Source organism: Actinophytocola sp. (genome assembly GCF_036378875.1).
GTDB lineage: Bacteria > Actinomycetota > Actinomycetes > Mycobacteriales > Pseudonocardiaceae > Actinophytocola.
In genome coordinates this window covers 1-57,671 of the sequence record NZ_DASUVO010000128.1, presented here as the reverse complement: position 1 = coordinate 57,671, position 57,671 = coordinate 1, and the positions used below count along the sequence as shown (strand labels likewise).

At 69.1% G+C, this 57,671-nt stretch carries 49 protein-coding genes and 2 pseudogenes (1 of these 51 running past the window's edge); 13 read left to right on the top strand and 38 right to left on the bottom strand.

The window, feature by feature from the left end:
- The 6 genes from VF106_RS36445 to deoC all read right to left on the bottom strand — a co-directional run.
- Nucleotides 1-51, bottom strand: the start of a protein-coding gene (locus VF106_RS36445; RefSeq protein ID WP_330844499.1) for a YbaB/EbfC family nucleoid-associated protein. 357 nt of this gene lie to the left of the window's left edge; the window shows 51 of its 408 coding nt (coding positions 1-51); it begins with the start codon at nucleotides 49-51; its stop codon lies beyond the left edge, outside the window.
- 283 nt (nucleotides 52-334) lie between these two features.
- Nucleotides 335-1,447 (bottom strand): C40 family peptidase, encoded by a 1,113-nt coding sequence (locus VF106_RS36440; protein ID WP_330844498.1) that lies wholly within the window; start codon nucleotides 1,445-1,447, stop codon nucleotides 335-337.
- Nucleotides 1,444-1,803 carry a hypothetical protein gene (locus VF106_RS36435; RefSeq protein ID WP_330844497.1) on the bottom strand — a complete coding sequence of 120 codons (360 nt, stop codon included), beginning with the start codon at nucleotides 1,801-1,803 and terminating at the stop codon, nucleotides 1,444-1,446. Before VF106_RS36435 ends, VF106_RS36440 begins: the two co-directional genes overlap by 4 nt.
- 67 nt (nucleotides 1,804-1,870) lie before the next feature.
- On the bottom strand, nucleotides 1,871-2,737 hold the full coding sequence (locus VF106_RS36430) for an aldehyde dehydrogenase family protein (protein ID WP_330844496.1): 867 nt from the start codon (nucleotides 2,735-2,737) through the stop codon (nucleotides 1,871-1,873).
- On the bottom strand, nucleotides 2,730-4,157 hold the full coding sequence (locus VF106_RS36425) for an aldehyde dehydrogenase family protein (protein WP_330844495.1): 1,428 nt from the start codon (nucleotides 4,155-4,157) through the stop codon (nucleotides 2,730-2,732). The genes VF106_RS36430 and VF106_RS36425 overlap by 8 nt, the downstream gene beginning before the upstream one ends.
- Before the next feature lie 2 nt (nucleotides 4,158-4,159).
- A complete protein-coding gene (gene deoC / locus VF106_RS36420) occupies nucleotides 4,160-5,128 on the bottom strand; it encodes a deoxyribose-phosphate aldolase (RefSeq protein WP_330844494.1) in 969 nt (322 codons plus the stop codon).
- 240 nt (nucleotides 5,129-5,368) lie between these two features.
- On the opposite strand from deoC, the gene VF106_RS36415 reads away from it, so the two are divergent.
- A complete protein-coding gene (locus VF106_RS36415) occupies nucleotides 5,369-6,322 on the top strand; it encodes a helix-turn-helix domain-containing protein (protein ID WP_330844493.1) in 954 nt (317 codons plus the stop codon).
- Here VF106_RS36415 and VF106_RS36410 read toward each other — a convergent pair.
- Both VF106_RS36410 and VF106_RS36405 read right to left on the bottom strand, forming a co-directional pair.
- The gene (locus tag VF106_RS36410; RefSeq protein WP_414639147.1) at nucleotides 6,319-7,164 is read right to left on the bottom strand and encodes an alpha/beta fold hydrolase; all 846 of its coding nucleotides are present in this window, start codon (nucleotides 7,162-7,164) and stop codon (nucleotides 6,319-6,321) included. The two genes, VF106_RS36415 and VF106_RS36410, sit on opposite strands and share 4 nt — an antisense overlap.
- Nucleotides 7,165-7,252: 88 nt before the next feature.
- The gene (locus tag VF106_RS36405) at nucleotides 7,253-7,900 is read right to left on the bottom strand and encodes a DUF1707 SHOCT-like domain-containing protein (protein ID WP_330844491.1); all 648 of its coding nucleotides are present in this window, start codon (nucleotides 7,898-7,900) and stop codon (nucleotides 7,253-7,255) included.
- Between the two features lie 23 nt (nucleotides 7,901-7,923).
- Here VF106_RS36405 and VF106_RS36400 point away from each other — a divergent pair, with 23 nt between their 5' ends.
- From VF106_RS36400 to VF106_RS36380, 5 genes are all read left to right on the top strand, one after another.
- Nucleotides 7,924-8,724 (top strand): methyltransferase domain-containing protein, encoded by an 801-nt coding sequence (locus VF106_RS36400; protein WP_330844490.1) that lies wholly within the window; start codon nucleotides 7,924-7,926, stop codon nucleotides 8,722-8,724.
- Nucleotides 8,725-8,739: 15 nt separating this feature from the next.
- A complete protein-coding gene (upp, locus tag VF106_RS36395; protein WP_330844489.1) occupies nucleotides 8,740-9,363 on the top strand; it encodes a uracil phosphoribosyltransferase in 624 nt (207 codons plus the stop codon).
- Nucleotides 9,364-9,397: 34 nt separating this feature from the next.
- A complete protein-coding gene (locus VF106_RS36390) occupies nucleotides 9,398-9,604 on the top strand; it encodes a ribbon-helix-helix protein, CopG family (RefSeq protein ID WP_330844488.1) in 207 nt (68 codons plus the stop codon).
- 90 nt (nucleotides 9,605-9,694) lie between these two features.
- On the top strand, nucleotides 9,695-10,084 hold the full coding sequence (locus tag VF106_RS36385) for a type II toxin-antitoxin system death-on-curing family toxin (protein WP_414639146.1): 390 nt from the start codon (nucleotides 9,695-9,697) through the stop codon (nucleotides 10,082-10,084).
- Nucleotides 10,085-10,123: 39 nt separating this feature from the next.
- On the top strand, nucleotides 10,124-10,516 hold the full coding sequence (locus VF106_RS36380) for a MerR family transcriptional regulator (RefSeq protein WP_330844487.1): 393 nt from the start codon (nucleotides 10,124-10,126) through the stop codon (nucleotides 10,514-10,516).
- Between the two features lie 622 nt (nucleotides 10,517-11,138).
- Here VF106_RS36380 and VF106_RS36375 read toward each other — a convergent pair.
- From VF106_RS36375 to VF106_RS36355, 5 genes and pseudogenes are all read right to left on the bottom strand, one after another.
- Nucleotides 11,139-11,591: a flavodoxin family protein gene (locus VF106_RS36375; RefSeq protein WP_330844486.1), complete on the bottom strand. Its 453-nt coding sequence runs from the start codon at nucleotides 11,589-11,591 to the stop codon at nucleotides 11,139-11,141.
- Nucleotides 11,592-11,594: 3 nt separating this feature from the next.
- The gene (locus VF106_RS36370; RefSeq protein WP_330844485.1) at nucleotides 11,595-13,214 is read right to left on the bottom strand and encodes a phospho-sugar mutase; all 1,620 of its coding nucleotides are present in this window, start codon (nucleotides 13,212-13,214) and stop codon (nucleotides 11,595-11,597) included.
- Nucleotides 13,211-14,005 (bottom strand): purine-nucleoside phosphorylase, encoded by a 795-nt coding sequence (locus VF106_RS36365; RefSeq protein ID WP_330844484.1) that lies wholly within the window; start codon nucleotides 14,003-14,005, stop codon nucleotides 13,211-13,213. Before VF106_RS36365 ends, VF106_RS36370 begins: the two co-directional genes overlap by 4 nt.
- 29 nt (nucleotides 14,006-14,034) lie before the next feature.
- Nucleotides 14,035-14,775, bottom strand: coding sequence for a hypothetical protein (locus tag VF106_RS36360; protein ID WP_330844533.1), 741 nt, complete (start codon nucleotides 14,773-14,775; stop codon nucleotides 14,035-14,037).
- 1,446 nt (nucleotides 14,776-16,221) lie between these two features.
- Nucleotides 16,222-16,989: pseudogene (locus tag VF106_RS36355) on the bottom strand (serine/threonine-protein kinase); the annotation flags it as partial.
- Between the two features lie 152 nt (nucleotides 16,990-17,141).
- On the opposite strand from VF106_RS36355, the gene VF106_RS36350 reads away from it, so the two are divergent.
- From VF106_RS36350 to VF106_RS36325, 6 genes are all read left to right on the top strand, one after another.
- Nucleotides 17,142-18,563, top strand: a complete 1,422-nt coding sequence (locus VF106_RS36350) for a methylmalonyl-CoA mutase subunit beta (protein WP_330844483.1) — start codon at nucleotides 17,142-17,144, stop codon at nucleotides 18,561-18,563.
- A gap of 130 nt (nucleotides 18,564-18,693) precedes the next feature.
- Nucleotides 18,694-20,856, top strand: a complete 2,163-nt coding sequence (gene scpA / locus VF106_RS36345; protein ID WP_330844482.1) for a methylmalonyl-CoA mutase — start codon at nucleotides 18,694-18,696, stop codon at nucleotides 20,854-20,856.
- Entirely contained in the window at nucleotides 20,856-21,839 is a 984-nt protein-coding gene (gene meaB / locus VF106_RS36340; protein ID WP_330844481.1) for a methylmalonyl Co-A mutase-associated GTPase MeaB, read from the top strand. The genes scpA and meaB overlap by 1 nt, the downstream gene beginning before the upstream one ends.
- 14 nt (nucleotides 21,840-21,853) lie before the next feature.
- Nucleotides 21,854-22,822: a DUF6183 family protein gene (locus tag VF106_RS36335; RefSeq protein ID WP_330844480.1), complete on the top strand. Its 969-nt coding sequence runs from the start codon at nucleotides 21,854-21,856 to the stop codon at nucleotides 22,820-22,822.
- A 26-nt stretch (nucleotides 22,823-22,848) separates the two neighbouring features.
- A complete protein-coding gene (locus VF106_RS36330; protein ID WP_330844479.1) occupies nucleotides 22,849-23,163 on the top strand; it encodes a hypothetical protein in 315 nt (104 codons plus the stop codon).
- Nucleotides 23,164-23,315: 152 nt separating this feature from the next.
- Nucleotides 23,316-24,608, top strand: a complete 1,293-nt coding sequence (locus VF106_RS36325) for a M20 family metallopeptidase (protein ID WP_330844478.1) — start codon at nucleotides 23,316-23,318, stop codon at nucleotides 24,606-24,608.
- 221 nt (nucleotides 24,609-24,829) lie between these two features.
- On the opposite strand, the gene VF106_RS36320 is transcribed toward VF106_RS36325, so the two are convergent.
- From VF106_RS36320 to VF106_RS36275, 10 genes are all read right to left on the bottom strand, one after another.
- Nucleotides 24,830-26,098, bottom strand: coding sequence for a thymidine phosphorylase (locus tag VF106_RS36320; RefSeq protein WP_330844477.1), 1,269 nt, complete (start codon nucleotides 26,096-26,098; stop codon nucleotides 24,830-24,832).
- 4 nt (nucleotides 26,099-26,102) lie between these two features.
- Entirely contained in the window at nucleotides 26,103-26,489 is a 387-nt protein-coding gene (locus VF106_RS36315; protein WP_330844529.1) for a cytidine deaminase, read from the bottom strand.
- A gap of 11 nt (nucleotides 26,490-26,500) precedes the next feature.
- Nucleotides 26,501-27,775, bottom strand: coding sequence for an ABC transporter permease (locus tag VF106_RS36310; protein WP_330844476.1), 1,275 nt, complete (start codon nucleotides 27,773-27,775; stop codon nucleotides 26,501-26,503).
- On the bottom strand, nucleotides 27,772-28,857 hold the full coding sequence (locus VF106_RS36305; protein WP_330844475.1) for an ABC transporter permease: 1,086 nt from the start codon (nucleotides 28,855-28,857) through the stop codon (nucleotides 27,772-27,774). Before VF106_RS36305 ends, VF106_RS36310 begins: the two co-directional genes overlap by 4 nt.
- A complete protein-coding gene (locus VF106_RS36300; protein ID WP_330844474.1) occupies nucleotides 28,854-30,413 on the bottom strand; it encodes an ABC transporter ATP-binding protein in 1,560 nt (519 codons plus the stop codon). The genes VF106_RS36305 and VF106_RS36300 overlap by 4 nt, the downstream gene beginning before the upstream one ends.
- 76 nt (nucleotides 30,414-30,489) lie before the next feature.
- Entirely contained in the window at nucleotides 30,490-31,644 is a 1,155-nt protein-coding gene (locus VF106_RS36295; RefSeq protein WP_330844473.1) for a BMP family lipoprotein, read from the bottom strand.
- Between the two features lie 177 nt (nucleotides 31,645-31,821).
- Entirely contained in the window at nucleotides 31,822-32,190 is a 369-nt protein-coding gene (locus tag VF106_RS36290) for a hypothetical protein (protein ID WP_330844472.1), read from the bottom strand.
- Nucleotides 32,187-33,092: a hypothetical protein gene (locus VF106_RS36285; protein WP_330844471.1), complete on the bottom strand. Its 906-nt coding sequence runs from the start codon at nucleotides 33,090-33,092 to the stop codon at nucleotides 32,187-32,189. Before VF106_RS36285 ends, VF106_RS36290 begins: the two co-directional genes overlap by 4 nt.
- A 56-nt stretch (nucleotides 33,093-33,148) precedes the next feature.
- Entirely contained in the window at nucleotides 33,149-34,468 is a 1,320-nt protein-coding gene (locus tag VF106_RS36280; RefSeq protein ID WP_330844470.1) for a hypothetical protein, read from the bottom strand.
- 168 nt (nucleotides 34,469-34,636) lie between these two features.
- Nucleotides 34,637-35,809: a saccharopine dehydrogenase family protein gene (locus tag VF106_RS36275; protein ID WP_330844469.1), complete on the bottom strand. Its 1,173-nt coding sequence runs from the start codon at nucleotides 35,807-35,809 to the stop codon at nucleotides 34,637-34,639.
- 106 nt (nucleotides 35,810-35,915) lie between these two features.
- On the opposite strand from VF106_RS36275, the gene VF106_RS36270 reads away from it, so the two are divergent.
- Nucleotides 35,916-36,410, top strand: a complete 495-nt coding sequence (locus tag VF106_RS36270; protein WP_330844468.1) for a hypothetical protein — start codon at nucleotides 35,916-35,918, stop codon at nucleotides 36,408-36,410.
- Between the two features lie 40 nt (nucleotides 36,411-36,450).
- Here the strand turns inward: VF106_RS36270 and VF106_RS36265 are convergent, their stop codons facing one another.
- From VF106_RS36265 to VF106_RS36195, 15 genes and pseudogenes are all read right to left on the bottom strand, one after another.
- Nucleotides 36,451-36,801: a hypothetical protein gene (locus tag VF106_RS36265; protein ID WP_330844467.1), complete on the bottom strand. Its 351-nt coding sequence runs from the start codon at nucleotides 36,799-36,801 to the stop codon at nucleotides 36,451-36,453.
- Between the two features lie 224 nt (nucleotides 36,802-37,025).
- Entirely contained in the window at nucleotides 37,026-38,423 is a 1,398-nt protein-coding gene (xylB, locus tag VF106_RS36260) for a xylulokinase (RefSeq protein WP_330844466.1), read from the bottom strand.
- 67 nt (nucleotides 38,424-38,490) lie between these two features.
- On the bottom strand, nucleotides 38,491-39,330 hold the full coding sequence (locus tag VF106_RS36255; protein ID WP_330844528.1) for a sugar phosphate isomerase/epimerase family protein: 840 nt from the start codon (nucleotides 39,328-39,330) through the stop codon (nucleotides 38,491-38,493).
- Between the two features lie 965 nt (nucleotides 39,331-40,295).
- The gene (locus VF106_RS36250) at nucleotides 40,296-41,300 is read right to left on the bottom strand and encodes a sugar phosphate isomerase/epimerase family protein (RefSeq protein ID WP_330844465.1); all 1,005 of its coding nucleotides are present in this window, start codon (nucleotides 41,298-41,300) and stop codon (nucleotides 40,296-40,298) included.
- A complete protein-coding gene (locus tag VF106_RS36245; RefSeq protein WP_330844464.1) occupies nucleotides 41,297-42,685 on the bottom strand; it encodes an alkaline phosphatase family protein in 1,389 nt (462 codons plus the stop codon). Before VF106_RS36245 ends, VF106_RS36250 begins: the two co-directional genes overlap by 4 nt.
- On the bottom strand, nucleotides 42,682-43,815 hold the full coding sequence (eboE, locus tag VF106_RS36240; protein WP_330844462.1) for a metabolite traffic protein EboE: 1,134 nt from the start codon (nucleotides 43,813-43,815) through the stop codon (nucleotides 42,682-42,684). The genes VF106_RS36245 and eboE overlap by 4 nt, the downstream gene beginning before the upstream one ends.
- Complete coding sequence (locus tag VF106_RS36235; RefSeq protein WP_330844461.1) at nucleotides 43,812-44,678, bottom strand: TatD family hydrolase; 867 nt, start codon at nucleotides 44,676-44,678, stop codon at nucleotides 43,812-43,814. The genes eboE and VF106_RS36235 overlap by 4 nt, the downstream gene beginning before the upstream one ends.
- Entirely contained in the window at nucleotides 44,675-46,117 is a 1,443-nt protein-coding gene (locus tag VF106_RS36230; RefSeq protein ID WP_330844460.1) for an EboA domain-containing protein, read from the bottom strand. The genes VF106_RS36235 and VF106_RS36230 overlap by 4 nt, the downstream gene beginning before the upstream one ends.
- A complete protein-coding gene (locus VF106_RS36225) occupies nucleotides 46,114-46,965 on the bottom strand; it encodes an SCO3242 family prenyltransferase (RefSeq protein ID WP_330844459.1) in 852 nt (283 codons plus the stop codon). Before VF106_RS36225 ends, VF106_RS36230 begins: the two co-directional genes overlap by 4 nt.
- Nucleotides 46,966-47,204: 239 nt before the next feature.
- Nucleotides 47,205-48,350 (bottom strand): annotated as a pseudogene (locus VF106_RS36220) (inositol-3-phosphate synthase); the annotation flags it as partial.
- A gap of 69 nt (nucleotides 48,351-48,419) precedes the next feature.
- Nucleotides 48,420-52,880 carry a ThuA domain-containing protein gene (locus tag VF106_RS36215; RefSeq protein ID WP_330844527.1) on the bottom strand — a complete coding sequence of 1,487 codons (4,461 nt, stop codon included), beginning with the start codon at nucleotides 52,878-52,880 and terminating at the stop codon, nucleotides 48,420-48,422.
- A 229-nt stretch (nucleotides 52,881-53,109) separates the two neighbouring features.
- Nucleotides 53,110-54,267, bottom strand: a complete 1,158-nt coding sequence (xylA, locus tag VF106_RS36210) for a xylose isomerase (RefSeq protein ID WP_330844458.1) — start codon at nucleotides 54,265-54,267, stop codon at nucleotides 53,110-53,112.
- Nucleotides 54,264-55,418, bottom strand: coding sequence for a Gfo/Idh/MocA family protein (locus VF106_RS36205; RefSeq protein WP_330844457.1), 1,155 nt, complete (start codon nucleotides 55,416-55,418; stop codon nucleotides 54,264-54,266). The genes xylA and VF106_RS36205 overlap by 4 nt, the downstream gene beginning before the upstream one ends.
- A 52-nt stretch (nucleotides 55,419-55,470) precedes the next feature.
- The gene (locus VF106_RS36200) at nucleotides 55,471-56,520 is read right to left on the bottom strand and encodes a substrate-binding domain-containing protein (protein ID WP_330844456.1); all 1,050 of its coding nucleotides are present in this window, start codon (nucleotides 56,518-56,520) and stop codon (nucleotides 55,471-55,473) included.
- A 40-nt stretch (nucleotides 56,521-56,560) separates the two neighbouring features.
- Nucleotides 56,561-57,487, bottom strand: a complete 927-nt coding sequence (locus VF106_RS36195; RefSeq protein ID WP_330844526.1) for an ABC transporter permease — start codon at nucleotides 57,485-57,487, stop codon at nucleotides 56,561-56,563.
- Between the last annotated feature and the right edge of the window lie 184 nt (nucleotides 57,488-57,671).

The following is a 57,671-nucleotide window of genomic DNA, read 5'->3' as shown; positions in this document are numbered from 1 at the left end:
CGCGACCTTGCGGTCCACCACAGCCATCTCGCGGTCGATGTCGATCTCCACGACCCCTCCTGATCCCCGTTACGGGATAAGTGTGCCCGAAAGGTCCGACACTCGCGCTATCCCGCCAACAGGTTCGGCTTAACGGCATCCCATTCACGCAAGTCCCGCGACCGTCTCGGGGTCGGTGAGCGACGGCAGGCTCCGCGAGTCTCGTCTTCGGCCCCCGCGAGTCGCGCTGTCGGCCCCTGCGAGTTTCGTTTCGGGGACACCGGGGCGTACCTGAAAACGTAACTCGGGGGTGCTGAACGCGAGACTCGCCGGGGCCGAACGCGCGACTCGCGCGTTAGCCCGTCGGGCGGTAGAAGCCCACGAACGGCATGCCCGAGTTCGTCGTGCGGAGTGGGTTCACCTGTACCGGGTCGCCGGCCTCGACGATCTGGCCTTCGCCGATGTACATGGCGACATGGCCCTCCCAGCAGACCAGGTCACCCGGTAGGAGTTGGTCGGCTGACGGGACTTCGGCGCCGATGTCCTGTTCGCGGGACGTGCGTGGGATGTCCAGTCCGCCCTCGCCGTAGGCGAACTGGGTCAGGCCGCTGCAGTCCAGGCCGACGCCGGGTGCGGTGCCGCCCCATACGTACGGCACGCCGAGCTGGCCAAGCGCCGCGCGGACCGCCTTGGCCGCGGTCTCGTTGGGGGCCATGACTGTGCTGCCGTCCGGCAGGTTCACCGCGACACCGGTACCCGGCTGCGGCGGGATCGCGACCGGCAGGCGCTTCTTGGTGGCGACACCGCCGCCACCGCCACCGCTGAAGCCGCCGCCCCCACCGCCGCCTCCTCCGCCACCGCCGCCGGTGCCGCCACCGGAGTTGTAGGCGGCCGGCGGCTGGGCGGCGGGGCCACTCTCGGCGCTGGACGGGGTGGTGGCGCCGCTGCCGTTGAGCTTGTCGACGACACCGGTCAGCTGTGCCATCACGGCTTCGAGGTTGGTGCTGCTCTCCCCGCTGACCTGTGCGCCCAGCCGGATCAGCTCGGAGATCTTGGCCTGGGCGCCGGGGTGGTCACCGGCGGCCCGCAGCGCGGACGCGGCCGACAGCAGTTCGGCCGCCTTGTCCATGAAGTTGTCGATGAGCTGCTGGTTGGCGTTCTGGCCGACCTTGAGGATGCCGGCCGCGTCCCGTACCGCGGCCTGGACCTCGGCGCTGTACTCGCCGATGTCCTTGGCGGTGGTGGTCATCGTCCGCACGTCGGCGGCCTGGCGGTCCGCCGAGCCGCCGGCCCAGCCGTACTGCAGGGTGCGGGTCTGCGCGTTCGCGTCCGAATCGTAGGAGTACAGCGCGGTCTGGAGGTTGCCGTGCGCCTGGCCGACACTGTCGATCGCGCCGTCGTCGGTGGCGAGTTGGCGCTGCGCGTCAGCGGCCGGCTGGATGAGCGGCGTAACAAGGGCCTCAGTCATAGGATGTCACCGATCGCCTTGCGCATGCGGCGGTCGTGCTCGTCCTCGATCGACTCGTAGTTCGTCCACGTCTGGGCGACCGCGTCGGTCATCGCGTTCGTGTTGGTGGCGAGCCCGTCTACCCGGTCGACCTGTCGCTGCGTCGCGTTGCGGATCGCGGCGGACAACCCCACCTCGTCGCCGACCCGGGAGAACGCGTTGCCGTTCAGCGACGTGTGCGCCGCGAGGTTGTTGCGTGTCACCGTGTCCAGGTCGTCGGCGAGCGGCCGGAACCCCCGGGTGAAGCTCGCGAACGCGTCCTCGTTGGCGTCGTAGCCAGGTGGCGGTGGTGGCAGCGGCTCGTTGTGGTCAGTCATCAGCGCCCCTCCTGCTTCAGTGCAAAGAGTAGGCCATACCACTACGCCACGTGTGCGAAATCGGTTGTCAGACCCCCATCGGGTGCCACACGGTCTTGGTCTCCAGGAACGCGCGGAGACGCGACACGTCCGGCTGGGTGGTCCAGTCCGGCTCCGTGGCTCGCGCACGCAGGACCCGCTTGACGGTGTCGGCCGCCGCGCCCTCCAACTCGGCACGCATCGACTCCGGCGCGCCGGTGAGGTCGAGCGCGTTGACGTCGGCGTGCGAGGCCAGCCACGGGGCCAACTCGGCGGTCCGGCCCGTGATCACGTTGACCACGCCGCCCGGCACGTCGGACGTCGCGAGCACCTCCGACAGCGTGATCGCGGGCAGCGGCCGGTCCTGCGCGGCGACCACGACGGCCGTGTTGCCGGTCGCGATCACCGGAGCCACCACGCTCACCAGGCCCAGCAACGAGGACGACTGCGGGGCGAGCACCCCGACCACACCGGTCGGCTCGGGCACCGAGAAGGAGAAGTACGGCCCGGCGACCGGGTTCGAGGCGCCGAGCACCGAGGCGACCTTGTCCGCCCAGCCCGCGTACCAGACCCACCTGTCGATCGCGGCGTCCACAGTGGACTGCGCCTTGCGTGCCGCGACGCCCTCGCTCGCCGCGACCTCGGCGACGAACTGCTCGCGCCGGCCCTCCAGCAGCTCGGCCACCCGGTACAGCACCTGACCCCGGTTGTAGGCCGTGGCGCCGGACCAGCCACCGAAAGCCTTGCGGGCGGCCACAACCGCCTCGCGAACGTCCTTTCTGGACCCCTGCGCGGCGTTGGCGAGGAACGTGCCCTTGCCGTCCCGCACGGGGTAGGAGCGGCCCGACTCGGAACGCGGGAACGCGCCGCCGATGTAGAGCTTGTACGTCTTGGCGACGGAAAGACGGTCAGACATCGAGGTATGCCTCCAGCCCCGCGCGGCCGCCCTCGCGACCGAACCCGGACTCCTGGTAGCCGCCGAACGGCGCGGTCGGGTCGAACCGGTTGAACGTGTTGGCCCACACCACGCCGGCGCGGAGCTTGTTCGCCATCCAGAGAATGCGCGAGCCCTTCTCGGTCCAGACACCGGCCGAGAGACCGTACGGGGTGTTGTTGGCCTTGGCGACGGCCTCGTCCGGGGTGCGGAACGTCAGTACCGACAGCACCGGCCCGAAGATCTCCTCCCGCGCGATCCGCATGGCCTGGCTGACGCCGGAGAACACGGTCGGCGCGAAGTAGAAACCCTTGTCCGGCAACGAACACGGGCTCACCCACTTCTCGGCGCCCTCCGCCTCACCCGACTCGACCAGCGAGGTGATCTTGTCGAGCTGGTCGCGGGAGTTGATGGCGCCGACGTCGGTGTTCTTGTCGAGCGGGTCGCCGACCCGCAGCGTCGAGACACGGGCGCGCAGCTTGTCGAGCAGCTCGTCGGCGACCGACTCCTGGACCAGCAGGCGGGAACCGGCGCAGCACACGTGGCCCTGGTTGAAGAAGATGCCGTTGACGATGCCCTCGACGGCCTGGTCGAGCGGGGCGTCGTCGAACACGACGTTGGCCGCCTTGCCACCCAGCTCGAGCGTGACCTTCTTGCCACGACCGGCGAGCGAGCGCTGGATGAGCTTGCCGACCTCCGTGGAGCCGGTGAACGCGACCTTGTCGACGCCGGTGTTGCTGACCAGCTCGGCCCCCACGTCGCCGGCGCCGGGCAGGATGTTGACCACGCCCGGCGGCAGCTCGGCCTGCTGGATGATCTCGGCGAGGACGAGCGCGGTGAGCGGCGTGGTCTCGGCCGGCTTGAGCACGACCGTGTTGCCGCAGGCCAACGCCGGTGCGATCTTCCACGCGGCCATCAGCAGCGGGAAGTTCCACGGAATGACCTGCCCGGCCACGCCGAGCGGCCTCGGGTCGGGACCGAGGCCCGCGTAGGAGAGCTTGTCGGCCCAGCCCGCGTGGTAGAAGAAGTGCGCCGAGGCGGTCGGCACGTCGACGTCGCGGGACTCCTTGATGGGCTTGCCGTTGTCGAGCGTCTCCAGCACGGCCAGCTCGCGGGCCCGCTCGGCGATCATGCGCGCGATCCGGTAGATGTACTTGGCCCGCTCGGCGCCCGGCATGCGGCCCCACACGCGTTCGTACGCGCGGCGCGCCGCCTTGACCGCGCGGTCGACGTCGTTCTTGTCGGCCGTGCCGACCTCGGCCAGCACCTCCTCCGTGGCCGGGTTGACGGTCTTCAGCGGCTCACCGCCGCCGTCGACGAACTCGCCGTCGACGAACATCCGGTAGCTGGGCCGCAGGTTCGCGATGTCCCGTGACTCGGGTGCTGGTGCGTACTCCCACATGTCTAATCCACCGTCACGTAGTCAGGGCCGCTGTAGTGGCCTTCGAGCTGGGCGCGTCGCTGCATGAGCAGGTCGTTGAGCAGGCTGGACGCGCCGAAGCGGAAGAGCTTCGGGGACAGCCAGTCCTCGCCGGCGACCTCGTGGACGGCGACCAGGTAGCGGATGGCGTCCTTGGTGTTGCGGATGCCGCCGGCCGGCTTGACGCCGCGGAGCTCACCGGTCTCGGTGTGCCAGTCGCGGACGGCCTGCAGCATGACGTGGGTGACGGGCAGCGTGGCGGCCGGGCTCACCTTGCCCGTGGAGGTCTTGATGAAGTCGCCACCGGCCAGCAGCGCGAGCCAGGAGGCACGGCGCACGTTGTCGTAGGTGGTGAGCTCGCCGGTCTCCAGGATCACCTTGAGGTGGGCGTTGCCGCTGGCCTGCTTGATCGTGACGATCTCGTCGAACACCTTGCCGTACTGCCCGGACAGGAACGCCCCTCGGTCGATGACCATGTCCACCTCGGTGGCGCCGCTCTCGACGGCCAGCTCGGTGTCGGCGATCTTGATCCGTAACGAGGACCGGCCGCTCGGGAAGGCAGTCGCCACACTGGCGACGTCGACGCCCGTGCCCTGCAGCTCCTTCGCGGCCGTCTCCACCATGTCCGGGTAGACACACACCGCGGCGACCTTGGGCACGTCCGGCCGTTCCGGGTCGGGCCGGCGGGCCTTGGCGCAGAGCGAGCGGACCTTTCCGGTGGTGTCCGCGCCTTCGAGCGTGGTCAGGTCGACCATGCTGATCGCCGTGTCGATGGCCCAGAGCTTCGACGCCTTCTTGATGCTGCGCGTGGCCAGGCCGGCCGCGCGCTGCTCGACGCCCACCTGGTCGACACCGGGAAGACCGTGGAGGAACCGGCGCAGGGACGTCTCGTCCCTGGTCGCGTCGGCCAGCGCGGGCGGTAGCCCGGCACTCGCCACCTGAGGTGCTGCCATGCGCCCGAGTCTAGGCCGCCCCACTGACAGGCTCCCCCAACCGGAGGCTCGGGCGGACGCGCACGAGCCTCCGGCTCCCCCAGCCGTTGTGGGATTCCCCACGAACGCAGCGTGACCGGCGGCGTGCCGCGGCGGCAAGCGAATTGCCTGTTCGGACGTGTTCGGAACGCGGCCTGGGGCGTTCCGCCGGCGGTCGAACACCTGGTTGGCCGGTGATCCGATCACTGACATGCTGTGCCGGTGGGGAGTTCAGGCGAGGCGCCGGATCCGACGAATGCCAGCACTCCGGCCGAGTTCATCGCGAAGCTCCGCGCGTTGCGAACGTGGTCCGGGTTGACCTACCGCCAGATGGAGGGCAAGGCGGCGACGTACCGGGACGCGCTCCCGGCCAGCACCATCGCGACGACTCTTGGCCGGGCGACGCTGCCGCGTGAACGGTTCGTCGACGCGTTCACCCGCGCGTGCGGCCTCGGCGACGACGAGGTGCGCACGTGGCTCGAGGTACGCACGCGCATCGCGATGGCCGACCCCACGCAACCCGAGGAGGAGCCGCCACCCTCGCGACCACGGTGGCACGGTTTGGCACGGGTGGCCGCCATCGCGGCCATCGGAGCGGCGGTCGGGGTCGCGGCGACGCTCGGCATCGGCGCGCTGTCCGGCTCCGAGGGGTCGGCAACGCAGGAACCGAAGTACGTGGAGCTGCCCGCGAAGCCGGTCGGCGGCCTCGACATGCCGGTCGTGGGCAGCTGGGCGCGGATCCACCCCGCCGGCTCGCCCGACCTGTGCCTGAGCCAGGGCTACGACCGGACTGACCGGTACGACACGGAGATCGCCGCGCAGATGCCCTGCGAGGAGGTTCCGTTCCCCCTCGTCTACCTCGAACCGGTGGCCGAGAACGTCGTGCAGATCCAGTGGCACCACCCGGAGTTCGGGGTCGGCTGCCTCGCGGTGATGCTCGACGGGGTCGGCCAGGACATGCTCGAGCCCCGCGACAAGTGCGCCGACGGCGACCTGACCGAGCAGTTCCGGCTCGAACAGGACGGCGAGCACTTCCGTCTCCAGCCGACGGTCAACTACCGGTGCCTTGGCCTGCGCGCACCGGTGGACGAAGCCGGCGCGGAGGTCGTCCAGAGCCCCTGTTCCGACGCCGCCGAGCAGAGGTTCGCGATCGAGCTGATCAAGCCGCCGTTCTAGGAACCGGAGGAGACCGGGACCTCGTCCGGGCCGTTGCGGAGCAGCGTGCGCCAGTGGTCGGGGTCGTGTTCCGCCGGGGGCGTCGAGGCGATGAAGTCGTCGAGCAGGGCGACGAACCGGTCCGGGTCTGTCTGGTGCGGGAAGTGGCCGGCGCCGTCGAAGATCTCCAGCCGGCTGCCCGGCATCGCCCGGTGGGCCTTGTGCGCGTGGCCGACCGGGACGATGCGGTCGGCAGAACCCCACACCAGCAGGGTGGGGATGCCCCGGGTGAGGTAGCAGCGGTCCAGCATCGTCACGACCTGGCCACGGACGTCGACCACCGAGCGCAGCGTCCGCAGGAACGCCGTGCGCGTGGCCCGGTCCCGCAACGCGGTGTACCGCTCCCGCGCGTACGTGGCGTCCGGTCCGAAGTCCAGCAGCGGCAGTAGCGCAGGCATGCCGGGGATGTGGGTGAGCAGCGGCAACGCCAGCTCGGCTCCGGGTGCGGACGCGAGCCGCAGCAGCGGGTGCACGCCCCGGCCGACGCCGCCGCTCGACACCAGCACCAGGCGCTCGCAGCGTTCCGGGAACTGGTACGCGAACTGCATGGCCACCCCGCCCCCGAGCGAGTGACCGACGACCGTCACCCGATCGATGTCGAGGACGCCGAGAAGGTCACGCATGCCGCACGCGTAGGCCGCCGCGGCGTAGTCGGCGCGAGGTTTGTCCGAGCCGCCGTGGCCGAGCAGGTCCGGCGCGACCACCGTGTACCGCTCCGCCAGCTTCGGCAACAGGTGTGACCAGGTGCCGGAGTGGTCGCTGATCCCGTGCACGAGCAGCAGCGCCGGCCCGCTGCCGACCATCCGGTACGCGCGGCGGTAACCATGGACAACCCGGTAGCGCAACTCAGCCACCTGGTCATTCTCAGCCCGGCACATGACGGCCGAGTTACTAGTCCTCGATCTCGGCGCGCTTCTTCTTGCGCCGTTTCACCTCGACCGCGCCCCACACCGCGAGGCCGGTGACCCGCACGAGCGGCACGCCCGGCCTCGGCTGTGCCTGGTTGTGCGCGCGGTTCTCGAACGCGCCCATGAACCCCGTGCCGTTGACCTGCACGGCGATGTCGTCCGGCACGTAGATCTCGATGCCACCCATGAACGCGAACGCCTGGATGGTGGTCTCCGGGTCCTCGAACCGCGCCTCGGTCAGGTCGATCTCGATGCCACCCATGAACGCGAACGTCGTGAACGTCGGCGGTACCGTCCACACACCCTTGCGGCCGGTTCCGGACAGGACCGCGATCGCGCTCGACGACGTGCCGCGGCCGCCGATCCGGTTGTTCGGCAACGGCATGGGTGAGGATGTGGTCACGGGCACGGGGAGCTGCGGCGCCTGGTTGCCCACCGGCAGGTCACGCACCATCGGTTCGAGGTCGCCGAAGGTCTTGGCCGCGTAGACCTTGTCGAGCCGTTCCTCCAACTCGCTGACCGTGAGCCGCCCCTCGGCCATGGCGTTGTGCAGCACCTGCGCGACACGCTCACGGTCGTCGTTGGACACCCGCATGTCCCGCGGGTCGGGCACGGCAGGGGGTTCACTCACGCGAGTGAGGTTATCGTGCGCACATGCCTGACGGTCCCCCGCACGGCCATTTGTCCACCGACGATTTATCCACCGCTGACGTGGACGTCCAGATCGCCGCACTGGACCACCAGTCGCGGCTGCCAGGAATTCCCCGGTTACGCGCGTGGTCGGTCGCGGTGCTCGGGTTGAAGCCCGGCGAGCGGGTGCTCGACATCGGTTCCGGCACCGGTGAGCTGGCCCGCATCCTCGCCGAGGCGGTCGGTGAGACCGGCGAGGCGATCGGGCTCGACCCGAACGAGGGCATGCGTGCCGAGGCGGCCCGCCGGGCGCGGCACGCACGGTTCGTCGCTGGTGACGCGTACGCCCTGCCGTTCCCGGACAGCTCGTTGGACGCGATCACCTGCGAGCGGGTGTTCCAGCACCTCACCGAGCCGGACAAGGCCGCCGCGGAGATCGCCAGGGTGCTGCGCCCCGGCGGCCGGGTGGTCATCACCGACACCGACTGGGCGACGGCGATCATCCATCCCGGTGATCCCGACATCGCGCGAGTGGTCATCGAGGCCATGCGGGGCGGGATCGTGAACCCGTTCGCCGCGCGGCGACTGCCCGGCCACCTCATCCGCGCCGGACTCACGGTCGACGACACCGGCTCGCACGCCCTGATCCAGTCGGCGGCCGCGGCGACCGGCCCGCTCGTGAAAATGCTCGGGCGCATGGCCGTTGACCGTGGGGTGATCGACGCGCAGCGGTGCGAACGGTTCCTGGAGGACCTCGCCGCCGGCGCCGGGAGCGGTGATTTCCACATGTCGGTGACGATGTTCGCGGTGCTCGCGCACAAGTGACTACCGTGTCGCCTCATGGATGTGTTGACCGTCGATCACCCGCTGGCCAAGGCGCGGTTGACCGTCATGCGGGACGCCCGCACCGACAACGCCACCTTCCGCGCGGCGCTGCACGAGCTGACCGTGATGCTGATCTACGAGGCGATGCGGGACGCGCCGGTGCGCACCGACCGCATCCACACGCCGGTGGCGCGGACCGAGGGGTACTGGCTCGCGAACCCGCCGCTGCTGGTGCCGGTGCTGCGGGCCGGGCTCGGCATGGCCGACCAGGCCCACAAGCTCATCCCGGAGGCGCAGATGGGCTTCGTCGGGCTGGCGCGCAACGAGGAGACGCTGGAGCCGACGCCGTACATGGAGTCGCTGCCGGCCGACCTGGCCGGACGTCCGGTGTTCGTGCTTGACCCGATGCTCGCGACCGGCGGGTCGATGGAGTACACGATCCGGCTCCTGACCGACCGCGGCGCGACCGACGTCACCGCGGTGTGCGCCCTGGCCGCGCCGGAGGGCATCAAGCACCTGTCGGAGGCACACCTGCCGGTCAGGCTGGTGACGGCGGCCGTCGACGAGCGGCTGAACGACTCCGGCTACATCGTCCCGGGCCTTGGTGACGCCGGCGACCGGCAGTATGGCGCGGTCTAGTGATGTTTGGTATCAAAATGGTACCGTCGATCGCATGGCGATGACTCTCAGGCTGACCGATGAGGAAAACGAGCATCTCGCCGAGCTGGCCGCCAGCGAAGGCAGGTCCAAGCAGGAGATCATGCGGCTGGCCCTGGCCGACCGCTGGGCGCGCCTGCAGAAGGAGCAACAGCTCGGCGAGGTGCTTTCCCGCGTGCTACCGCGGTACCAGAGTTTGCTCGACCGAATCGGCACCACCTGACGCATTTTCATAACTGGTCTGCTCGGTTTTCCGGGCCTTTCCCGGCCGATTCCGACCTGGATTGTCGGTGGGGTCTGACATGATTCCGCAGTGATCATGTACTTGGACGCCAGCGACCTGCTCGTGCTCGCCGCTGCCGTCACCGGTGGTGATCTGGTGGTGCGCGATCTCGGCCTGCTGGACGCCGCGGCTCACCGACCCCGCGCGACGGTGTTGGGCGTGCAGGCGTACGACACCCTCTGGCTGAAGGCGGCCGCGCTGCTCGACTCGATCGTCTGCACCCGCCCGCTGGTCGAGGGCAACTGGCGACTCGGCTGGGTCGCCGCGGTCACCATCTGCGACATGAACGGCTGGTGGATCGACGCCGACGAGGACGAGGCGCTGGAACTGGTCCGCGAGGTAGGCCGCGGGAACGTCGGAGTACCGGAGATGGCCGCCCGCCTGGAGGCCTGGGCGCATCCGAAGGAGAGCGACCTCTGACTTGACCTGGAGTGCACTCCAGCTCCTACGGTCGATGGCGTGACTTACGCGATCGCCGAGGCAGCCCACCGCAGTGGGTTATCGATCGACACTCTCCGTTACTACGAACGTATCCAACTGATCGACCCACCAGCCCGCGACTCCGGCGGCCGCCGGGCATACTCCGACGACGACCTCGCCTGGCTGGAGTTCCTGACCAAGCTCCGGATGACTGGCATGCCGATCCGCATGATGCGGGAGTACGCGAAGCTGCGACACCAGGGCATGTCCACTGCGGGGCGCCGGAAGCAGATCCTCGTCGAGCAACGCGCTGAGGTGCTCAGCCGCATCGCGGAGCTGAACTCGTGCCTGGACGTGCTGAACTACAAGATCTCCAACTATGAGCTGTGCGAACGCGACGTGATCACTGAGGAACACGCGGCCACTGCCTGATTCGTGCCTGGACTCCTGGTGTCGCACAGCGGGCGATGTCGGGTATTCCGGGCATTGAGGCCTGGTTGGCTGCTTCGTGCGGTGCCGCCGTATTTTGGGCCGATCACGCCCCGACGCGGACCTCACCGACGCCGCCATCCGGGGGCAGACTTCCGACAAGATCATGCTCGTTGATCAACGCCAACACAGATGGTTGCGTAGGCATCCCCCACCCATACCCGGGGGGCCACCCCGAGGCCATCGTACCAAGCCACACAGACAAACCCCAGGTCGCGGCGGCCTGTGGACAACTTTCGCCGACGAGTTCGAGCGAATGGGACACTCGTGCGGACTCGGGGGGTCTTCAAGGTTCCTTGTGGGACGCCCCCACCCCGGGGATCTTGCTTGGCTGTTCTGCTCGTCAAGGGCAGGCCCGTTCCCGGATGTCCTGAAGGTCACCCTCGAGACATCGGCCACTAGCGGGCGGCGCGACCCAGGCCGCCCCGACGGAGCAAAGAAGACTTTGCTGGGCCCCGAGGCCATCGTGCAGGGCAACTGGGACAAATCCCTGGTCGACTTTCGCTGGCCAGTTCTGAGCGAAAGGGACACTCGTGCGCCCTGCGGGCGCATCGGTTGACCCTGGTCAAAGCATGAGGCCCGCTGCCACCGTGGCACCCAGTTCCCAGCATGCTTGTAGGTCCTGCTTGCTCGGTTCGCCGGTGACCGAGACCGTGGGGGTCACCTTTGCCCAGCCCAGGCCCGTCGTGATCGACTCTATGCCGCGGATCGCGCCTGTGGTGTCGTTGTTGCCGTGCACGTACAGGCCGAACGGGCGGCCCTGCGTCGCGTCAAGGCATGGGTAGTACGCCAGGTCGAAGAAGACCTTCAGCGCGCCCGACATCATGCCCAGGTTTGCCGGTGTGCCCAGGATGTAGCCGTCCGCGTCCAGTGCGTCCGAGACCGTCGCCGCCAGCGCGGGGCGGCGGACGACCGTCACGTTCTCGATCTCGTCCGTTGTCGCGCCGGCGACCACCGCCTCGAACATCGCCTGCATGGACGGGGACGGGGTGTGGTGCACGATCAGCAGCTTCGCCACGGTTCACACCTTCAGCAGGGCCTTTACCTCTTCGCGTAGTTCGGCCAGCCGGTTCTCCGCCGCCGTGCGTGCCGAGGCCAGCGTCTCCGTCACCGGGACCATGACCTCCAGATATGCCTTCACTTTCGGCTCTGTACCGGACGGGCGCACCACCACCCGCACGCCCTCGCCACGGAGGCGCACGATGTCCGGGGCAGGGTTGTCCTGCGTTACCGCAGCGCCCGCCAGTACCGCCGGTGGTGTCGCGCGTAACGAGGCCACCAGAGGGGCCGTTGCCGACACGTCGTCGAAGCGGAGTGACACCTGGTCAGTCAGGTGCACGCCGTGCCTGACCGACAGGTCGTCGAGCACGTCCAGCAGTGTGCGGCCCGCCGCCTTCAGCGTCGCCGCCATGTCGCATGCCACCACGGCCGCCGAGATGCCGTCCTTGTCCCGCACGAAGTCCGGGTCCACCGACAGCCCGAGTGCCTCCTCGTAGGCGAACACCAGGCCTTCGCCCGCACGCATCAGCCACTTGAAGCCGGTCAGCGTCTCCACGTGCCGCGCCCCGTGCGCCGCCGCCACCAGTGACAGCATCGACGACGACACGATGGTCGACGCCACCAACGGATCCGGGTAGTCCACTGTGGACAGCAGGTGGGAACCCAGCAGCACGCCTGTTTCGTCGCCCCGCAGCATGCGCCAGCCGGCGCCGTCGCGGACTCCCAGTGCGCAGCGGTCCGCGTCCGGGTCCAGCGCGATGGCCAGGTCCGCGTCCACTTCGGACGCATACGCGAGCAGCAGGTCGGCCGCGCCCGGCTCCTCCGGGTTGGGGAACGTCACCGTCGGGAAGTCCGGGTCCGGTTCGGCCTGCGCCTCGACCAGCCGGACATCGGTGAAACCCGCTGCCCGCAACGCTTCCACGGCCGTTTCCCCGCCGACGCCGTGCATCGGCGTCAGCACCACCCGCAGCTCGCGGGCCGTGCCGCGGGGCAACGCGGCGATGCGCTTGACATAGGCCGACACGTCGTCGATCGGCGACGCGCCCGGCGCCGTCGGCACGGACATGGCCGGTGGGGCGGACTGGATCGCCGTCTCGATCAGCGTGTCGTCCGGCGGCACGATCTGGGCGCCGTCGGCCGCGTACACCTTGTACCCGTTGTCAGCCGGCGGATTGTGCGACGCCGTCACCTGGATGCCCGCCACCGCACCCAAAGCACGCACGTGGAACGCGGTCATCGGTGTCGGTAGCGGGCCGGGCATCGTGCGCACCACGAAACCCGCCGCCGTCAGCACGAGCGCCGCCGCCTCCGCGAACTCGGCCGAACCGTGCCGCGCGTCACGGCCGACGATCACCGTGCCGCCCAGATGTCCCTTGTGCTTCAACCACACCGCGACGCCATAGGTCGCTCGCAGGACCACCGCACGGTTCATCCCGTTGGAGCCCGCCCGGACCGGACCGCGTAAACCGGCCGTGCCGAACGTCAACGTCCCGTTCATGCGGTCGGCCAGCTCGTCCACCGCGGCCGGGTCGCCGCCCATGGCCCGGGCGGTGATCTGCTGCAGCTCGGTGCGGGTCGCCGTGTCGGGATCGTCGGCGATCCACCGGAAGGCCCGGTCCCGCAACTCCGACGGAAGGCTCACGACCGTTCCACCAGAGAACGAAGCAACACACCCATGCGGGACGCCGCCGCGCGGCCCGCCTCCAGGACCTCCTCGTGGTTCAGCGGCTCACCCGTGACCCCGGCCGCCAGGTTCGTCACCAGCGACAGCCCGAACACCTCGACACCCGCCGCCCGCGCGGCGATCGCCTCCAGGACCGTCGACATGCCGACCAGGTCCGCGCCGAGGACACGCAGCATGCGGATCTCGGCCGGCGTCTCGAAGTGCGGGCCCGGCAGTCCCGCGTAGACACCCTCGACCAGCGTCGGGTCGATCTCCTTGGCCAGCGCCCGCAACCGCGGCGAGTACAGGTCGGTCAGGTCCACGAACTGTGCGCCCACCAGCGGTGACGTGGCGGTCAGGTTCAGGTGGTCACTGATCAGCACCGGCTGGCCGACCGACACGCCGTCCCGCAGGCAGCCGGCCGCGTTGGTGAGCACGACCGTGCGGCACCCGGCCGCGGCGGCCGTCCGCACCCCGTGCACCACCGCGCCAACACCGAGGCCCTCGTATAGGTGGGTGCGGCCGAGCAGGATCAACACCCGCTTGTCGCCGACGCGTAACGACCGCAACGTGCCGCCGTGCCCGAGGACGGTCGGTGCGATGAAACCAGGCAGGTCCGCCACGGACACCTCGAACTCGGGCGTGCCCAACTCGTCGGCGGCGGGTCGCCAACCGGAGCCGAGCACCAGCGCGACGTCGTGGGTGTCGACGCCGGTCTGCTTGGCGAGCGCCGTGGCCGCCGCTGCGGCGAGGTCCTGGGTGTCAGTCACGCGGCGAGAATACGTGCCTCCACCGACAATCAGCCGGTGACCTGGAACTTCGGCACAATCCGCTCGAACAGGGTGCTTCCGGAGTCCTCCTGGTCGATGGGCACGGTCACCGACACCACCCACAGATCACCTGCGTACGGCAGCAGGCGGGCGAACGTCACCCTGCTCTGGTCCTGCGCGGCCTGATCGTTCGGGGCGAGCACCTTCGTGTTGGCCGTCGCGCGGTAGTTCAGCTCCAGCGCGGCCTCTGGCGACGCGTCGTCGTCGAGACCCGGGATCGCCCGCTGGTACACGATGTCGATGGTCACGCCGGGTTCCGCGGCCTGCAGCCGGTCCAGGTAGTCGGCGATCGTGTAGCCGGGGTAGAAACCCGGGAACCGCTCGACCGTGACCAGCTGGGTGCCGTCTGGCGACGCGTAGTACACGCGGGTGCTGGCCACGAACTCGTCGTCGTCGATCTGCTCGACGAACTGCACCCAGTCGCGTGGCACGGGCACCGAGAAACCGCCGCCCGGCCGTTCCGCACCGCCCGCGTTGCCGGGTCGGGGGCTCACCGTGTCGGGTGGTTGTTCCTGCGACTGCGTGCTGGTGACCGTCGGCAGTACCTCCTCCGGCGGCAGGATCGATTTGCCGCCGACGTACCGGGACAGCGCGAACCCGCCAGCGGCCGCGGCGAAGAACAGCAGCACGGCCAGGAACGCCACGACACCGGTGGCGATGGAACCCCGCACCACTCGCACCGGCTCGTCGTCGGCCAGCTCGAACGGCAACGGCCCAGGCGCGGACGCGAGCGACGGCTCTCCAGCACGAGCACCGCTCTCCGATAGAGCACCAGTCTCACCCGAGAGCGCCGCTCTTAGCGACGACGGCATATCTCCCGCCCCGGCCACCCGCGGAGCCGACCCGCGCGAAGCACCAGACTCAGCCGAGAGCGATGCTCTCCCCGACGAGGACAGACCTCCAGGGCCAGCGGCCTGCGGGTTCGACACGGGCGGAGCACCAGACTCCGCAGAGAGCGGCGCTCTCCCCAAGGACGGCAAACCTCCCGACCCAGCGCCCCGCGGGTCCGAACCAGGCGAAGCACCAGACTCCGCAGAGAGCGGCGCTCTCCCCGAGGAACGCAAGCCTCCCGATCCGGCACCCTGCGGGTCCGAACCAGGTGAAGCACCAGACTCTCCTGAGAGCGGCGCTCTCCCTGACGAGGATTGACCTCCAGGGCCAGCGGCCTGCGGGTTTGACCCGGGTGGAGCACCGGACTCGCCAGAGAGCGGCGCTCTCTCTGGTGAGCTGCCTCGCACATTGCCCGTCGAACCGTCCCGTGCACTACCCGGTGCATTGCCCCGCACACTGCCCGGCGAAGGCAAAGGTCCCGGATCGGCGGCGAGCGGCGTCGAACCGGGCGGCAACTCAGCGCCGGCCCCAGCTCCGGATCCAGCTCCGAATCCAGCGCCCGACCTAACACCCGATTCAGCACCTGACCCGACGCCGGACCCAGCACCCGATTCAGCACCCGACCCAACGCCGGACCCAAGGCCGGCCCCAGCGCCGGACCCAACGCCCGATTCAGCACCCGATTCAGCACCCGATTCAGCACCCGATTCAGCACCCGACCCAACGCCGGACCCAACGCCGGACCCAGCGCCCGACCCGACGCCGGACCCAACGTCAGACCCAGCGCTCGACCCAGGACCTGACCCAGCGCCGAACCAAGCCGCGGATCCAGCGCCCGATCCAGCACTGGACCCAGCTCCTGACCCAGCGCCCAACTCAGCACCCGACTCGGAGCCCGGCTCAGCACCCGAGGCGAAGCCCGACGTGGCGGCTTCCGAAGCCGACCTTCCTGCCGGGCGCGACAGAGCATCCGACTCGTTAGAGAGCGGTGCTCTCTCCGCCGACGGCTCGCCTCCTGACTCGGCGACCAACGGAGGCGATCCGGATGGAGCAGCGGACTCGGAAGAGAGCGGTGCTCTCCCCCAGGAGCTCGGGGAAGGCAGCGGACCGGGGTCGGCGGCAAGCGGTGTCGAACCTGGCGGCAAGGGCTCATCGAATTCAGCGGCAGACCAGGGCGAGGCACCCAGGGCATTCCCCGAACCAGCCTGGCCGGCGCCGGGTGTTCCCTCGTCGTGCTGGTCGGTGCGTTTTTCGGGCTTGGTCATCGCTCGCTCCGCCCATTGGGCGGCGACCTCGGTCAGGCGGGCGAGGTCCTCCTCCGGAAGAAGCGGCGTGCTCGGCGGCGGCAACAGCGAGTGCAGGCGGTTACGCAGCTCCCGTAACGAGATCCGCTTGGCCGGTTCCTTCACCATCAGCGCGGCGACGATGTCGCTCAGCGGCCCCTTGACCGACGGCCTGGGCACCTCCCCGTTGACCACCTGGTTGACCGTCGCGAGTACCGCCCCGTTGACGTCGTACGGCGGCCGGCCCTCGATCACCGCGAACAGCGTCGCGCCGAGGCCCCACAGGTCGGCGGCCGGGGTCACCTCTCGGCCGGCGGCGACCTCCGGCGCGATGTACGCGGGTGAGCCGAGCATGATGCCGGTGCTGGTGAGCGTCCGTTCGGCCACGTTCCTGGCGATGCCGAAGTCGGTGAGCTTGACCCGCCCGTCCACGCCGATGAGCACGTTCCCCGGCTTGACGTCGCGATGCGTGATACCGGCCTGGTGCGCGGCGGCGAGCCCGGCCGCGACAGCGTCGGCGATCCGCGCGGCCCTGCCCTCCGGTTGCGCGCCGAACACGTCGATGAGCGAGGCCAGGCTGTGCGCGAGCATGTACTCCATCACGACGAGCGGTTCGTCGCCGTCGCGGGCCACGTCGTGCAGGGTGATCACGTTCGGGTGGGACAGTGCGGCGATGGCACGTGCCTCCCGCAGGGTCCGTTCCCGCAGCTCGGCCGCCTGGTCCTCCGGCATGCCCGGCGGCAGGAGGACCTCCTTCACCGCGACCGGGCGGAGCAGGTACTCGTCGAACGCCTCCCAGACCGTGCCCATGGCACCTTGGCCGAGCAGCCGGCGCAGCCGGTAGCGCCCGGCGACAACCCGCTCACCAGTGCTGGACACGGCGACATTGTGCCCGTACCAGCGATCAGCCTCACACTCACGTGCCCTAGCACTGAGATAACCGGTCAGTAGCATCGAAGGTTATGACCTCGGCGGACCAGCTGCGGCTGGCATCGGAGTTCACCCCGGCGACAAGGGACCAGTGGCAGGCTCTTGTCGACAAAGTCCTGAGCCGGTCGGGCATCGATTCAGAAGCACTGACCACCGAAACCTACGACGGCTTCGCGCTCCAGCCCCTCTACACCGCGAAAGACGCGGCCCCGAACGCCGGCTTCCCTGGGCTGACACCGTTCACGCGGGGCAACCGGTCCGCGGGCGTCGACTGGGACGTCCGCCAGCGCCACGCTCATCCCGATCCGGACGTCACCCGCCGCGCGGTGCTCGCCGACCTGGAGAACGGCGTCACGTCGTTGTGGTTGGTCGTCGGCGCGGCGGGGGTGCCGGTCGACGCGCTGCCGGATGTGCTGTCCGAGGTGTACGTGGACCTCGCGCCCGTCACGCTCGACGCCGGCGCGGACGTCGGGGCAGCCGCTCGCGGCCTGCTGGACGTCCATGAGGACAAGGGAATCCAGCCCAGCGAGGTTCGCGGCAACCTGGGCGCGGACCCGATCGGGCTGCGAGCCAGAACGGGTACGCCGCAGGACATGGACGTCGCCGTCGAGATGGCACGAATCGCCGAGCGGTACGCGAGGCTGCGGTCGGTGGTCGTCGATGCGTTGCCGTACCACGAGGCCGGCTCGTCGGACGGGCAGGAGTTGGGCTACGCGCTGGCCACCGCCGTCGCGTACCTGCGTGCCCTCACGGAAGGCGGCCTGTCCGTCGAGGACGCCGCGCGACAGCTGGAGTTCCGGTTCGCCGCGACCGCCGACCAGTTCGGCACGATCGCCAAGCTGCGGGCCGCGCGCCGGCTGTGGGCACGGGTCGCGGACGTGACCGGGGCCAATACGGTCGTACCGCAGCACGCCGTGACCTCCTCCACGATGATGACCCGCCGCGATCCGTGGGTGAACATGCTGCGCACGACGCTCGCGTGCTTCGCCGCCGGGGTCGGCGGGGCGGACGCGGTGACCGTGCAGCCGTTCGACACGGCCATCGGCCTGCCGGACGCGTTCGCCCGCCGCATCGCCCGCAACACGCAGTCGATCCTCCTCGAGGAGTCCAAGGTCGCCGCGGTGATCGACCCGGCGGGCGGCTCGTGGTACGTGGAGCGGCACACGGACGAGCTGGCTCAGGCCGGCTGGGCGGTGTTCCAGGAGGTCGAGCGGGCCGGCGGGATCCTCGCCGCACTCGACTCCGGGCTGGTCGACGAGCGCATCGCCGCGGTCCGGGACGCCCGCACCGCTCGCCTCGACGCCGGCGAGGAAGCGATCACCGGCGTCACCGTGTTCCCGAACCACGACGAGAAGCCGCTGACCCGTGAGCCGGTGCCCGCGCCGGCGTCAGGTGGCCTGCCGAGAGTGCGTTACGCCGAACCCTTCGAGGCCGCGTTGAAAGGCGAGTCATGACAACAAGCCGAGCGCTTCGCAACCGCACCTCAGGGAAACGTGACGCAAACCGGCCACAAGTACGTGACCAAACGGAACCGTCCCTTTCCAACGCAACCAACACATTTGATTCCGGGGAGGCGGAACAGTCATGATCCCCGACTTCTCCGAGATCCCCCTGGGCGAGCCGGCGACGGGCACTGCCGCCGACTGGCAGGCCGCCGTGCAGGAGGCGACCGGCAAGGGACCGGACGCGCTGGTGTGGGAGACGCCGGAGGGCATCGGCGTGAAACCCTTGTACACCAAAGAAGACACCGCGGACCTCGACTTCCTGGACACGTACCCGGGCATCGTGCCGTTCCTGCGCGGGCCGTACCCGACGATGTACGTCAACCAGCCGTGGACCATCCGTCAGTACGCCGGTTTCTCGACCGCCGAGGAGTCGAACGCCTTCTACCGCCGCAACATCGCGGCCGGCCAGAAGGGGCTGTCGGTCGCGTTCGACCTCGCAACGCACCGCGGTTACGACTCCGACCACCCGCGTGTGGCCGGTGACGTCGGCATGGCCGGGGTCGCCATCGACTCCATCTACGACATGCGGCAGCTGTTCGACGGCATCCCGCTCGACAAGATGTCCGTGTCGATGACGATGAACGGCGCCGTGCTGCCGATCCTCGCGCTGTACGTGGTGGCGGCCGAGGAACAGGGTGTGCAGCAGGCCCAGCTGACCGGGACCATCCAGAACGACATCCTCAAGGAGTTCATGGTCCGCAACACCTACATCTACCCGCCGCAGCCATCGATGCGGATCATCTCCGACATCTTCTCGCACACCAGCCAGCACATGCCGAGGTTCAACTCCATCTCCATTTCCGGCTACCACATGCAGGAGGCCGGCGCGACCGCGGATCTGGAGTTGGCATACACCCTCGCGGACGGAGTGGAGTACATCCGCGCCGGTGTCGACGCTGGTCTTTCGGTCGACACGTTCGCGCCGCGGCTGTCATTCTTCTGGGCCATCGGCATGAACTTCTTCATGGAGGTCGCCAAGCTGCGTGCCGCGCGGCTGCTGTGGGCGAAGCTCGTGAATCAGTTCGACCCGAAGTCCGACAAGTCGCTGTCGTTGCGCACGCACTGCCAGACGTCCGGCTGGTCGCTCACCGCGCAGGACGTCTACAACAACGTGATCCGCACGTGTGTCGAGGCGATGGCGGCGACGCAGGGGCACACGCAGTCCTTGCACACCAACGCGTTGGACGAGGCACTCGCGCTGCCGACCGACTTCTCCGCCCGCATCGCACGCAACACGCAACTGTTGCTGCAGCAGGAGTCCGGCACCACGCGGGTCATCGATCCCTGGGGTGGCAGCGCTTTCGTTGAACGGCTCACCTACGAGCTGGCGCGCAAAACCTGGGGACACATCAGCGAGGTCGAGTCCGCAGGCGGCATGGCCCGCGCGATCGACGCCGGCATCCCGAAGCTACGCATCGAGGAGGCGGCCGCACGCACGCAGGCTCGCATCGACTCGGGGCGGCAGCCGGTGATCGGGGTGAACAAGTACCGGGTCGATGTCGACGAGCACATCGACGTGCTGAAGGTCGACAACGCGCAGGTGCGGGCACAGCAGGTGGAGAAGCTGCGCCGGCTGCGGGAGGAACGCGACCAGACCGCCGTCGACCGGGCGCTGGACGCGCTGTCGGCGGCCGCGAACGGCACCGGGAACCTGCTCGCGCTGGCCATCGACGCCGCCCGCGCGAAGGCGACCGTCGGCGAGATCTCCGAGGCACTCGGCAAGGTCTGGGGCCGGCACTCCGCGCAGATCCGTACGATCTCCGGCGTCTACTCGGAGGAGGTCGGCGGCGTGTCCAATGTGGAGGAAGCGCGGCGGGTCGTCGACGAGTTCGCCGAGGCCGAGGGCCGGCGGCCACGCATCCTCGTCGCCAAGATGGGTCAGGACGGCCACGACCGGGGCCAGAAGGTGATCGCCACCGCGTTCGCCGACCTCGGCTTCGACGTCGACGTGGGTCCGCTGTTCCAGACTCCTGGTGAGGTCGCGCGGCAGGCGGTCGAGGCGGACGTGCACATCGTGGGCGTCAACTCGCTCGCTGCCGGGCACCTCACGCTCGTGCCGGCGCTGCGGGACGAACTGGCCGCGCTCGGCCGCGACGACATCATGATCGTCGTCGGTGGCGTGATCCCGCCGCAGGACTACGACGAGCTGCGTGCCGCGGGCGCGGCGGCGATCTTCGGGCCGGGCACGGTGATCGCCGAGGCCGCGACGGACCTGCTACGCAAGCTCATCGACCAGCACTGATGGCTCGCGAGATCGACATCGAGGCGTACGCCAAGGGTGTCCTCGCCGGCGATCGGGGCACGCTGTCCAAGGCGATCACGCTCGTCGAGTCGCGCAAGCCCGACCACCGCGCGCTGGCGCAGCAACTGCTGGTCGAGCTGCTGCCGCACTCCGGCGGCGCGCACCGGGTCGGCATCACCGGCGTGCCCGGGGCGGGCAAGTCGACGTTCATCGACGCGCTGGGCACATCCCTGACACAGGTAGGACATCGGGTGGCGGTGCTCGCCGTCGACCCGTCCTCGACGCGCACCGGCGGCTCGATCCTCGGTGACAAGACGCGGATGGCGCGGCTCGCCGTGGATCCCGCCGCGTTCATCCGGCCGTCGCCCACCTCGGGGACGCTCGGCGGGGTCACCCGCGCGACCCGCGAGACCATCGTGCTGATGGAGGCCGCCGGCTACGACGTCGTGCTGGTCGAGACGGTCGGCGTCGGGCAGTCCGAGGTCGCGGTCGCCAACATGGTCGACTGCTTCCTGCTGCTCACCCTCGCCCGCACCGGCGACCAGCTCCAGGGCATCAAGAAGGGCGTGCTGGAGCTGGCCGACGTGATCGCCGTGAACAAGGCCGACGGCGACCACGAGATGGCCGCACGCAAGGCCGCGCGGGAGCTGGCCGGTGCGCTGCGGTTGCTGCGTGGACCGGCCGAGGCATGGACCACACCGGTGCTGACGTGCAGCGGGTTGACCGGCGCCGGGCTGGACACCCTGTGGGAGCAGGTCAGGAGGCACCACGACGTGCTGTCCTCGTCCGGTGAGCTGACCGAGAAACGCCGGCGGCAGCAGGTCGACTGGACGTGGACGATGGTGCGGGACACGTTGCTGACGCGGCTGTCGGAGCATCCCGGGGTGCGTGCGCTGACTCCCGAGCTCGAACAGCAGGTGGCGAACGGTGAGTTGACGCCGACGCTCGCGGCGGAACGGATACTGAAGGAGTTCTCGGACTGAACCAGGTCGAGCAGGTGCTGTCCGAGCTGCGTGACGGCTCGGACACCAAGCCGATCCTGGCGGCACTCGGCCGGTGGCCGGTGGACCGGTTGGCCGCACTCGGGCACGAACTCGTGGCCTCGCCAAGGGACTGGGCGCTCAGCAGTGCGCTCGACCACGTGTTTCGCCTGCTCAGCCGCACACCGTCCGGTGCCGCCGCCGCGGCCGACGTCGCGGTCGGGCTGCCGGCGACCGAGATACGCGACGTGGCGGCCCTGCTCGCGCGGTCACAGCGCACGAACGCGCTCCAGCAGTTGCTGCGCCAGCTGCCACCCGGTGAGCAGGCCACCGAGCTGGGCGCCTGCCTCCTGCACGAGATGATCGTGCGGCGGAAGTCCGTGGCTCGCGTCGCGGCGACGTGGGAACGACGACTCGTCGGTCATCCTCTCGCTGACCTGCCGTTACACCCGCTGCCCGGCGAGACCCGGCTGGGTGGGCCCTGGCCGAGCAAGGCAGAGATGATCACCGTTCCTGGCGCGGTGCCCACCGTCGAGCGGCAGACCACGCCACCGGACGTCACCGCGGCCGTCCACACCTGGCTGACGGAGTCGAACGGCAAGGCCGAAGCCGCCCTGTTCACGCTCGCCGAGCCGTTGGCGGCGGCCGACGTGGGGATCAGGACGATCGAGGCACTCGAACTGGACTCCGTGGCGGGGGGTGGTCTCGCGTTGCGCCGCGCCGCGCTGGACAACGTGGTGACGACGCTGTTCCTGGCGGCCGCGAACGGCGGCGCGTACAGCCGGAGGCTCGGTAACGCGTACGGGCGGGCGGCCACGTGGCGTTCGATATCCGCGCTCGCGGGTGGGTGGCACGTCGGCTGCACGTGGTGGACGTTCGACGCCGCCAACGACTGGTTTCGCCGGGTCGCGTGGGATCTCGGGGTGATCTGTCTGCGTCCTGATGGTCACGTTATGGCGATCCTCAGCGCGACAGACAGCGACTGATGGACTCGCTTCGCTAGGCTGGTCACATGCGTAGCGCCACTCGACTGCTCTTTGTGACCCTCACGGGCCTCATCGTGGCGCTGCTTCCGGTTCACGCGCTCGCCGAGTCACAACCGTCGAATCGCGAGTACGGCCTCGTCGCCGGGCAACCACCATCGACGCCGCCCACTGGACCGTCCACCGGGACGACCGCACCGACGGTCGACCTGGACCCCGCCGAATCGGAGGCGGACCGTCAGGAGTCACGGCGCAAGCTCGTCATGGGGATCACCTCCGTCGTGCTGGTAGGCATCGTGATCTGGGGCCGGAGCATTCGTCGGAAGAAGGCGAAGGCCGGCTGACCGCTGGCCGACCGAGATCGTTTAGCGAGGCTGAAGCGCCGTGGCCACTCGGCGCTCTGGTCGTACCGGCAATCGGTAGGCCAGGAAACCTCGTGCGCAATGGTGCAGGATTGGCAAATCATGACCAACTCACGAAAACTTGGGAGGACCGCGTGACTGTGCTCGACTCGCGGTCCGATGCGCCCAAGGAGGGCGGCAGTTCCGCCGCGAACAGGGCAACCGGTGTGCTAATCACGGACGAGGGCGTCAGTATGCCCTCTGTGGAGGACATAGGAGCCGGCCGAGGGCCGGCATGGCTGGACGACTGGCTTGTCCGCAACGCCCTCGACGTCGTGGCCTGGTACCGGCACATCCACCAGCATCCCGAGCTGTCGCGGCGGGAGTACAACACGACTGAGCTGGTAGCCGGCCTGCTGTCCGCTGCGGGGCTGCGACCGAAGGTCTTCGACACCGGCACCGGGTTGATCTGTGACATCGGCGACGGCGACCGTTGTGTCGCCCTGCGTGCCGACATGGACGCCCTGCCGATCACCGAGCTCACCGGCCTGCCGTTCGCCTCCTCCATTCCCGGCGCCGCACACGCGTGCGGCCATGACGGGCACACCTCGATGCTGCTCGGCGCCGGCCTCGCGCTCGCGTCCGCGCCGGAGCTGCCGGGCCGGGTACGGCTCGTGTTCCAGCCCGCCGAGGAGGTCATGCCGGGTGGCGCGTTGGACGTCATCGCGTCTGGGGGACTTGACGGAGTCGAGGCGATCTTCGGTCTGCACTGCGACCCGCGCCTCGAGGTCGGCAGGGTCGGCACTCGCGTCGGCGCCATCACGTCGGCGACGGACCTGCTGGAGCTGCGGCTGACCTCGCCGGGCGGCCACACGTCCCGCCCCCACCTGACCGCGGACCTGGTGCACGCGCTCGGCACGGTCATCACCGGTCTGCCGGCGCTGCTGTCCCGTCGCATCGACCCGCGCTCAGGCACGGTGCTGGTGTGGGGCGCGGTGCACGCGGGTGAGGCGCCGAACGCGGTCCCGCAGGACGGCGTGCTGCGCGGCACCCTGCGGACCGGCGACCACGAGGTGTGGGCCGACCTGGAACCGCTGGTGGCGGGCCTCGTGCAGTCCCTCCTGGCCCCGACCGGCGTCGGCTTCGAGCTGGAACACCGCCGCGGCGTTCCTCCGGTGGTCAACGACGTGGAGTCGGAATCCGTCCTACGTGCGGGCGTCGAAGCGGCCTTGGGCGAGCAGGCGATCACGACCACGAAGCAGTCCTCGGGCGGCGAGGACTTCGGCTGGTACCTGGAGAACGTTCCCGGCTCGTTCGCCCGCCTGGGCGTCTGGTCCGGCGACGGCCCCCAGCCCGACATCCACCAGCCCACCTTCCGCCTCGACGAACGCGCCCTGCTGACCGGCGTCCGAGTCCTGACACACACAGCACTGGCCGCCCTGGCCTGACCCCGCGCGTGCCCAACACCAGAGACCCGCGTGTCCAACAGTCCAGACCGCTGAGTTCAGCAATTCGCGCTTGTCCGATTTGTTGAACTCAGCGGTTTCGTACGTTGGACACGCGGGTCCTGTGTGTTGGACACGCGGGGGTTGTGGATAGCTCGGCGGGCGGCGGCCGGAATTGTCGGTGGGCGCCGGTACGCTGGGATTCGGGGGGCCGGAGGCCGGCCTCAGCCGCGAATTGTGTCCAATATCAGCGGGGTTTTCGCTGGGGCTTCTTCCGTGATTTCGTACGCGTCGGTCAGGGCCGCTAGTGCGCCTTCCACCGCGTCCGGGGTGTCGGTGTGCAGTTCCAGCAGTGGCTGACCCGCCGTTACCCTCTCGCCCGGTTTCGCGTGGCACAGAATCCCCGCCGCCGCCTGGACCGGGTCCTCCTTGCGTGCGCGGCCCGCGCCAAGGCGCCACGCCGCCACCCCGACGCCCAACGCGTCCAACCGGCTCAGCACGCCGCCGCGCGGCGCCTCCACCACGTGCACGTGCTTCGGGGACGGTAACGCCGCCGAAGGGTCACCGTCCTGCGCCGTGATCATCCGGCACCACGTCTCGAACGCCTCACCCGACGCCAACACCGCCGCCGGGTCCGCCGACACGCCCGCCAGCGACAGCATCTCGGCGGCCAGGGCGACCGTCAGCGAGACCACGTCCGCCGGTCCGCCGCCCTGCAGCACGTCCACGGCCTCCGCCACCTCGACCGCGTTCCCCACCGCGCGGCCCAGCGGCACCGACATGTCCGTCAGCAGCGCCGCCACCTTCTGCCCGTGCGCCACACCCAGCTCGACCAGCGCCGATGCCAACTCCCGCGCCGCGGGCAGCGACTTCATGAACGCCCCGGAGCCTACCTTCACGTCCAGCACCAGCGCCCCGGCGCCCTCGGCGATCTTCTTCGACATGATCGACGACGCGATCAGCGGCACGCACTCCACGGTCGCGGTCACGTCCCGCAGCGCGTAGAGCTTCCGGTCCGCAGGCGCCAACCCCTCGGTCGGTGCGCAGATCACCGCCCCGACCGACAGCAGCTGGTCGCGGATCTCGGCGGACGACAGCGATGCCCGCCAGCCGGGGATGGACTCCAGCTTGTCCAGCGTGCCGCCCGTGTGACCAAGCCCACGGCCAGACAGCTGCGGCACGGCCACTCCACAGGCGGCGACCAGCGGCGCGAGCGGCAACGTGATCTTGTCACCCACCCCACCGGTCGAGTGCTTGTCGACCGTCGACACCGGCCACGACAGCCGCTCACCCGAGTCGATCATCGCCTGGGTCCAGCGCGCCGTCTCGGCTGACGTGAGGCCGTTCAGGAACACCGCCATGGCCAGCGCGGACATCTGCTCGTCGGCCACCTCACCGCGCGTGTACGCGGCGATCACCCAGTCGATCTGCTCGTCCGAGAGGATTTCACCGTCCCGCTTTGCGCGGATGACGTCGACAGCCGTGTGTTTCACGCCGTCACGGTAGTTGCGCCGGGCCGAACGCGTGCGGAAGGACCTGCGACATCGGCACCGGACCGCCCGGCATGTCCACCAGGCAGTCCGGTCCACCGAGCTCGAACAGGATCTGCCGGCACCGGCCGCACGGGGTCAGCAGCTCGCCGGCCCCGCTACGGCACGCCACCGCGACAAGACGCCCACCGCCGGACAGCCGCAGCTGCCCCGCCATCGTGCACTCCGCGCACAAGCCGACCCCGTACGCGGCGTTCTCGACATTGCAGCCGGTCACGAGCCGGCCGTCGTCCACCAGCGCCGCGGCCCCGACCTGTAAGCCGGAGTACGGGCAGTAAGCCAACTGGGCCGCCTCGACCGCGGCGGCCCGTAACTTGTCCCAATCAGGCACGATGTTCACGGTCCTCAGTCACCCTCACCTCGCCGGTACGGTACGCCGTCCGCGGCGGGCGGTCGTAGTCGCTGCGCGGCCAGTGCCAGCACGATCAGCGTGATGATGTGCGGCATGTACGGCAGGAACTCCTGCGGCAGCTCGTCGGTCGCGAAGTAGAGCGCGTACACGCCGACCGCGCCCACCGCGGCGAGGGCCGCCGTCGTCCACTTGCGACGGAACAGCTGCCAGATCACCAGCAGCCCGGCCGAGATCACCGCCGCGTACAGCAGCGCGTGCACGGCCTCCGGGGTCGCGGACAGCCGCAGCCCGTCCGCGTAGCCGAACAGCCCGGCGCCGGCCAACGTGCCACCCGGCCGCCAGTTGCCGAAGATCATCGCGGCGAGGCCGATGAACCCGCGGTTGGCGGTCTGGCCCTCCTGGTAGATCGACGGGCTGGAGCCGAGCACCAGCGCGGCGCCGCCGATGCCCGCCAGCGCACCCGACGCGATCACCGCGACGTACTTGTAGAAGTACACGTTCACGCCGAGCGACTCGGCCGCCTTCGGGTTCTCGCCACACGACCGCAGCCGCAGCCCGAACCGCGTTCGCCACAGCACGACGTAGGTCAGGATCACCAGCAGGATCCCGATGATCAGCGTCGGCGACACCCCGGTCACCAACCCGCGCAGGAGGCCGGCGATGTCGGAGATCACCACGCGCTGCTCGCGTTCAAGGTCACCCAGCCAGTCGGACAGGCCGGGCGCGGAGTACGTGTCGAACTGCTCGATCGGCGGCGAGTCCCGAGGGTTGTCCGAGATCGGCGCGAAGATCAGCGTCGAGAGGTACTTCGCGACGCCGGCGCCGAGCAGGTTGATCGCGACACCGGACACGATGTGGTTGACGCCGAACGTCACGGTCGCGACCGCGTGCAGCGCACCACCCACGGCGCCGAAGATCATCCCGGACAGCACCGCCACCCACGGACCCCAGTGGTAGCCGCCGAACGCCGCGCCCCAGGTGCCGAGGATCATCATGCCCTCGAGCCCAATGTTGATCATCCCGGAGCGTTCCGCCCAGATGCCGCCGAGACCACACAGGAGGATCGGCAGACCGAGGGTGATCGTGTTCTGCATCGTCGAGGTCGACGTCAGTGCCGGCTGCCCGGTCAGGTACGAGGTGGTGGCGAGCACGCCGACCACCGCGACCACACCGATCGCGAAGATCGCCCAGCCAGGCAGCACCCGCTTACGCGGCGGCGGCGTCATCGTCATGCCAGCCGCGCTGGGCTGCACATCAACCATGCTCATTTGACCGCCTCCGGCTCAACCGCGGTACCCGTGGCCCTACCGACCCGCCGCTGCTCAGCTGCCAGGTCCATCCGCTTCACGATCTCGTACGCGACGACCACCGACAGCACGATCGACCCCTGCATGATCGTCGCGATCTCTCTCGGCACGCCCTCGTTGTCCAGCGCGCCCTTCGCCTTCTCCAGGAACGCCCACAGCAGCGACCCGAACGCGATGCCCACCGGGTGGTTGCGGCCGAGCAGCGCGATGCCGATCCCCGCGAAGCCGTAGCCGGACGCGAAGTTCAGCGTGTAGGCGTGGTCGCGGCCGAGGATCTCGGGCATGCCGACCAGACCGGCGACCGCGCCCGACACGAGCAGCGACACCACGATCATCTTCTTGGCGTTGACGCCGCCTGCGGCAGCCGCGGTGGGCGACAGCCCGGAAGCCTTGAGTTCGAACCCGAACCGGGTCCGGTTCATCACGACCCCGTACACGCCGGCCGCGACGACTGCCAGGAACACCAGCCCGAAGATCGTGCCGCGGCTGCCGAGGTCGATGCCGGGCACCTGGCCGGACTCGGCGATCGGCTCGGTGGAGACGTTGTTGCCGATGAGGATGCCGAACTGGTCGCGGCGGATCAGGAACGCGGCGAGCCCGAAGGCGATCGCGTTCATCATGATCGTGGAGAGCACCTCGTGCACCCCGCGCGTGACCTTGAGGATGGCCGGCAGGGTGGCCCACGCCGCGCCGGCGATGGCCGCGACCAGGAGGATCACCAGCCAGTGCAGCACGGGCGGCAGCACGATCGCGCCACCGACGATGGCCGCGACCAGCGCGCCGACCCGGTACTGGCCCTCGATCCCGATGTTCAGCAGGTTCATGTGGAACCCGATGGCTGCGGCCAGCGCGGCCAGCATGTAGATGGCCGTCGAGTTCACGATGTCGACGGCGACCTGGCCCTCGCCGACCTGTCCGATCATCGCGCCGAGCGCGCTGGCCGGGTTCGCCCCGGACAGGAGCAGCACGATCGCGCAGAGCCCGGCGGCGACCACGACCGCGAGAACGGGCGCCAGCAGTGAAGAGCGCAAGCGAGCGTTCACTGGTCACCTCCAGTCACAAGAAGACCTGACTCGTCGACCTGTCCAGCGCCGGTCATCGCGCTGCCGAGGTCCTCTGGCGTGACAGTGGCCGGGTCGGCGTCCGCGACGAACCGGCCCCGCAGCATGACCTTGATCGAGTCGGACAGTCCGATCAGCTCGTCGAGGTCGGCGGAGACCAGCAGCACGGCGAGTCCCGCCGCCCGCGCGTTGCGGATGTGGTCCCAGATGGCGGCCTGCGCGCCGACGTCGACACCACGGGTCGGGTGCGACGCGATCAGCAGCATTGGTTCGCCGGACAACTCCCGGCCGATGACCAGTTTCTGCTGGTTGCCGCCGGACAGCGAGGCTGCGGCGACATCGATGCCGGGGGTGCGGACGTCGAACTCCTCGACGATCCGCTGCGTGTCCTTGCGGGCGCCCGCGATGTCCAGGAACGCGCCACGCGCGGTCGGATGTCTGGTCTGGTAGCCCAGGATCCGGTTCTTCCACAGCGGCTCGGTGAGCAGCAGGCCGTGGCGGGTACGGTCCTCGGGGATGTAGCCGATGCCGGCCTCACGGCGGGCGATCGTGCTCGCCTTGGTCAGGTTGCGGTCGGCGAGCAGGATCCGACCGCCGGCGGCCTTGCGGATGCCCATGATCGTCTCGACCAGCTCGGTCTGACCGTTGCCTTCGACGCCGGCGATGCCGACCACCTCGCCCGAGCGGACCACCAGGTCCAGCCCGTCGAGCAGGCGGCGGCCGTCGCTCGTCTCGAGGGTGAGGTCCTCGATCCGCAGGATCTCGGTGTCGGTGACCGTGGACGTGCGGGTTTCCGGGCTGGGCAGCTCGGAGCCGACCATCATCTCGGCGAGCTGGCGGGTGGTGACCGAGGTGGGTTCGACCGTGCCGATCGTGGTGCCGCGCCGGATCACGGTGATCGAGTCCGCGATGGCGCGGACCTCGTCGAGCTTGTGGGAGATGAACAGGAAGGTGTAGCCGTCCGCGCGCATCGTGCGCAGCGTGGCGAACAGCTCGTCGACCTCCTGCGGGACGAGCACGGCGGTCGGCTCGTCGAGGATGATGATCTTGGCGCCGCGGTAGAGGACCTTGAGGATCTCCACCCGCTGCCGGTCGGCCACACCGAGCCGTTCCACCAGCGTCGACGGGTCGAGGTCGAGCCCGACCGAGCCGGCCAGCTCGCGGATCCGCCGCTTGGCCCCGTTGCCGATGCCGTGGCGGCCTTCGGCGCCCAGCACGACGTTCTCGAGCACGGTCAGGTTGTCGGCCAGCATGAAGTGCTGATGGACCATGCCGATGCCGGCGCGGATGGCGTCCGACGGCGACTTGAAGTTGACCTGCTCGCCGTTCACCTCGATGGTGCCCTCGTCGGGGGGCTGCATCCCGTAGAGGATCTTCATCAGAGTGGACTTGCCGGCGCCGTTCTCACCACACAGCGCGTGCACCTCGCCGGCGCGGACCTTCAGGTGCACGTCGCTGTTGGCGACGACGCCCGGGAACCGCTTGGTGATGCCGGTGAGGACGACCGCGGGTGACGCCGCGACCTCGGTGTCGGTCATGAGACCTTCCTCCACAGGAAAGAACCCGTGGGCGCACGGCGTTGTGGCCGCACACCCACGGGTGTCAGTCCGAACCTCAGCTACTGGGTTCGGTGTCGACCTTGATCTTGCCCTCGATGATCTGCTGCTTGTACGCGTCGACCCATTCCTGGACGTTGGCGTCGATCTTGCCGCCGGACGTCGAGTAGCCGACGCCGTCGACCTTCAGGTCGAAGACCGGAGGCAGGGCGGCGAGGTTGTTCGACGCGGCGAGCGAAATGTAGTCGAACACCGCGACGTCGACGCGCTTGAGCATGGACGAGATGATGACGTCCTTGTACTCGGCGACCGTCTTCTGGTTGTACTGGTCGGAGTCGACGCCGATGGCCTCGACGTTCGCCTTCTTGGCGGCCGCGAACACACCCTTACCGGACGCGCCCGCCGCGTGGTAGACGACGTCCGCGCCCTGGTCGATCAGGCCCTTCGCGGCGACCTCGCCCTTCGGCGGGTCGGCGAAGCCGGTCAGGTCGCCCGCCTCGGTGATGTACTTCGAGACGACCTTGGCGTCCGGCGCCACGGTCTTCACACCCTGCAGGAAGCCGGCCTGGAACTTCTGGATCAGCGGCACGTTCACGCCGCCGACGAAGCCGATGGTGCAGGACTTGCTCTTCAGCGCGGCGATGACACCGACGAGGAAGGAGCCCTCGTTCTCGGCGAAGCCGAGGAACTTGAGGTTCGTCGGCGCGTTCTCGACGAAGCCGTCGACCACGGCGAACTGCTGGTTCGGGAACTCGGCGGCGACCTTGGCGGCCGCGTCGGAGTAGGCGAAGCCGACCGCGACGATCGGGTTGCGGCCCTCCTGCGCCAACTGGCGGAGGCGGGTCAGCTTCTGGTCCTCGCTCTCCTGGTCGCTGGCGCTGAGCTCCTTGGTGTTCTCCTTCTTGACCCCGATCTCGGCGATGGCCTTGTCCAGGCCCGCCGCCGCGGAGTCGTTGAACGAAGCGTCACCGCGGCCACCGATGTCGAACGCCAGGCCCACGTTCAGGGCGCTGCCGTCCACCGACGCACCGGCCTCGGTCGACGTCGTCTCACTCGTCGCCGCCGCCGGCTTGTCCACGGTCTTGCAACCCTGGGCACTACTGTCGCTACCCGACGAGTTGTTCGAGGACCCCGTATCCTTCGCACAACCGACCACGGACAGCACGCTGGTCAGCGCGATCGCGGTGACCGCGACTCCCCGCTTGAAGCGCAAGGCTTTCTCCCTCCGCGTTCCCACGCGCCCGGCGATGTGCCGCCGGACGCCAACTTCATTCGCGGAACCGTACTCCGCGGGCGCGAAAGCGCCACCGCCGCGTTCAGCGCGTGACCCAATCGTTCCTTGAGTGGTCCCTCATGCCATACCGACCGTGATCAACCACGTGCGATGTGGTCAATTGTGACGTTTACGTTTCTTGATCCGCGGCCCGGTTCGCCCGATTCTCCGGTACGCCTCCGACACTGCCGAGAGCCCCTCCTCCGCGACCCGCATGGCCAGGAGGAAGTCCTCCTCGCTGGTCGCGCGGGCGAGCGTGGCGCCGGCCGTGTGGTACCGCTCCCGCGCGGTCCGCATGAGCGCGGCGGCCTGCGCGTCGTCGAGGTGCTCGACGTCCTCGACGTAATGACCCAACTGGTGGTAGCGGGACCTGGCGGCCACGGCCTCGTCGTTGCTGCTCAGGCGTTTGTCGCGGCCGGCGAGCACCGGCACCAGCGCCCCGGCCCCGACCAGCGCGACGGCGATCCCGACCCATACCCAGATCACGTCGCCGCCTCCTCCAGCTCGTCGAGCCGTTCGTTCACCCCGGCGAGCCCGGCGGGGGTGGTCGCCGCCTCGAACTCGCCGAGGACCAGCACGTACTCGCCGGCGAGATCGGCCTGCCGGCGAGCGTCGGCCGCGTCCTTCGGTGCGGGCGGGTGCAGGATGCGGTCGGCGAGCTTGTTCAGCCGCGCACTGGTCGCCTCGCTCCGGTGCCTGGTCTCGGCGTCCCGCGCGCCACGCCTGACGACCAGCCGCCCGACGAGCCGCAACGCGACGAACAGAGCGATCGTGCCGACCAGGATCCCGGCGAGCGAGAGGATGATCTGCCAGGTCTGCAGCGTGTCCGGCGTGGGCGGCGGCGGGATCACGGGCGCCCGGCGCGGTACCCCGTTCGGGTAATCCTGGGCCGCCTGCTCGTCGAACGCGAAGACGAACTCCTCGACCTGGGGGAACAGGTCGGCCTCGGTCACCCGGTACTGCCAGGCCACTTCCGCTCTGGCGATCAGCTGGAAGTCGTAGTTACCGGCGTCGACCGGGTTCTGGGGGTTGGAGAACTCGGGCCCGACGCAGTAGGACGGCCCGTACCGACCGTCCTTCTCGATGGCGTAGACGATGACGAGCGAGGTGGTCACGACGGCCGCGATCTGCTCGCACAGGTCCTGCCCTGGCTGGGTGAACTCGTCATCCGATGGTGGCAACGGCTCGGTCCCGAGGAGTACCAACACGATCGGCCGGTCGCCGATGAGCTGTCGCGCCCTCGCGGCGTCGATCTTGCCGGGCGCCCCGGGCGCCTCGTACACCGACGTGGTCCGCAGACCGTCCACAATGGTCCGGACCTGCGCGGAGACCGGCGCCGGCTGCTCGACGGACCGCCCGAACGTGCCGTAGGCAAGCAGAACTGCCACGCCGACCGCGACAACCATCCAGCGAGGCACCCCGAACCACTTCCCGGCGCCGGCCATCACGACATCACCCCCGCCGCGATTCCCTCGTCGGCGACGGCGGCGACCTCGATCATGGCCGCCGAGGTCAGGGCCTGGTCGTAGAGAGCGTGGGCGGTCGCGTGCCGCTCCGCGGCCGCCGCGTTGACACTGTCGCCGCGTTCCTCCACGGCCAGCAGCTGGGCGCCCAACTCCCCGATCTTCGCCATGGCCGCCGCGCTCTCCCTGCGCATCGCCCGGCGTTCGGCGTCCGCGCGGTCGGCGTGCCCACGCCGCCACGTGTAGAGACCGGCTCCGCCGAGCACGAGTGCCGCGCCGATCAGCACCCACGGCGTGAGGTCGCTGATCGTCCGCCGCACGTCGTAGGGCTGCGGGCGCGGTTGCGGCTGGGGCTGCGGCCGCCCGTAGGCGGTGCCCTTGAGCAGGACCTCGAGCCGGTCGAGCACCGTGCCGACGCGATCCTGCATGGGGCTGCCCTGACTGAAGCTGGCGTACTCGTACCGGCCGTAGGCGTAGTCACGAGCCGAGTCGGCCTTTGCCTGGTCCGCGACGGCCACGTCGAGCCAGCGTCCATGGGCGACCATCACGACCTCGCCAGGAAAGCGTTTGAGCAGCTCAGGAGCGTAGTCGACGAGCGGCTCGCCCGGTGGACGGAGGGGAAAGGCCGCTATCCGCACCGGGATGCCGTTTTCCTCTTGGGCGAGCTGAGCCATCCGCGGGTCGATCGGGTCCTCCCGTCCTGGCGCGTTGTACACCCGGTCGGCGGTCAGCCTCGCGACGAGGTCGTCCACCTGCGCGGCGGTGGGTGGCACCGGATCGACGACGGGGTAGTCGAAATCGCCGACCTCGTCCCGGCTGATGCCGGCGGCGTACCGGGCCGCGAAGATCACGGCCTCTGAAACGTCCAGGTAGGCGGTGACCTGCCGCAGCTCGGGGATGGTGGACGGCCCGACGCCCGCCCCTGGCTCGCCGTAGAGGGTGACCTTGATCCCCTCGACGAAGATCAGGTGCACGCCCTGCTCGGTCGCCCAGTCATCGAGGGGTTTGCCGACCTGCTCGTAGTGGGCGTCGCCGTCGACATAGTTGTTGCCCTCGTCCAACGGACCGGAGTACGGCGCGACGAGCACCCGGGTGTCGTCGTCCATCGCGGGAAGCACCTGACTCTCGTCCAGGTAGGCCACAGCCCCTGGTGCGCGGTAGATCCGCTGGTCGGCGAGCGCGTCGAGCGCCCGCGCGACGTCGAGTTTGGGCGGTTGCGCCTGGGCGTCAGCCGGTGCGGCCATCCCTGTGAAGAAGCCCCCGGCGAGGACCACGCTGACGAGCGCCCTCAGTACACGCACGCGAGGCAGCCTCTCATGCGCCCTACCAGACGACACCGACAGTTCGAGGATTCGCGCCCCTCAAACGGGCCAGTTGTCCACAGCCGCCCAGGTTGTCCACAGTTTCACTGTCGCCGCTCCACGCCACGGCCGATCCGGGGCACGATCGACCTATGCACACCACGCGCCCTACTCCACGACCCGAAACGTCAACCCGGCCCGTACCAGGCGGTCGATCAACCTGTTCCCCATGGCGACCGCGGTGGTCACCTGCCCCGCTGTCTTCGGCAGATCGTCGAACGCGAGGCAGAGCGCCGACTCCGACAGCATCTTCGCGGTCTCCTCGTAACCGGGGTCGCCCCCGGACACCTCCGTGACCACGCGCCGGCCACCACCCTCGCCGACGAACCGCACCCGAAACCAGGCCTTGTCCCGTTGTTCCCGCGTAGGCCCCTCTCCTGAGGTCATGCGACCGAGCAGCCAACGCCGGGTGGGTGGCACCTGCGCGAGCACCGCCGCGGCACCGACGCCGCCAACGATCGCGGCGGCCACGGGCAGCTTCTTGACCGCGAGGTAGTGGCTGTAGCTGAACGCCGGTCCGTACCGGTCGATGGCTCGCGCCGAGCGCAACACCACGATCGGGTCGATCGTCGGCATGGGCAACACCCACGCGTCCACGGTCTTCTCGAACCGCGGCCGTCCACGCACGCCCTTTACCCTGCGCCCTTCCGAACGGGGCTCGGTGTGTCGCCGCTGCTTGCCGACGGCCGCCATCTCGCGAAACCGGGAGAAGGCGGTGATGGCGGAGTGGTAGGTCCCGGCCGAGACAGTCCCGGATGCGGAGACGTATCCCTGCACGGACAGCGGTACGCCCTCGGGGAGCTGCTGGACGGTGAACAACGCCCCCAGGTCATAAGGAATGGAGTCGAAACCGGCACAGTGCACGATTCGGGCCCCGCTTGTCACGGCGGTGTCGTGGTGAGCGAGGTACATCCGATCGACGAACTCGGGCTCCCCGGTGAGGTCGAGGTAGTCGGTCCCGACCTCGGCGCATACCGCGACAAGTGGTTCCCCGTAACGGAGATAGGGCCCGACGGTGGTGACGACCACCCGAGCCCGCGACGCGACGGCCCGCAGTGACGCGCGGTCGGTCACGTCGGCGACGAGCAGCTCCAGGTCCGCACACGATGGGTTGATTTCGGCGAGTCGCTCCCGCACTGCCACGAGCTTCTCCCGGGACCGACCGGCGATCGCCCACCGGCAACCACTGGGCGCATTCAGGGCGAGGTACTCGGCCGTGAGGCGCCCGGTGAACCCGGTGGCCCCGAAGAGCACGATATCGAACTCCCGCGTGGCTGACATGCGCAAACACCTTTCCCCGAACTCAAGAATCAATCAAGGGTAACGACCCTACCGACCACAACGTGACGCATCCGTTCGCACACTCTCCGAAGTTAGGATCCGATCCATGATCGCCCGAGCAGCAAACGCAGAACACGACCGCCAGTTCCACCAGAACCAGCACGACCTGGAGGAGGTTTACAAACGCTTCGACAAGACCGACGACTACATCAAGGACACGAACGCCAAGGTTTCCAACCTCACCATTCAGGTTGGCGGCCACTCCCAACAGGTCGCCGGCATCACCACGCAGATAGCCGGTCTCACCGAGAGTGTCCACGGCATCCGCGCGGACGTGGTCCGACTCGACATTCGAGTGGACAGCCTCGTCCGCAAGTTCGACACCCTCGAACACAAAGTCGACGGCCTCGACACGAAGTTCGGCGCACTCGAAATAAAGTTCGACCACAAGTTCAAGGCGCTGGAAAGCAAATTCGATGACAAGTTCAACACACTCCACGGCAAGGTGAACTCGCTCGAAGCGAAGGTCGATGCTCGGCTCGACAACCTCGAAAGTCAGATGTCCGAAGTTCTCGGAATCCTGCGAGGCGAAGCGGAATGACGTTGTGCGGGGCCAGGTTTGTCCCGGCCCCGCACATAGCTCAGGTCCAGAAGACCGCGATACCCACGTTCACGACCACCAACCCGACCAACGAAGGAGGTAGCCACTTCGGCGCCGGCACGCGACGGATCACGTAGGTCAGCGCGAGCCCGCCGATCACCAGCAGGACCAACGTCTTGATGCCGAGCTTCATGCCGTTGTACTCGGCGTCCGTGGCCGGGGCGAGCAACTGCAACGCAAGGCCGGTGATGAGCTGCAGTGCGGCGATGTGCAGCCAGCCGGGGTTCAGCGGCGCATCCGCGGGGGCGCGGCGCTGGACGAGGAACATCCCTACCAGCAGCGCCATGCCGAGCAGGTGCAGGAAAACCAGGAGGAGGCGGACGAACTCCACGAGAACGATCTCCCTCGGGTCGGCCAGGCCATGGTCAGCCCGTCGCTGCGACCAGTTCTAGCAGGCGCGATGCGCTCAGCTCAGGCGACCCCGATCCCCGGCAGCAGGAACAGGACCGGCTGCGACGATGGCGGCACCCTGCGAAACCGCTCCCCCGGGTTCGTCGGGAACCTCGTTGATCGGCGCATCGGGTCCGCTGATCCCACAAGGATGCGTGCGCAAGCTCATGCCGGGCGGTCCAGAATCCTGCCGCGGGCCTCCGCGTAGCGCTCGCGCAGCCCGGGTGTCGGGTCACCGGACACGCGCTGCATCGCGCCCAGCCGCCAGCTCGGCGGGGACTCCCCGCCGGCGAGGGTCCACGCGGCCTGGCGGGCGGCGCCGTCGGCGACGTACTCACCCGGTTCGGGCACCAGAACCGGGCGACCGAGCACGGTCGGAGCGATGCGGCGAACGGCCGCTGACCGGGCACCGCCGCCAACGAGCAGCACGCGGTCGGTGCGGACTCCTTGCGCCACAAGGGCGTCCAAGGCGTCGGCCAACCCGCACAGCATGCCCTCGACGGCCGCGCGGGCCTGGTGTGCGGGGGTCGCGTTCGCGAGGCGGAGCCCGTGTAGCGCGCCGGTCGCTTCGGGCAGGTTCGGGGTGCGCTCGCCTTCCAGGTACGGAACGAGCGTGAGGCCGTCGGCGCCCGGTGGCGCGGACAGGGCCAACTCCGCGAACCGCTCGTGGTCCACGCCGAGCATGCGGGCGACCGCGTCGAGCACGCGGGCCGCGTTGAGGGTGCACACCAGCGGGAGGAACCTGCCGGTCGCGTCGGCGAACCCGGCGACCAGACCGCTGGCGTCGGCGCTCGGCTTGTCGGCGACGGCGAACGCGGTGCCGGAGGTGCCGATGGACACGACCACGTCACCGGGTTCGGCACCGACGCCGAGCGCGGCCGCCATGTTGTCGCCCGTGCCGGCGCCCAGGAGCGCCCCGGCGGGGGTGCGGCCGGAGTCGTCCGACGGGCCGAGCACGCGTGGCAGCGCCGGGATGGCGCCGAGCGCGAGTTCGAGCAGGTCGGTCCGGTAGGTGCCGGTCGCGGCGGAGAAGTAGGCCGTGCCGGACGCGTCGCCCCGGTCGGTGGTCAACCGGTCGAGCGAGCCGCCTGACAGGCGCCAGGTCAGGTAGTCGTGCGGCAGACACACGGCGGCCGTGCGGGCGACCGACTCCGGCTCGTGGTCGCGGAGCCACCGCAGCTTGGCGACGGTCATGGACGCGACCGGCACCATGCCCACCGCTTCGGCCCACGCCGAGGCGCCGCCCAGCTCGTGGACGAGATCCGCGGCGGCCTGGGCGGAACGAGTGTCGTTCCACAGCAACGCGGGCCGCACGACCTCGCCTGTGTCGGTGAGGCACACCATGCCGTGCTGCTGGCCGGCGACCGACACGGCGGCGACATCGTCGATGCCGCCGGCATGGTCGATGGCCGACCGCAGCGCGGACCACCACGCCGAGGGGGCCACCTCGGTCCCGTCCGGGTGCGAGGCCGATCCGCTGCGCACCAGGGCGCCGGACTCAGCGTCACGCACAACCACCTTGCAGGACTGGGTCGACGAGTCGACTCCGGCCACCAGCGGCATGGTCAACACCTCCGAGGTCGAGTCTAGGGCCGGTGCGGCCGATCGGAGACCGGCCGCACGGACACGTCTAGAACCGCAGGTTGGCGAGATAGTTGTAACCGGTTTCAGCACACTTGAGCGCATCGACCGGTTCGTCGTTCTCCACGATGTACTCCTCGACCTCGAGAGGCCAGGTGGCGCGGAAGATCCGTCGGAAGTCAATGGTGCCCTCGCCGAGGTCGGCGAAGCCACCGTCCGGCTTCCGATCCTTCACGTGGTACTGCTTGACCCGACCGGCGAGCTTGTAGAACTCCCGGACGGGATCGGTGCCACCGGTGACCGCCCAGTACAGGTCGATCTCGAAGCTGACGTTCCGCCGCGTGGTCCTGCGGGTGAGCACGTCGTACGGCCGCACCCCGCCGATGGACTGGAACTCCTGGTTGTGGTTGTGGTACCCGAAGCCGATCCCGGCCCGCCGGTACACCTTGCCGGCCGCTTCGAGCCGGTCGGCGAACGCCTCCCACTCGGCGATCGTCGGGAAGTTGGCCCACGCCACGTTGCTCCGCTTGTTGCCGAGGATCTTCGCGTCGGCGATGGCCTGGTTGAGGTCGACCCCGTCGATCCCGACGTGCGTGGAGGTCGCCCGAATGTGGCGTCGGTCGAGAATCTTCCGGAACTCCGTGGCGGACCGGCCGTGGAGCCCGGCCAACTCGACCTTGCGGTAACCGATGTCGGCCAACGCGTCGAGCGTGCCCTCGAGATCGGCCGCGAGCGCGTTCCGCACCGTCCACAGCTGAATGCTGATCTTGTCCTTCCGCACCCGAAGCCCGCCATGACCACCGCGCCCGGCATCATCAGCGGACGCGACAGCGGGCAGAGCACCGACGGCACCAACCGCGAACGCGGCACCGGCCGCACCACGCAGCATCGACCTTCTGGAAATGGCCACGACAATCCCTCCGTTGGGTTTGAGAGTGAAACAGTCTGGAGGAGCAGGGTCTCGAGACGGAACGAAGCGGAAAAAGAACTCCTGGTTCAGAACGAGATCGGACAGGAACAAGGCAAGGCCGAAACCTCACCGCAAACTTCACCCACCGCTGTGGACAACCCCCGAGCGACGAACCGCAATGTCAGTGCCCTGCGATAGCGTTGAAACCGGGGGCCCCTGGCGCACCAATGGGACTTTCGCTCGGGTTGACCGGGTGAACCCGTTCCCAGTTGCCGTTCCGGCAGCCGCGACTGTCGGCAACACCAGCTAGCGCGAAAACCAGGGGCCCCGTTGGCGCACGAATGGCACTTTCGCTCGGGATGGTGGGTGAACTCATTGCCAGTTGCCGTTCAGGTGGACGTGATTGTCGGCGGGGCCCGGTAGCGTTGAAACCGGGGGCCCTCTCGCACACCAATGGGACATTCGCTCGGAGTGACCGGGTGGACTTGTTGCCAGTTGCCGCTTGGGTCGGCCTGATTGTCGGTCGGGTTCGGTAACGTTGAAATCGGGGGCTCCCTTGGCGCACCAATGGGACATTCGCTCCGAGTGACCGGGTGAACTTGTCGCCAGTTGCCATTCGAGTGGGCGTCCTTGTCGGTGAGGGCCGATAGTGTGGAAATCGGGGCCCCCTCGTGCACGAAAGGGACATTCGCTCGGAGTGACCGGGTGGACTTGTTGCCAGTTGCCGCTTGGGTCGGCCTGATTGTCGGTCGGGTTCGGTAACGTTGAAATCGGGGGCCCCCTTGGCGGACCAATGGAACTTTCGTTCGAGGGGCGGCGGGTGGACCGGGTATGCGACCCGGGGAGGGTCGGGTTCCCTTGAGTTGGGAATCCGGGGCCGTAGGCCGCTCGTTCTCACACCCCTGCGTGGGCGGGCTCCGCGGGTAAGCCCGCCCACTTCGGGGTTAGTCCTTTGTGGAGAAGGCCGCGTCGAAGGCTGCGTCTGGTTTGTCGAACAGGTGGGCGCGGATGAAGGTCACCGCTTCCTCGGCGCCCCGTAGCCTGTCCATGCCCGCGTCCTCCCACTCGACGGAGATCGGGCCGTCGTAGCCGATGGCGTTCAGGGCTCGGAAGCTCTCCTCCCACGGGACGTCGCCGTGGCCGGTCGATACGAAGTCCCAGCCTCGCCTCGGGTCGGCCCACGCCAGGTGGGAGCCGAGGCGGCCGTTGCGGCCGTCGAAGCGCTTCTTGGTGTCCTTGCAGTCCACGTGGTAGATGCGGTCCGCGAAGTCCAGGATGAAGCCGACCGGGTCGAGGTCCTGCCAGATGAAGTGGGAGGGGTCCCAGTTCAGGCCGAACGCCTCCCGGTTGTTCACCGCGGCCAGCGTCTTCTTCGTCGTCCAGTAGTCGTAGGCGATCTCGGACGGGTGGACCTCGTGGGCGAAGCGGACGCCGACCTCGTCGAACACGTCCAGGATCGGGTTCCAGCGGTTCGCGAAGTCCGTGTAGCCGTCGTCGATCACCTCCTGTGACACCGGCGGGAACATGGCCACGTACTTCCAGATCTTGGAGCCCGTGAAGCCCACCACCGTGTTCACGCCGAGCTTGGCCGCGGCCCTCGCCGTGTCGGCCATCTCGGCGGCCGCGCGTTGGCGGACGCCCTCCGGGTCACCGTCGCCCCAGATTCGGGCCGGGATGATGTTCTTGTGGCGGTCGTCGATCGGGTCGTCGCAGATCGCCTGGCCTACCAGGTGGTTGGAAATCGTCCAGACCTTGAGGCCGTGTGAGGCCAACTGGTCGAGCTTCTTCTGGACGTAGTCGTCCTCGGCGAGGGCCCGATCCACCTCGAAGTGATCACCGGAGCAGGCGATCTCCAGTCCGTCGTATCCCCACTGCGCGGCGAGCTTGCACACCTCCTCGAACGGAAGGTCGGCCCACTGGCCGGTGAACAACGTGACTGGTCGACTCATCGTCGAACTCCTTCCGAAATTCCCTGCAACTGAAGCAGAAGATCGCGTACCTCGACCGCGGCCACCGGGCCCGGCGGGGCCGCGTCCGGGACCGAGCACAACATCACCGGGCCGTCGTCGGCACTGGTCGGCAGGCGGCCGTGCGAGCCGCGCACGTACGACGGGTCCAGCGGCACCACCTGCATCGCGTAGCGCAGGCCCACCTTCTTGCGTACCAGGTTCAGCCCCGCCTTGGCCTTCGCCAGCTTGTCGGCCGGGTTGAAGAACAGCTCCGCCGGGTCGTAGCCCGGCTTCCGGTGGATCTCCACGCCGCGCGCGAAGTCCGGGGCGCGGTCGTCGTCGAGCCAGTAGTAGTAGGTGAACCACGCGTCGGGGTCCGCCACCACGACCAGGTCACCCGCGCGTTCGTGGTCCAGGCCGTATCGTGCCTGGGCCGCGCGGTCCAGTACCTCGTCCACACCGGACAGTTCGCCGAGCATCGACGCGACGCGTGGAATGTCCGACTGGTCGGCGACATACACGTGCGCGACCTGGTGGTCGGCCACCGCGAAGGCCCGCGACACCCACGGGTCCAGGTACTCCATACCGTCCTGTGTGTACACCTCGAGCAGGCCCTCGCGGCGTAGCAACCGGTTGATGTCCACCGAGCGCTGGACCGACGTGATGCCGTACTCCGACAACGCGACCACGGTGGCGCCCGCGTTCCTGGCGTCGTCCAGCAGCGGTTTCAGCGCCTCGTCCACCTCACGGGCGGCACGCGCGGCCTCCGGGGAGTCCGGGCCGAACCGCTGCAGGTCGTAGTCGAGGTGCGGGACGTATGCCAGCAGCAGGTCAGGGTGGTGTTCGCGCAGGATCTTGCGGGACGCGCCGATGATCCACTCGCTCGACGTCAGGGACGCCGTGGGGCCCCAGTACTGGAACAGCGGGAACTCGCCCAACGCGCCGACGAGGTCGTTGTGCAGGGCCGGCGGGCGCACGTACGCGTCCGGGGACTTGCGGCCGTCCGCGTGGTAGATCGGGCGTGGCGTGACCGTGATGTCCGTGGTCGCACCCATCGCGTACCACCAGCACACGTTCGCGGTCTGGAAGTCCGGGTTGGCCCCACGCGCGGTCTCCCACAGCTTCTCGCCGTGCACGAGCTTGTTGTGCTGGCGCCACAGGAAGACCTCGCCGAGCTCCCGGAAGTACCAGCCGTTGCCGACGATGCCGTGGTCGCGCGGCATCAGTCCGGTGAGGAACGTCGACTGCACGCTGCACGTCACCGCGGGTAGCACCGTGCCGAGCTCGGCCTGCCAGCCGGCACGAGCCAGCCCCGACAGGTTCGGCATGTGCCGCAACAGCTTCGGCGTCATGCCGACCACGTCGAGCAGGACCAGCGGTGTCATCGAACTCCCTCCACATCGAACAGATTGCCCGCGGCCCAGCGAAGTTCCGCGGCGATGCCCCTGATCAGCGCCGTGTCGCCACCGTTGCCGGCGGTCTCCGGCAGCACGCTCCAGGTGTAGGTCTCGACCTCGACGTGCGGCATCTCGTCCACCGTGGACCGCAGGGTGGCGATCGCGGTCCGGAGAACGTCGGTCGTCGCCGACAGGGGTGCGGCCGGTCTGGCGTGCAGTGGCACGTGGAAGTGCACGCGCCACGCGTCGCGGGCCGGCAGTTCGTCGTGTGCCTGCGGCAGGTCGTCGGCCGCGAGCACCGTCCCGGTCGGCGTCCGTTCGCGGACCTGGTGCAGGTAGCGAGGTTCCGTGAAGTCCGCGAGCGCCTGCCGGGCCTGTGCACTGCCCGGGTCCTCGACCTGGAGCGCCGCGGAAGCCTGCACCTTCACCACCTCGAGCCCGGCGCGGTGGATCGACGCGACGGTGTCGGCCGGGTCGGCGAAGGACACGGCCAGGTGGCAGGTGTCCAGGCACAACCCCACGTACCGGGGGTCGACGCGAGGTGCGAGCCACCGCACCGCGTCCGCGACGGTGTCCAGTACACAGCCCGGCTCCGGTTCGACCGCCAGCCGGATGGGACGGCCGTGCCCCACGGCCATCCCATCCAGCACCCCGGTCAACTCGCCGAGGGCGGCGGTGGCGGTGTCGTCGTCCGCCGGGGTCCATGGCGTGCGCCAGGCGAGTGGCAGCGTGGAGATCGAACCGTAGGTCGCGGAGTCGGGCAGCAGGTCCGCGAGCACGACGGCACAGTCAGCGGTGTATCGGAGACGTGCGCTATCCGTCCATTCCGGACGGTACACGGAGTGCTTGACGACCTCGTCGTGGAAACCGCCGTACGGGAAGGCGTTGAGCGTGTAGACCTCCAGGCCGCGGGCGTCGAGCTCGGCCCGCAGCTTGGCGCGCAGCTCAGGCGACTCGGCCAGCTCCCGCGCCAGCGCCGCGGGCAGCCACAGCCCAAGGCCCAGCACGTCCGCGCCGACCAGCCGCCGCACCGGCTCGGCGTAGCGGTCGAGCTGCGCCAGCACACCCGGCAGGTCCTCGGCCGGGTGCACGTTGGTGCAGTAGGAAAGCGGGGTCACGCCGGCCCTCCACCACGAAGCACCGAGTTGCCCGCGAAGGTCTGCGTGGATGGCGCGAAGCCCGGCAGCTCGTCGAGCACCAGCCGATCACTCTGGGAGTAGAAATCGACCGGGTTCTGCCACAGCACCTTGTCCACATCGGACTCGCTGAAGCCGGCGGCGAGCATCGCGAGCCCGGTCTTGTACGTCTTCAAGGGATCCGAGCGGCCCCAGTCGGCGGCCGAGTTCACGATCATGCGGTCGGTGCCGTACTCGCGGAGGATCGCGACCATCCGCTGCTCGTCCATCTTCGTGTCCGGGTAGATGGAGAAGCCCATCCAGCAGCCGGACTCCGCGACCACACCGACGGTCGGCTCGTTGAGGTGGTCGACGAGCACGCGGCCCGGGTCGACTCCCGACTCCTTCACCACGTCCAACGTCCGGCGAGTGCCGGCGAGCTTGTCGCGGTGCGGGGTGTGCACGAGCGCGGGCAGCTCGTGGGAGACCGCGAGCTGGAGCTGCCTGGCGAAGACCTCGTCCTCCTCCGGCGTCATCGAGTCGTAGCCGACCTCGCCGACCGCGACCACGCCGTCCTTCGCGAGGTAACGCGGCAGCACGTCGAGCACCTCGCGACAGCGGGGGTCGTTGGCCTCCTTGGGGTTCAACGCGATCGTGCAGTGGTGGCGGATGCCGAACTGCGCGGCGCGGAACCGTTCCCAGCCGATCAGGGAGTCGAAGTAGTCGCTGAACGACGCGACACTCGTGCGGGGCTGTCCGAGCCAGAACGCCGGCTCGACGAGGGCGCGGACGCCGACGGCGAACATGGCCTCGTAGTCGTCGGTGGTCCGCGAGGTCATGTGGATGTGCGGGTCGAAGATCCTCACGAGCTGGCCTCCAGCAGTGTCACGGCGTCCGCCGGCACCTCGCGGCCGGCGGCCCTTCGTTCCTCGGCGTAGTCGCTGACCATACGCAGCAGCTCGACGTCGCGTCGTCTGTCCAAATCGGACACCGCGGCGAGCGGTACCCCGACGAACAGGCACTTGAGCACGCCGTGTCGCCAGTTGTGGTCGTCGAGGTGGCGGGCGGCGAAGTCGCCCATGGCGGCCGCGACGAGCCGGATGTCGTTGGCCCGCAACGCGTCCTTCACGAGGTCGAGTCCGGTCGCGACGGTCGACTCAGGAAGCGCGGTGAGGCCGCGGAGCACGCCGCGCCGCTCGGCGTCGTCGCCGTACCGGTACAGCCGGCCGACCTCCTCGGCCAGCGGCTCGGGAGCGAGCACCTCGGCGAGCACCGCGAGCAGCCGGGTGCGTGCGAGGTCGTCGACGGTACCGTGGACGAGGCCCTGCGGGTCGGTCTCCGGCCGCAGCGGCTCGCGGCCGACCTTGCGGCCGACCGCGGGGAACAGCGACGCGACCGAAGCCGGATCCTGGCGTACCTTCTGCTCGGCCTCGACCAGCCACGGATGATCCACGTTCCTCACCCACTCCTCGTCGGGTGCCAGCGCTTCACGCAGCGCTGTGATCGCGCGCGAGGCCACCACCGGCGCCGCGTGGCTGTGCCGCGGCAGCTCAACCGCCGCGACGCCGGTGTAGCCGACCTCGCTCAACGCCGCGAGGGTGGCGGGCAGATCGAGCTCTCCCTCGCCGAACTCGAGATGCTCGTGCACCCCCGTGCGCATGTCGTCGAGCTGGACGTTCACAAGCAGGTCACCCGCGCGCCTGATGCACGCGGCGGCGTCCTCCGGCTCAACGGCGACGCAGTGGCCCACGTCGAGCGTGATACCGAAAAGCGCTGGTGAGCCGAGTTCTTCGCGCAGGCGGAGCGCGTCGGACAGGTGCTCGACGAACATGCCAGGCTCTGGTTCGAGTCCTAACGGGACATCCCGGACCGTCGCTTCTTCGAGCACTTCGCTGACGCCGTCGAGCATGCGTCGCCACGCCGTGGACGGATCCACATCGGACGGTCGGATACCGGACCAGAAGGACACGCAGTCCGCGCCGATGCCGCCCGCGACGCGGATCGCGCGGCGGAGGAAGTCGATGCGCCGCTCCGGCTCGTCACACACGAGGGTGGGGTGGTGCTTGTGCAGCGGGTCGAGCAGGTAGCGGGCACCGGTTTCGACGACGCTGCGCAGGCCGAGCCGGTCGAGGAGGTTCGCCACGTGATCGATCTGTGTGGCGGCGTCGTCGGCGTACGGGTCGAGGTGGTTGTGGTCGAGCGTCAACGCGACGGCCGTGTAGCCGAGGTCGGCGATCACGCGGAGCGCGTCGTCGAGCCGGTGGTTGGCGAACCCGTTGGTGCCGTAACCAAGACGAAAGGTCATGTCGGGCTCACCTTCCTGGCGAGCCGGCGGGCGACGGGGAGCGCGGCGGCGACCGCGAGCGCGCCGAGCAGCGAGCCGCGGCGGGCGGTGAGCGCGGCCTGGAGTGGGACCATGCCGTGGATGCCGGCCATCGTGGCGGTGCGAACCGTTGTCGCGGAAGGGTCCTGGGTGGCGCTGTACTGGGCGCGGCCGACGAGCGAGGTGTAGACGCCGGTGAACGCGGCCGCGCCGAGCCGGTCGCGCCAGGTGCGGGCGCCGGTGACCGCGGTCAGGGCGGTGAGGCCCGTGCCGGCGAGCACGGTCTTCGCGGTGGTCGGCGACGCGCCGTGGACTTCACCCTGGGACAGCGCGGTGACGCCGAGGGTGTGGCCGCCGACGGCGATGGCGCTGGGGAGTGCCTTCCTGGCACCCGCGGCGCCCGCGCCCATGAGCACGTCCAGCGCGCGGCACGCGGCCATGCTGGCCGGGCCGGCGACGGTCTTCTTGAGGACGGTGTCGTAGGCCCAGACCGCGGCGGCGAGGGGCACGGCCAGCGTGAAGGTGTCGCGGCCGCCGGCGGCGCGGGCCAGGCCCAGACCCGCGGCGGTGAGCCCGCCGGCGACCGCGAGCGCTTGCCCGGGGCTGACGCGCCCCGAGGGGATGGGCCGTTCCGGGCGTTCGACCGCGTCGAGCTCGCGGTCGGCCCAGTCGTTGAGCGCCATGCCGGCCCAGTAGAAGGAAACCGAGGACAGGGGAAGGAGAAGTCGCCGGCCACGCAGGGGTTTGCCGGCGGCGGCGGCCCCGGCGACCGTGTCGCCGATGACGGTCAACGCCGCGGGCGCCCGCACAAGCTGGAGGAAGGCCTTCATGACGCACCGTCGTCGGACTGCGATGTCGGCCGCGGACCGGCCGGTGACGGCGCTGCTGGTGACGGCGCTGCTGGTGACGGCGCAGCTGGTGTCGTGGATGCCGGCTGCTCAAAGCTCGCGCGCGCGTTACCCAACCCCCACCCGGTCCCGGGGGCGTCCCGCCGTGCCAGTCTACCGGTGGGGGGTGACAGTGGCGGGTTGTTACTCGTGGGTTGTGGATTACTCGTCGGTTGTGGATGGAGGGCTTGCGCCCATGCCGTGAGCATGTCGGTTTGTTGGGCGAAGCGGTGTTCGTCGGTGGCTACCGGGTCCTTGAAGAAGAATGCCAGGTCGGCCAGTGGGCCCGACTGTCCCGCCGCGTGGGCCGCGGACACCAGGCGGGTCAGGTCCAGGATGAGCGGAGCCGCCAGTGACGAGTCCAGGCCCGTCCAGGTGAACTGCAGGGTCATCCGTGCGCCCAGGAAGCCCTCGAACGACACGTGGTCCCACGCGGTTTTCTGTTCGCCCAGGTCGGGGACGTTGTCGATGTGGAGCGGGGCCGTCACGCCCTCGCCGAGCAACGCGGCCAGGCCGCGGGCCTTGGAGTCGAGTTTGCCCTTCGCCTGGTCCGGGTCGGCGAGGTTCGCGCCGTCGCCGCCGCCGAGCAGGTTCGTGCCAGCCCACGAGCGGACACGCAGTGCCCTGGACGTGAACATCGGGGCCAGCACCGTGCGCAACAGGGTCTCGCCCGTCTTGCCGTCCGAGCCCGCGTACGGCAGCCCGGCGGACACCGCCAGCTCGTGCAGCGCCGGCAGCCGGACGCCGGGCGACGGGGTGAAGTCGACGAACCCGCAGCCCGCCTTCAGCGCCGCGTACGCCATCAGGGAACTCGGTGGCAGCACAGCCCGCGCGGGATCGGCCAGCGCGGCTTCGAGCAGCGGCAGGGACTCGTGTTCGGGAACGGTCGGCACCGGTGGCTCGGTCGACGACACGTTCACGACCACCACACGGTCAAGACCATGTGACGCGCGGAACGACGTGATGTCCTCGACCAGCCTGGCCACCGCGTCGGCCTGGGCGCCGGTGTGGGTCGCCGGGTGGTAGCCGTCGCGGATGCGGGCGTTCACCGCACGCAGGCCGGTGAGCGTCGCGGTCAGCACCCGGTGCGGGATCAGGCCCGCGTCGGCCAGCTGCTCCGCCCGCTTCTCCAGTGGCGTGTGGACGATGTCGTGGCCGCCGACCACGATGTCCTCCCACGCCGGTAGCGGCACGCCCGCGAACTCCGGCCGCTCGGTCACGCAACCGACCGGCTCGACCAGCTTCGCCCGTAACGCGAGTGAGCCGACGACAGCCGTCGTGGCCACGGAACCCCGCGCCCCGACGAGCCATAAACCCGTTCCCGACATCTACCCGTCCTCCTCTGGGTGAATCCGGTGGGCCAGCGCCGTGCCGGCCCACCGGCTGCCTTCACCCAACTAACGCGCGTTCACCGCTTGGGGCAACATCGCCACCCCTTGGATCGAATCAATGACCGCGCGGGCGTCCCGGTCGAGTACCGATCGGACATCCGCGTCGGGCACCCGGCCGTCCCGGACGAACACTCCGAATCTGCCCAGTTCCAGCACGGCCTTGCTCTTGTTGCCGCTCGCCTCCGCCCTGCGGGCCTTGTCGAGCTGCCTGCTCAGCACGTCGTACGCCGACTGCGACAACCGGTTGGTCGCCCGGAACCGGTCGAGCAGCTGGCCCATGTCCCGCAACGACGTCGTCGTCGTGAACGTCAGCGTCTGCGTCGTGACGTTGCCGGCCACGTCGAGCGCCGACACGACGAACGTGTGGTCGCCCAGCGGCAGCTGGTACAACGCGACCACCCGGTTCGGCTGGACGGTCGAACCGTCGAGTGCGCCGGTCACCGACGCGACCCCGGACGTGGCGTCCTCCGCGTGCCACGACAGCACCACGTCGGTGGCGTCGCCGTACACGCGACCGTTCGCCACGCCGGCCACCATGAGCGTCGGCCGGTTGCCGTCGATCTTGATGGTCGCGGCCTTCTCGGCCTCGACGTTGCCGGCCTTGTCCACGGCCCGGTAGAGCAGGGTGTGGCTGCCGTCGCCGGTCACGTTCACCGCGCCGGTATACGGCGTCCACTGTCCACTGTCCAACTTGTACTCGATGCGGTCAACACCCTGACCCTCGTCGGTCGCCGCCAGTTGGACCGGGACGGTGCCCGGGTGCCAACCTGTCGACGCAGGTGGGGCGAACGTGGCCGTGGTGACCGGTGCCGCCTCGTCCGGGATCTCCTTGATCTGGATGTGGCGGAACGATACGTCGTCACCGTTGCCGTGGTTCTGGATGCCGACGAACCCCTGCGTGAGGTCGCGGGCCGGGTCCGTACTCACGAACGAGTTGATGAGCACACCGTTGAGGTGGACCTTGATGGTCTGGCCGACGACCACGATCTCGTAGGAGTTCCACTGCCCAGGCGGCTTCAGCGCCGCGTCACGGGCCGGGATGTCCGCCGACTGGAACGAGTAGATGGAACCCGTTGTCCGGTCAGGGGAATCCGTCGCGTCGATCTGGATCTCGTAGCCCTGGTTGACCGCGACCCACGGGTCGTCGCCCGGCTCCGGGTAACCGACGAAGATCCCGGAGTTGTCGTCGCCGGCGACCTTCCAGTCCAGCTTCAGGCTGTAGGCGTTGAACTCCTCGTCGAAGGAGAGCAAACCCATGCCGCCGGTGGACAGGATCGTGCAGTCGTCCTGCTGCACGAAGGAACCCGGGCCCGACTGCTTCCAGCCGTCCAGCGACGTGCCGTCGTACAGGGCGCGGTAGCCCGCGTCCGGTGTCCACGGCCGGCACTCGGCCGGCTCGGCGACGCCGGTGCCCTGCACCTGGAGGTTGTCCACATCGAACCCACCGGAGAACACCAGGTACAGCGGGCCGGAGCCACCCGGGTCCGTGATCGGTGTCGCTGGCAGGTCGACGTAGGTGTCCCAGCTTCCCGTGCTGGGCACCTGCACGGTCTGCACCACCGGTCCGTCGACGGCGTTCTTGTGCACGGTGATCGTGCCGCCGCCTGCGCCGGACGAGGTCCGGTAGCCGATTCCGGTGACACCACGCAGGTTGACGGGATCGAACTTGATCCAGTCACCGTTGTCGATGTAGCCGACCCGCTTGCCACCACTGGCGCCGTCCGCGGTGACGACCTGGATGCCGTTCATCTCGGTGAAGAACTCGGCCTGCTTCACCTTCGGCTGCAGCACGCTCTCGTCGTCACCGGTCAGTGCCGGCACACCCGGTGCGCCGCCGTCGGTGTAGCTGGCGTTGAGGATGCCGAACACGTTGGTGTCCACGCCGTGTCCCTCGTCGGCCGGCGTCTCGATCACGCCCTCGCAGCCGAACGCCTCGGACAGCGGGTGCCCGTGCGCGTCGTGCCCGAGGATGTACTGCACCCGCACCTTCGAGCAGTCGATCGACTGCTCCTCGGGGTCGGAAACCGTGACCTTGAACGGAATCTCGTCACCGAAGGAGAAGAAGCCGCCGTTCTCCGGGACCTCGAGCGTCACGGTCGGCGCCGTGTTGCCGACGGTGACCACGACGCTGGCCGCACCGGTCAGTCCGGTTTGGTCGGTCACCGACAACTTGGCGTGGTACTGGCCGACCGCCGAGTACGTGTGCGACACCGGGGCCGATTCGGTGGAGTCGGTGGTGCCGTCACCGTCGAAGTCCCACGCGTAGGTCAGCTCGCCGCCGTCCTCGTCGTGCGTGCCGGCCGGGTCGAACCGAACGGTCAGCGGAGGCTGGCCGGACGTCTTGTCCGCCTTCAGCGACACCTGCGGCGTCCGGTGGCCCTTCGTGTAGTCGATGCGGTACACGGCCGAGCGGGCCGAGCCACCGAACCACGTGTCGCCGTAGTCCAGGACGTACAGCGAACCGTCCGGGCCGAACTCGACGTTCATCGGCCACGACAGGTCCATCGAGTCGAAGAACGGGTTGATGGCGCCACGTTGCCCGTCCGGGCCGACGTCGATGGTCTTGATCCAACCGCGACCCCACTCGTAGGCGAAGTTCTTGCCGTCGTAGAACTCCGGGAACTTCGTCGTGTTGTACAGGTTCGGGTCGAAGCGGTAGACCGGGCCACCCATCGGGGACTCGCTGCCGCCACCGAACTCCGGCACGGAGTTGTTGTCGTACGGGATCCACGCCGGCTGCACCGGCGGCAGGTCGACCAGACCCGTGTTGTGCGGGCTGTCGTTCTTCGGGGCCGCGCAGTCGAACGGCTGGCCCGACGTGCCGGTCGCGAAGTCGTAGTCGAGGTACGGCACGTTGTCGCCGACACACAGCGGCCAGCCGAAGTTGCCCGGCCCCTTGATCAGGTTGAACTCGACCGTGCCGCCCGGGCCGCGGGCCGGGTTCGCCGCGCCGGCGTCCGGACCGTAGTCACCCAGGTAGACCCAGTCGTTCGCGCGGTCGACCGCGAACCGGAACGGGTTGCGGAAGCCCATCGCGTAGATCTCCGGGCGCGTCTTCTCGGTGCCCGGCGCGAACAGGTTGCCGGCGGGGGTCGTGTAGGAACCGTCGTCCTGCACGGTGATCCGCAGCAGCTTGCCCCGCAGGTCGTTGGTGTTCCCCGCACTGCGGCGGGCGTCGAACGCCGGGTTGCGGGCGGCACGCTCGTCGATCGGGGTGAAACCGTCCGAGGCGAACGGGTTCGTGTCGTCCCCTGTGGACAGCAGCAGGTTGCCGTGGCTGTCGAAGTCGATCTCACCGCCGGCGTGGCAGCAGATGCCCCGGTCGGCCGCCACCTGCATGATCCGCTGCTCGCTCGCGAGGTCGAGCGTGTTCTCGCCGGTCAGCTTGAAGCGGGACAGCTGGTTGTACCCGTGGAACGGTGCGAAGTCCGCCGCGGTCCCGTTCTCCGGCGCGTCGCCGGCCGGGGTGTCCAACGGTGGCGCGTAGTACAGGTACACCCACCGGTTCGTGGCGAAGTCCGGGTCGATCGCCACGCCCTGCAGACCGTCCTCGTCGTGTGTGTAGACGGGGATCTGAGCGATCTGGGAGGTGGTGGCCTCCGGCGTGGTCAGGAAGACCCGGCCGTCACGCGAGGTGTGGATGACGTTGCGGTCGGGCAGGACCGCGATCGCGATCGGCTCGCCGGTGACCGCCTCGCCCTTGGCGAGGGTGATCTGGTCGAAGTCGGAGTCGACCGGCGGCTCCTCCGGGTCCGCGCCCGGCGAGCAGTCGGCCGTCTCGAGGCCGGCCACGTACTTGATACCGCCCAGCAGGTGCGAGCGGAACTCCGGCTCCGCGTAGCTTTCCCTGGTGTGGCCGAGTCCTGTGTACCAGGAGCGGCCCTGTTCCTGGTTGTGACACCAGACGATCGGGTGGTCACCCATCGCGTCCGCGCCGGGGCTGTAGCTCGACTCGTTGAGCGTGGCGAGCACCTTGACGTTCTGACGCGGGTTCGAGCGGTAGTTGTACCACTCGTCGGTGCGGGTCCACTGGTACGGCAGCGCCGCGGTCGAGGGGTGGTCACGCGCGACGACGTTGACCGTGGCCGGCTGGATCGAGGGGTGCGACTTGAAGTAGGCGCCGACCAACTGGCCGTACCACGCCCAGTCGTACTCGGTGTCCGCGGCCGCGTGGACACCCGCGTAGCCGCCACCCGAGTTGACGTAGTCCTCGAAAGCTGTCTGCTGCTCGGCGTTCAGCACGTCGCCGGTCGTGGAGAGAAAGACGACCGCCGCGAAACGGGAGAGGTTGGTGGCGTTGAACGCGGCGGCGTCCTCGGTGGCCTCGACGTGGAAGCCGTTCTGCTCACCCAGTTGCTGGATGGTGGCGATGCCGTCGGGAATGGAGTCGTGCCGGAAGCCGGCGGTCTTCGAGAACACCAGGATCGTGGTGTCGTGTTGGACCGAAACCGGTTCGGCGGAGGCCATCCCGGTACCGGTCAGGAGAGCCAGTCCGGCGACGGCGAACCGGGACGCAGCCCGTAGTCCCCGCCTCACGCCCGGTGGTTTTACCGTTCTCTTACTCGTGCTCTGGCGACGCACTGGTACTTTCTCCTTGTTCTCACCGAAATGGGGACCGCGAGAAGGGGTTGAGACTCCTTTCCGTGTTCGCGGCGTCGCCTGACGTGCCGGTCGGGCGACGCCGCATTCTTTTGGTCTAACGAGTACCGAAGAGGTGCTCGAGTGCCAGCTGGTCCAACCGCTCCACCTTCGCGCCCCTGCTGGCCGCCGCGTCGAGGTCGATCTCCTCGGCACGCAGGTCGGCGAGGCTCTCGCCATCGGCCAGGGTCGGCTTCGACAGCTCGTCCGTGCGGGCGTCCGCGAACGCCTCGGCGACCTCGGGATCGGCCCGGAACGCCCGCGACTTCTCCGCGAAGATCAGGTAGTTGCGCATGCAGGCCTTCGCCGACTCCCACACACCGGACTCGTCCTCGACGCGCCCCGGCTTGAAGTCGAAGTGGCGCGGCCCGTCGTAGTCGCTGTTCTCCAGCAGATCGACGAGCAGGAACGCGGACTTGACGTCCCCGTTGCCGAACCGGAAGTCCTGGTCGTAGCGCGGACCGTTCTGCCCGTTCAGGTCGATGTGGTAGAGCTTCTTGTGCCAGAGGGCTTGCGCGTAACCGTGCACGACGGACATGCCGGCCATCTGCTCGTGCCCGACCTCGGGGTTGAGGCCGACGCGGTCCGGCTCCTCCAACTCGTTGATGAACGCGATCGCGTGCCCGATCGTCGGCAGGAAGATGTCGCCGCGCGGCTCGTTCGGCTTGGGCTCCAACGCGAAGCGGATGTCGTAGCCCTGGTCGCGGCAGTACGCGCACAGGATGTCCAGTGCTTCCTTGTAGCGGTCGAGCGCCGCGCGGACGTCCTTGGCGACCGCGGACTCGGCGCCCTCACGCCCGCCCCACAGCACGTAGGTCTTCGCGCCAAGCTCTGCTGCCAAATCCAGGTTGCGCAGCACCTTGCGCAGCGCGAACCGCCGGACGTCGCGGTCGTTCGCGGTGAGCGCGCCCTCCCTGAACACCGGGTGGCTGAACAGGTTGGTGGTCGCCATCGGCACGATCAGGCCGGTGGCGTCCAGTGCCTTGCGGAAGCTCGCGATCCGGGCCTCCCGGTCGCCGTCCTGTGCGCCGAAGGGGATGAGGTCGTCGTCGTGGAAGGTCACGCCGTACGCGCCAAGCTCGGCGAGCTTCTCCACGGCGTACGCGGGGTCCATCGGCGTTCGGGTGGCGACGCCGAACGGGTCGACGCCCTGCCAGCCAATCGTCCACAACCCGAAGCTGAACCTGTGCTCCGGACGCGGAGTGTAGTCAGTCATACCGGAATCTCCGTCCACTGTGAACCGTTCTCGGCACTCCTTTCTACAGCGCCGAGCACCCGCTGCACCTGGAGCCCGTCCGCAAAGGACGGTGCGGGGTCCACCCCGTCGTGGATGGCACGGAGGAGGTCCACGACCTCGTGGGTGAACGTGTGTTCGTAACCGAGGATGTGCCCCGGCGGCCACCACGCACCGACGTACGGGTGGGAACCCTCGGTGACGAGGATCCGCCGGAAGCCTGCCTCCTCGCCGGGCTGTGCGCCGTCGAAGAACCACAGCTCGTTCATGTCCTCGAAGCCGAACCGGAGGCTGCCGAGCGAGCCGTTGATCTCCACGGACATGCCGTTCTTGCGACCGAGCGCGAACCGGGTGGCCTCGTAGGTGGCCATGGCCCCGTTGCCGAAGCGGCCGAAGAACACCGCGGCGTCGTCGACGGTCACGTCGTCGGTGCCGCTCCCGTCCTCGGTCGGTCGCGTGTGGACGAACGTGTTCGTCAGCGCGGACACGCCGGTGAGCCGGTCACCGACGAGGTACTGGGTGGCGTCGATGATGTGCGCGCCGAGGTCGCCGAGCGCGCCGGAGCCTGCCTTGTCCTTGCGCAGCCGCCAGGTCATCGGCGCGTTCTCGTCGGAGAGCCAGTCCTGCAGGTACAGGGCGCGGACGTGCCGGACCTCGCCGAGCCTGCCGGCCTCGATCAGCTGGCGCGCGTAGGCGATCGCGGGCACGCGGCGGTAGTTGAACGCCACCATCGAGCGCACGCCGCGCTCCTTGGCCGCCTCCGCGGCCGCCGTCATCCGCTCGGCCTCCTCGACCGTGTTGGCGAGGGGCTTCTCACACAGGACGTGCTTGCCGGCCTCGAGAGCCGCGATGGCGATGTCGCAGTGCGAGTCGCCCGGCGTGCAGATGTCCACGATCTGCACGTCGGGCGAGTTGACCAGCTCACGCCAGTCGGTCTGCACGCTGGCCCACCCGAACTTCGCCGCGGCCGCCTTGGCGCGCGCGAGGTCTCGCCCGCCGAGCACGGCGAGTTCCGGTGTCACCGGCAAGTCGAAGAACCGGTGCGCGGTCCGCCACGCGTGCGAGTGCACGGCACCCATGAACGCGTGGCCGACCATGCCGACCCCGATCCGTCCTCCGCTGCCCTCTGTCATCTCACCCTCCGTCTTTCGTCACAAGGAAGTACGCCGAACCTGCTTCTCAAACTCAGGAGTCGAAGCCGATGTCCAGGTACTGGTCGACGTTCTCCTTGGTGACCACGGCCGAGTAGGTCGTGATCGACGCGGGGATCTCGTGCTCCGCCAGGTCCGCCATGCCCTTCGCCTGGCCGAGCAGCCGGGCGAGCGAGATGGCCGACGACGCCATCGACGGGCTGTAGAGGACGGTCGCCTTGATGACCGTGTTGTCGGCCTTGATGAGGTCCATCATGTCCCGCGAGCCCGCACCGCCGACCATGAGGAACTCGCTGCGGCCCGCGGACTCGATGGCCGCCATGACGCCGATGCCCTGGTCGTCGTCGTGGTTCCACAGCGCGTCGAGCTTGCTGGCGCCCTGCAACAGGTTCGCCGTCTGCGTCTCACCGGACTCCACCGTGAACGCCGCCGCGACTCGGGGACCGAGGGAGAACCCGGCCTTGGTCAGCGCGTCCTTGAAGCCCTGGCTGCGCTCCTGGGTCAGCGGCAACGAGTCGATGCCGGCGACCTCGCCGATGATCGGGTTCGAGATGTTCTTCGCCTTCATCTGCTCGGCGATGTAGTTGCCGGCGTTGACGCCCATGCGGTAGTTGTCGCCGCCGATCCACGTGCGGTACGCGAGCGGGCTGTCGAAGATCCGGTCCAGGTTGATCACCGGGATGCCCGCGTCCACCGCGTCCTGGGCGGTCGCGGTGAGTGCCTTGCCGTCGTGCGGAAGGATCACCAGCACGTCGACCTTGTCGTTGATCAGCGTCTCGACCTGGGAGATCTGCAGGTTGACATCATTGGTGCCCTCGGTGGCCTTCAGTGTGACGTCCGAGAACGTCTCGGCCTGTGCCTGCGCGTTCTTGGTGATCGCCGCGATCCAGCCGTGGTCGGAGGCCGGCGCGGAGAAGCCGATCGTGATCTCCTTGCCGGGCTTGGCGTTGTCCTCACCGCCTTGTGCCACCTGCTGCGGCTGCTCGCCGCCCGACTCGTTCGAGGTGCACGCGACTGCGAACGCGCTCGCGCCGAGCGCGCCGGCGCCGAGAAGGAACCTGCGGCGGGCGAGGGACGGATCCATGAGGTACTCCCTTGTACTGCGTCGGTTTCCGTGGCTGGGCTCAGGTCTTGCGGGTGCGCGTGGTCAGGGTCTGCAACAGCACAGCGCCGACGATGATCACGCCCTTGGCGATGTTCTGCGTGGAGGTGTCGAGGTTGTTCTGGGTGAAGATGCTGTTGACCACGGTGAAGATCAGCACGCCGATGAGGGTGCCGATCAACGTGCCGCGGCCGCCGGAGAGCAGCGTGCCGCCGATGACGACCGCCGCGATCGCGTCGAGTTCGTAGAACTGGCCGTTGGTAGAGGAACCCGATGTCGCACGGGCGACGACCATGATCGCGGCGATGCCACAGCACAGGCCGGCGAGGGCGTACACCAGCGTGGTGTGCCACTTGACGTTGATGCCGGCGAGGCGGGCTGCCTCCGTGTTGCCGCCGATCGCGAACGTGCGGCGGCCGAACGTGGTGCGGTTCAACAGGACCCAGCCGACCGCGAACACGATGGCCAGCATCCAGATCAGCACCGGGATGCCCAGGATGTCACCGCGGAAGAAGTCCCTGAAGGCCTGGTCCTCGACCGTCTGTGTTTCCCTGTTGGACAAGCGCTCGGCGAGCCCTCGGGCCGAGGCGAACATGGCGAGGGTCGCGATGAACGGCACGATCTTGCCGTACGCGATCAGCACGCCGTTGATCAGACCGGCGCCGAGGCCGACGAGCATCGCACAGATCACCATGACGAACGGGCCGTACTCCTGGGTGGCCACTGTCGTCATCCACACGCTCGCGAGCGCGACCATCGAGCCGACGGACAGGTCGATACCGCCCGAGATGATCACGAACGTCATCCCGACGCTGACCACACCGATCGCCGAGGCGAGCCGCAGCATGATCGAGATGTTGGTCTCGCCGAGGAAGTCGGAGTTGAAGGCGTAGCCGACCACGCACAACGCCACCAGCACGCCGATGAGGATCGTCAGCCGGACGTCCATGCGCAGGCCGCTCGGCGTGCGCACTCCCTTGGTGGGCCCGGTCTGCACGGCCTCCTGATCCTCCACAGTGGACGGTGACTTCACGTCGCTCACGCCGCCACCTCACACGCTCCGTGGCGCCGGAACGCTCCGCAAGCTCCGCTCATCGCAGCGTCACCTCCGTGCCGCGGTAGAGCGGGCCGAC

Coding starts and splice junctions, on each gene's coding strand:
- VF106_RS36440 (WP_330844498.1), bottom strand. CDS start 1,447: ATGACTGAGGCCCTTGTTACGCCGCTCATCCAGCCGGCCGCTGACGCG.
- VF106_RS36435 (WP_330844497.1), bottom strand. CDS start 1,803: ATGACTGACCACAACGAGCCGCTGCCACCACCGCCACCTGGCTACGAC.
- VF106_RS36430 (WP_330844496.1), bottom strand. CDS start 2,737: ATGTCTGACCGTCTTTCCGTCGCCAAGACGTACAAGCTCTACATCGGC.
- VF106_RS36425 (WP_330844495.1), bottom strand. CDS start 4,157: ATGTGGGAGTACGCACCAGCACCCGAGTCACGGGACATCGCGAACCTG.
- deoC (WP_330844494.1), bottom strand. CDS start 5,128: ATGGCAGCACCTCAGGTGGCGAGTGCCGGGCTACCGCCCGCGCTGGCC.
- VF106_RS36410 (WP_414639147.1), bottom strand. CDS start 7,164: ATGGTCGGCAGCGGGCCGGCGCTGCTGCTCGTGCACGGGATCAGCGAC.
- VF106_RS36400 (WP_330844490.1), top strand. CDS start 7,924: ATGCCTGACGGTCCCCCGCACGGCCATTTGTCCACCGACGATTTATCC.
- upp (WP_330844489.1), top strand. CDS start 8,740: ATGGATGTGTTGACCGTCGATCACCCGCTGGCCAAGGCGCGGTTGACC.
- VF106_RS36390 (WP_330844488.1), top strand. CDS start 9,398: ATGGCGATGACTCTCAGGCTGACCGATGAGGAAAACGAGCATCTCGCC.
- VF106_RS36350 (WP_330844483.1), top strand. CDS start 17,142: ATGACCTCGGCGGACCAGCTGCGGCTGGCATCGGAGTTCACCCCGGCG.
- scpA (WP_330844482.1), top strand. CDS start 18,694: ATGATCCCCGACTTCTCCGAGATCCCCCTGGGCGAGCCGGCGACGGGC.
- meaB (WP_330844481.1), top strand. CDS start 20,856: ATGGCTCGCGAGATCGACATCGAGGCGTACGCCAAGGGTGTCCTCGCC.
- VF106_RS36330 (WP_330844479.1), top strand. CDS start 22,849: ATGCGTAGCGCCACTCGACTGCTCTTTGTGACCCTCACGGGCCTCATC.
- VF106_RS36310 (WP_330844476.1), bottom strand. CDS start 27,775: ATGAGCATGGTTGATGTGCAGCCCAGCGCGGCTGGCATGACGATGACG.
- VF106_RS36300 (WP_330844474.1), bottom strand. CDS start 30,413: ATGACCGACACCGAGGTCGCGGCGTCACCCGCGGTCGTCCTCACCGGC.
- VF106_RS36275 (WP_330844469.1), bottom strand. CDS start 35,809: ATGTCAGCCACGCGGGAGTTCGATATCGTGCTCTTCGGGGCCACCGGG.
- VF106_RS36270 (WP_330844468.1), top strand. CDS start 35,916: ATGATCGCCCGAGCAGCAAACGCAGAACACGACCGCCAGTTCCACCAG.
- xylB (WP_330844466.1), bottom strand. CDS start 38,423: ATGCCGCTGGTGGCCGGAGTCGACTCGTCGACCCAGTCCTGCAAGGTG.
- VF106_RS36255 (WP_330844528.1), bottom strand. CDS start 39,330: ATGCTGCGTGGTGCGGCCGGTGCCGCGTTCGCGGTTGGTGCCGTCGGT.
- VF106_RS36250 (WP_330844465.1), bottom strand. CDS start 41,300: ATGAGTCGACCAGTCACGTTGTTCACCGGCCAGTGGGCCGACCTTCCG.
- VF106_RS36245 (WP_330844464.1), bottom strand. CDS start 42,685: ATGACACCGCTGGTCCTGCTCGACGTGGTCGGCATGACGCCGAAGCTG.
- VF106_RS36230 (WP_330844460.1), bottom strand. CDS start 46,117: ATGACCTTTCGTCTTGGTTACGGCACCAACGGGTTCGCCAACCACCGG.
- VF106_RS36225 (WP_330844459.1), bottom strand. CDS start 46,965: ATGAAGGCCTTCCTCCAGCTTGTGCGGGCGCCCGCGGCGTTGACCGTC.
- VF106_RS36215 (WP_330844527.1), bottom strand. CDS start 52,880: ATGGCCTCCGCCGAACCGGTTTCGGTCCAACACGACACCACGATCCTG.
- xylA (WP_330844458.1), bottom strand. CDS start 54,267: ATGACTGACTACACTCCGCGTCCGGAGCACAGGTTCAGCTTCGGGTTG.
- VF106_RS36205 (WP_330844457.1), bottom strand. CDS start 55,418: ATGACAGAGGGCAGCGGAGGACGGATCGGGGTCGGCATGGTCGGCCAC.
- VF106_RS36200 (WP_330844456.1), bottom strand. CDS start 56,520: ATGGATCCGTCCCTCGCCCGCCGCAGGTTCCTTCTCGGCGCCGGCGCG.
- VF106_RS36195 (WP_330844526.1), bottom strand. CDS start 57,487: ATGGACGTCCGGCTGACGATCCTCATCGGCGTGCTGGTGGCGTTGTGC.